At 40.8% G+C, this 40,763-nt stretch carries 35 protein-coding genes (1 of these 35 only partly in view); 10 read left to right on the top strand and 25 right to left on the bottom strand.

Annotated elements, in window-relative coordinates; translation table 11 throughout:
* Positions 1-349: 349 nt before the first annotated feature.
* The 13 genes from D1164_RS23660 to D1164_RS18460 form a co-directional block, all read right to left on the bottom strand.
* Complete coding sequence (locus D1164_RS23660; RefSeq protein WP_147372228.1) at positions 350-553, bottom strand: hypothetical protein; 204 nt, start codon at positions 551-553, stop codon at positions 350-352.
* Between the two features lie 128 nt (positions 554-681).
* Positions 682-2,070, bottom strand: coding sequence for a hypothetical protein (locus tag D1164_RS18525; RefSeq protein WP_206611061.1), 1,389 nt, complete (start codon positions 2,068-2,070; stop codon positions 682-684).
* Positions 2,071-2,081: 11 nt separating this feature from the next.
* The gene (locus D1164_RS18520) at positions 2,082-3,440 is read right to left on the bottom strand and encodes a DegT/DnrJ/EryC1/StrS family aminotransferase (RefSeq protein WP_119351395.1); all 1,359 of its coding nucleotides are present in this window, start codon (positions 3,438-3,440) and stop codon (positions 2,082-2,084) included.
* Between the two features lie 287 nt (positions 3,441-3,727).
* On the bottom strand, positions 3,728-4,702 hold the full coding sequence (locus tag D1164_RS18515) for a glycoside hydrolase family protein (RefSeq protein WP_119351394.1): 975 nt from the start codon (positions 4,700-4,702) through the stop codon (positions 3,728-3,730).
* 19 nt (positions 4,703-4,721) lie between these two features.
* On the bottom strand, positions 4,722-6,218 hold the full coding sequence (locus tag D1164_RS18510) for a glycoside hydrolase family protein (RefSeq protein ID WP_119351393.1): 1,497 nt from the start codon (positions 6,216-6,218) through the stop codon (positions 4,722-4,724).
* Positions 6,219-6,234: 16 nt separating this feature from the next.
* Positions 6,235-7,731: a glycoside hydrolase family protein gene (locus tag D1164_RS18505; protein WP_119351392.1), complete on the bottom strand. Its 1,497-nt coding sequence runs from the start codon at positions 7,729-7,731 to the stop codon at positions 6,235-6,237.
* Between the two features lie 231 nt (positions 7,732-7,962).
* Positions 7,963-8,364 (bottom strand): glycoside hydrolase domain-containing protein, encoded by a 402-nt coding sequence (locus tag D1164_RS18495; RefSeq protein ID WP_119351390.1) that lies wholly within the window; start codon positions 8,362-8,364, stop codon positions 7,963-7,965.
* Positions 8,365-8,384: 20 nt separating this feature from the next.
* The gene (locus tag D1164_RS18490; protein WP_119351389.1) at positions 8,385-10,010 is read right to left on the bottom strand and encodes a right-handed parallel beta-helix repeat-containing protein; all 1,626 of its coding nucleotides are present in this window, start codon (positions 10,008-10,010) and stop codon (positions 8,385-8,387) included.
* A 202-nt stretch (positions 10,011-10,212) separates the two neighbouring features.
* Complete coding sequence (locus tag D1164_RS18485; RefSeq protein WP_119351388.1) at positions 10,213-11,820, bottom strand: RagB/SusD family nutrient uptake outer membrane protein; 1,608 nt, start codon at positions 11,818-11,820, stop codon at positions 10,213-10,215.
* A 25-nt stretch (positions 11,821-11,845) separates the two neighbouring features.
* Entirely contained in the window at positions 11,846-15,208 is a 3,363-nt protein-coding gene (locus tag D1164_RS18480) for a TonB-dependent receptor (RefSeq protein ID WP_119351387.1), read from the bottom strand.
* Between the two features lie 146 nt (positions 15,209-15,354).
* On the bottom strand, positions 15,355-16,377 hold the full coding sequence (locus D1164_RS18475; RefSeq protein WP_119351386.1) for a FecR family protein: 1,023 nt from the start codon (positions 16,375-16,377) through the stop codon (positions 15,355-15,357).
* A 539-nt stretch (positions 16,378-16,916) separates the two neighbouring features.
* Complete coding sequence (locus tag D1164_RS18465; RefSeq protein ID WP_119351384.1) at positions 16,917-17,507, bottom strand: RNA polymerase sigma factor; 591 nt, start codon at positions 17,505-17,507, stop codon at positions 16,917-16,919.
* Positions 17,508-17,653: 146 nt separating this feature from the next.
* A complete protein-coding gene (locus D1164_RS18460; protein WP_119351383.1) occupies positions 17,654-18,244 on the bottom strand; it encodes an RNA polymerase sigma-70 factor in 591 nt (196 codons plus the stop codon).
* Positions 18,245-18,568: 324 nt separating this feature from the next.
* On the opposite strand from D1164_RS18460, the gene D1164_RS18455 reads away from it, so the two are divergent.
* The gene (locus D1164_RS18455) at positions 18,569-19,756 is read left to right on the top strand and encodes a glycine C-acetyltransferase (protein ID WP_119351382.1); all 1,188 of its coding nucleotides are present in this window, start codon (positions 18,569-18,571) and stop codon (positions 19,754-19,756) included.
* On the opposite strand, the gene D1164_RS18450 is transcribed toward D1164_RS18455, so the two are convergent.
* On the bottom strand, positions 19,749-20,282 hold the full coding sequence (locus D1164_RS18450; RefSeq protein ID WP_119351381.1) for a hypothetical protein: 534 nt from the start codon (positions 20,280-20,282) through the stop codon (positions 19,749-19,751). The genes D1164_RS18455 and D1164_RS18450 overlap by 8 nt on opposite strands.
* 143 nt (positions 20,283-20,425) lie before the next feature.
* Between D1164_RS18450 and rlmN the strand changes: the two genes are divergently transcribed.
* A complete protein-coding gene (gene rlmN / locus D1164_RS18445; protein WP_119351380.1) occupies positions 20,426-21,448 on the top strand; it encodes a 23S rRNA (adenine(2503)-C(2))-methyltransferase RlmN in 1,023 nt (340 codons plus the stop codon).
* Between the two features lie 170 nt (positions 21,449-21,618).
* Here rlmN and D1164_RS18440 read toward each other — a convergent pair whose 3' ends face one another.
* A complete protein-coding gene (locus D1164_RS18440; RefSeq protein ID WP_119351379.1) occupies positions 21,619-23,109 on the bottom strand; it encodes an ASKHA domain-containing protein in 1,491 nt (496 codons plus the stop codon).
* 211 nt (positions 23,110-23,320) lie between these two features.
* Between D1164_RS18440 and D1164_RS18435 the strand changes: the two genes are divergently transcribed.
* The 6 genes from D1164_RS18435 (at position 23,321) to D1164_RS18410 (ending at position 28,326) form a co-directional block, all read left to right on the top strand.
* The gene (locus D1164_RS18435) at positions 23,321-23,722 is read left to right on the top strand and encodes a DUF4296 domain-containing protein (protein WP_119351378.1); all 402 of its coding nucleotides are present in this window, start codon (positions 23,321-23,323) and stop codon (positions 23,720-23,722) included.
* Positions 23,719-24,936 carry an amidohydrolase family protein gene (locus tag D1164_RS18430; protein WP_172594527.1) on the top strand — a complete coding sequence of 406 codons (1,218 nt, stop codon included), beginning with the start codon at positions 23,719-23,721 and terminating at the stop codon, positions 24,934-24,936. Before D1164_RS18435 ends, D1164_RS18430 begins: the two co-directional genes overlap by 4 nt.
* A gap of 158 nt (positions 24,937-25,094) precedes the next feature.
* A complete protein-coding gene (locus tag D1164_RS18425) occupies positions 25,095-25,580 on the top strand; it encodes an RNA polymerase sigma factor (protein WP_119351376.1) in 486 nt (161 codons plus the stop codon).
* Between the two features lies 1 nt (position 25,581).
* Complete coding sequence (locus D1164_RS18420) at positions 25,582-26,631, top strand: hypothetical protein (protein ID WP_119351375.1); 1,050 nt, start codon at positions 25,582-25,584, stop codon at positions 26,629-26,631.
* Between the two features lie 72 nt (positions 26,632-26,703).
* Positions 26,704-27,633 (top strand): outer membrane beta-barrel protein, encoded by a 930-nt coding sequence (locus D1164_RS18415; RefSeq protein WP_119351374.1) that lies wholly within the window; start codon positions 26,704-26,706, stop codon positions 27,631-27,633.
* A gap of 90 nt (positions 27,634-27,723) precedes the next feature.
* Positions 27,724-28,326 carry a methyltransferase family protein gene (locus D1164_RS18410; RefSeq protein WP_119351373.1) on the top strand — a complete coding sequence of 201 codons (603 nt, stop codon included), beginning with the start codon at positions 27,724-27,726 and terminating at the stop codon, positions 28,324-28,326.
* A 169-nt stretch (positions 28,327-28,495) separates the two neighbouring features.
* Here D1164_RS18410 and D1164_RS18405 read toward each other — a convergent pair whose 3' ends face one another.
* From D1164_RS18405 to hemW, 6 genes are all read right to left on the bottom strand, one after another.
* Positions 28,496-30,082: a calcineurin-like phosphoesterase C-terminal domain-containing protein gene (locus D1164_RS18405; protein ID WP_119351372.1), complete on the bottom strand. Its 1,587-nt coding sequence runs from the start codon at positions 30,080-30,082 to the stop codon at positions 28,496-28,498.
* Positions 30,083-30,231: 149 nt separating this feature from the next.
* The gene (locus tag D1164_RS18400; protein ID WP_119351371.1) at positions 30,232-31,422 is read right to left on the bottom strand and encodes a murein hydrolase activator EnvC family protein; all 1,191 of its coding nucleotides are present in this window, start codon (positions 31,420-31,422) and stop codon (positions 30,232-30,234) included.
* Between the two features lie 35 nt (positions 31,423-31,457).
* Positions 31,458-32,348, bottom strand: coding sequence for a DUF4292 domain-containing protein (locus D1164_RS18395; RefSeq protein WP_119351370.1), 891 nt, complete (start codon positions 32,346-32,348; stop codon positions 31,458-31,460).
* The gene (locus D1164_RS18390) at positions 32,349-34,124 is read right to left on the bottom strand and encodes a tetratricopeptide repeat protein (protein WP_119351369.1); all 1,776 of its coding nucleotides are present in this window, start codon (positions 34,122-34,124) and stop codon (positions 32,349-32,351) included. It abuts the gene before it with no gap.
* A 4-nt stretch (positions 34,125-34,128) separates the two neighbouring features.
* Positions 34,129-34,563, bottom strand: coding sequence for a dUTP diphosphatase (dut, locus tag D1164_RS18385; RefSeq protein WP_119351368.1), 435 nt, complete (start codon positions 34,561-34,563; stop codon positions 34,129-34,131).
* A gap of 105 nt (positions 34,564-34,668) precedes the next feature.
* Positions 34,669-35,796, bottom strand: a complete 1,128-nt coding sequence (gene hemW, locus D1164_RS18380) for a radical SAM family heme chaperone HemW (RefSeq protein ID WP_119351367.1) — start codon at positions 35,794-35,796, stop codon at positions 34,669-34,671.
* A 39-nt stretch (positions 35,797-35,835) separates the two neighbouring features.
* Here hemW and D1164_RS18375 point away from each other — a divergent pair, with 39 nt between their 5' ends.
* Positions 35,836-36,213 (top strand): VanZ family protein, encoded by a 378-nt coding sequence (locus D1164_RS18375; protein ID WP_119351366.1) that lies wholly within the window; start codon positions 35,836-35,838, stop codon positions 36,211-36,213.
* Between the two features lie 8 nt (positions 36,214-36,221).
* Here D1164_RS18375 and D1164_RS18370 read toward each other — a convergent pair whose 3' ends face one another.
* From D1164_RS18370 to D1164_RS18360, 3 genes are read right to left on the bottom strand one after another with little or no spacing between them, the layout of a single operon-like run.
* Positions 36,222-36,665, bottom strand: coding sequence for an RrF2 family transcriptional regulator (locus D1164_RS18370; RefSeq protein WP_119351365.1), 444 nt, complete (start codon positions 36,663-36,665; stop codon positions 36,222-36,224).
* A 46-nt stretch (positions 36,666-36,711) separates the two neighbouring features.
* Complete coding sequence (locus tag D1164_RS18365) at positions 36,712-37,161, bottom strand: RpiB/LacA/LacB family sugar-phosphate isomerase (RefSeq protein WP_119351364.1); 450 nt, start codon at positions 37,159-37,161, stop codon at positions 36,712-36,714.
* A gap of 32 nt (positions 37,162-37,193) precedes the next feature.
* A complete protein-coding gene (locus D1164_RS18360) occupies positions 37,194-38,672 on the bottom strand; it encodes an oligosaccharide flippase family protein (protein WP_147372227.1) in 1,479 nt (492 codons plus the stop codon).
* 229 nt (positions 38,673-38,901) lie between these two features.
* On the opposite strand from D1164_RS18360, the gene D1164_RS18355 reads away from it, so the two are divergent.
* Positions 38,902-39,882, top strand: a complete 981-nt coding sequence (locus D1164_RS18355) for a glutaminyl-peptide cyclotransferase (protein WP_172594526.1) — start codon at positions 38,902-38,904, stop codon at positions 39,880-39,882.
* Here D1164_RS18355 and ruvB read toward each other — a convergent pair.
* Positions 39,874-40,763: the 3' portion of a Holliday junction branch migration DNA helicase RuvB gene (gene ruvB, locus D1164_RS18350; RefSeq protein ID WP_119351361.1), read on the bottom strand. 133 nt of this gene lie beyond the right edge of the window; the window shows 890 of its 1,023 coding nt (coding positions 134-1,023); its start codon lies beyond the right edge, outside the window; the stop codon is at positions 39,874-39,876. The genes D1164_RS18355 and ruvB overlap by 9 nt on opposite strands.

Raw genomic sequence — 40,763 nt, 5'->3', positions numbered from 1 at the left:
ACCTCCGGGCTTTTTTCTTTTTCTACACATGAATAGGTTCCAAATAAAAAAAGAAATACAAAAACGAAATATTTTGGTTTCATAATTTAAAGAGCGTTTTGTTTAGATTAAAAATTTATTTTGCTAAAAATTGCTCACAGCATTCAAAAAGCAATAAACTTCCAGCACATTGGCAGCCCCTTTAACAACACTATTGACATTGACATCGAAATCAAAGGGTACTTTTTCAGGAGCATGGGCAAACGTTGTGCGGAGTAAGGGCATATACTGTTCCTGGACCTAGGAACCGAGGGCGCTGCCGTACTTTATAATGGCAATTTCATCAAAAATCGGAATAATCCATCGGTGTTTACCCATCGCGCTCCATCCCGTGCAGTATTTGGGTCCGTTTAACTTCCCGGCCTTTAGCTGTTTTAACCCTTTTTTGCCCTTGCAATTCACGTAACTTCGCAGTTCCCTGTCTTAGGGGGATACAAAATGTTATGTATCCGAAGAACACCAACCCGATAATAAACAGAAATAAACCGGTTTTAATAAAAGAACGATTAATCATTACAATTTCTTTTTTTATTTTGTCCTGCGTTTTCCATGATCTTTGAATTCTACCAGCTACATATACTTCATGCCTGAATTTACTTTCTCATAAATTTAATACTTCCGGAAGAGTCAACTGTTAAATGGCTAATGGTTCAATAGTTTTTTTATCCCCAAAAGCAATACCTCCTCTGCCCCTGTAGTTACCGGACTTGTTTCAATTTCGTATCCTCCCTGTTTATAAGCTGCTTTTGTGCCAATATAAAATGGCCCGTAATCTCCATAGCCTGCCATTGTAACAAATAAATCAGGACGCATGGCTTTTGCTGCCAGTTGATATTCCACAAAAAGTTCGCCCGGCATAAAAAGAAGCCTTGTTTTTCCCAGGCTTAAACAGTTAAGCTCTATTTTCTTTCCGGCCTGGTATCTTTTTATCCAGGCAAGTTTCCCCATATTGTTAGGGAGGTAATTGAAGGGTAAATCCTCATCTCCCATTTTTGCTTCAATCTCCTCCAGTATATTTAAGGCGGGAGGCAGGTCAACAGCCTGAGTATTCCATTGTACCTGTTTGGGCGTAATCTTCATCTTTTTACTGTCCTCCCAGGCACGTTTCATGCCGTCAGCCAGTCTTTCAGCCAATATCCCACGATTTTCCTTTGAGCCATCGTTATATTTGCCGGCAGCAATATTACCTCCTGCCCCGTTAAAATGAACGTGCAAGGCACCGGGCATTTCCAGCTGGCGGTAAAACCGGGCAATCCCGGGGAAATCCGGGTTAGCTACCTGGGTTAAATAGTAACTTTGCGGGTGGGTGGCGTAAAAACTTAAGAGGGCCACCGGAGTTTCCTCTTCCCAGAAGCCGATAACCGAAACCATTGAATCAATAATCCCTTCAGGTTGCGCTATCAAAAAGGAATCTTTGCAGGAAGATCCCCGTGACGAGCCTACCTTTCCCTCGTCGTTCAGAATCCTTCGGTTCGAAGCTACTTTGTAAACCGGCGCTTCTCCATAGCTAATATGCGAGACAGGCCGGGAATCATCAAGCGATTTTTGTATTGCTTTACTCAGGTTCTGAATCAACTCACGGGCAAAACTGCCCTCAAAACAACCAAGCGAAATTCCTTCCTTCTTCAGGATTTCTTCCGCCGTAAAATCGCAAATCGGGGCGTCGTGCTGATGAATGGTGTGTACTGCAACCCTGTCGGGTGTGGTGCCGGCCGCTTCGGCCAATGCTTCTTTAAAAGCATCCTGCCCGCCGTTGGCTATTCCAATCCAGTCAATCGCGCACAATACAATGGGCTTGCCTGCCCCTTGCAATATTATCCCCCGTGCGCGAAGACTTAAATCGCCCGAATTTATCATGGTATCGTAAGTGAGCTGGCTCCCCACAGGAGGTGTGGCGTCTACATCAAAAGTTGATAATAGAACAGGTGGCTGCCCGTTCTGGGCAGCCACTGTTGTTATATCCGAAAAAAAAGAAAAAGACAGTCCTGCAAAAAAGAAGTACAGAAAGATAATGCGAAGGACATTTTTCATCGTAAAAAAAATTAAATGGATTTAAGCTGGTCGCGGTTTTCATATACTTTAGCCAGGGCGTTTATCACATCGTCCATATCGTCCGTTGTTCCAAGCAGCGGCCCGGAAGCCCACAGCATAACCATTTCTTCGTCGCAAACCAGGTCGCACACAGGACAGGCCATGTCTTGTTTAAATTCCTCAAGCCTGCTTTTCCCGTACATTTGCTGATACTCTTTCCTGCCCATGATATTGTCAACCCACGGCTCTCTGTGCAGGCCGTTTTTAATGTAAGGACTTAACCCGACCCCTTCGGCAGCCAGCGCTTTCAGGTACTTTTCCCGGGGTACCCCGTTGTATTCTTCCTTGTTGTAGTTCATGGTATACAGGTAGAAAGAGCCTTCTTCGGTGCCGTCATAGAGCTTTTGCGGGGTGATTCCCGGAATGTCTTTGATTTTGGAAGTGAGGTACTGCGCATTTTTGTTCCGCACGGCATGACGTTCCATGGCCGTGGGAAGTTGCCCCAGCAAAATGGCGCCCTCAAATTCGTTCATCCGGTATTTTGGCCCGATGGTTTCGGTGCGGCCAAATTTGGATGTTCCATGGTTTTGTACCGTGTAGCATTGCTCCATTAACTCCGCATTGTTGCTTATGATACTGCCCCCTTCACCACATGAGATTACTTTGGAGGACTGGTGGCTGAAACATCCGATGTCGCCAACAGAACCGAGCATTTTACCACGGAACTTTGCAAAGTGTGCCTGGCAGGCATCTTCAATGAGAAAGAGGTTGTACTTGCGGGCTATTTGCAGGAAGCGGTCCAAATCGGCAGGCTGCCCCATCATGTGTACCGGCATAATGGCTTTGGTATTTTTTGTAATCCTGCGTTCCACATCGTCGGGGTCTACCTGGAATGAATAGCGGTCGATGTCAGCAAGCACGGGCAGTGCCCTGGCCGACAGGATGGCGGCAATGGTACCGGGGTCGGTATAAGGAGAGGTGATTACCTCGTCGCCGGGCCCCAGTCCGAGGGCTTCCACTGCGGTGTGGAGAGCCTGGGTTCCTGAGCCCACAGCCACGCAGCGGGTGACACCCATCATCTCTGCATACTGCCTTTCAAATTTTACGACGGTACCGTTCTCTCGATCCTGAATGCGGCACCAAATACCGCTTTGTGTTGTTTTTTCAATGGAATCCATTACATTTTTATCGACATAGGGCCAATCGGGCCAGCTTTTATTTTGACGCACCGGGTTGCCGCCCAGGATTGCCAGCTTATTACTTGTTTTTGTTGCCCCAAATGCAGGGATGCTACCTATTGCTACTGCTCCGAGGGTACTGGCAGAGACAGTCCCTACAAATTTTCTTCTGGTGAAATTTTTTGCTTTCATTTTTTTATTTTTAAGATAGTTATTTTTTAGTCATTGTTATAAATGTCAAACAAACATTTTTTACGATGGCTGTTCTCCGGTTATTGGTTTCCAAAGGGATTTTGAATTTTTACAAAATCTTCAATTTCTTTACCTTCGTGTTTAAACCTGGCCAGCGTATAAACCGTTCCATCTTTTCCGACAGCAATTGAATTTACATAGATTGGCCTGCTGCCATCTTCATAAAATATCTGTCTGTATTAGTTTAAAATTTAGATAGTACCTGTTAGAGAATTCTTCGAATAAAATTATTCAATGGGAAACCAACCATTCAGAAATTGCTCCATCGTTCCCTTATATTCAGCCTCTCCCAAATACTCTTCTCCCTTTTGATTACCCCATGAATAGTTAATAATTAACTTTCCTTTAAATTCGCAAAAATCCATATCTGAATTGTTCCGATTTTCAGCCGTTGTAATTTTGTGAACCAAAGTATCGGACAAACTTTTATTGATAATTTGCCTGTCAGCGTCCGATGCTTTCAATACAGGGTTTAACGGGCTCGGTTCCCAGTTCTTTAAGTCTTTCGAACGCACAACTCTCATTTCATAACCGTTATGCGCTTCCAGGTAAAAATTATAGTAGTACTTATCAAAATATCGCAAACAGTGTGGAGCTGTATATCTATCCATTGCATAGCTAAATTCCGCAGGCAATATGTTCCAGTTTTTCAAATCGGTTGAAATTGCAAAACGGGCAGTAAAACTTTTTCCGGCTTCTTTTTCGGGTTTGCCTACTTCAAACATTAGCACAAATTTATTTTCGGCTTTAATTAGCGAAGTATTAAACATGCCAAACCCATGGAGTTCAAAGGCCATCCTTTGCTCCCAGTTTTCCAAGTCACTTGATGTAAAAACAAATATCTGCTCTCCATCCCAGTGGTTAACCGCAGTTACATGAACAATACTATCATCAACAAAAGCGCTTCCTAAATGAAATCCTCTGGCAAAGGGCTTTGTTGACTTTCCTGTTTCACGGTCGGTAAAACGGAAATAGGAATCGCCGGTTGGGTTATTCCAGTATCTGCTGCGGACATATTCGAATCGGTACACTTTACCTCTATAGTTTATCGGAGTGGTTTCTACTAGGCCGCAATCAATTGTCCCCTTCTTTTCAATTAAAGGTCGACCATCAAGGTCAGTTGGGGACTGTTTTATTGTGCAAGCAAAAAAGACGGCTATGCAAAGCAGGCATACCAAACGAATTATTCTTTGTTTATTCATATTCTGTTTGTTTAATGTTTTAGTCTTTTAGCCCGGTCAAATCCGATTCAAAAATTACTTTTCCGTCTCCTTCAATTATTTTCGCAGAAAAATTTTCACCCAGTTCAATATTCGAAGAAGTTTTCAGTTCGATTTCCTTTCCTTTTCCAGAATTTTCCAGAAGAATCATCTCATTATCCTGGTCGAAAATACATCCATGCATATTGATATGTGTTTTCCCAAACTCAGAGATTGTATTCGCACGCAAATAGTCTGGAAATACCTCGTTACCACAAAAATTAAAGACACGGTTTTTCAGCCTCGAATTGGTTATGGTAATCATATTTAAGGGTGTGATTACCTGGATAAGAGGCAGGTCTTTATCAAAAAGCACTTTTACATTATCGAGAATAATATTTTCCTGAATTGGTATTTCAGCTCCCGGATAATAGGAACGGTTGAACCGGCCCATATCAAACTGGATGGAGAACGGAATACGGGGCTTCTCAAGTTGAATATCCCGAAAAGTAACATTCCGTACTCCGGCAGTATACGTAATCTCTTCCTGTGTCATAACCCATGTTATTCCATCCAACACTTTTGAACCACTTTCGAAATCAGGTTTTGTTATTGATTCATAAAGTGTTGCATCAGGTGGCATTTTCACCCGGTATAATCTGCCGTTGGATACCACTGCATCCGACTGCTGGACTTTCATGCCTTTTTCCCAGTCAACCCAGGCGCCGGCCAGCATACGACAGAAAAAACCCACCGTTTTCTCCTGGTTCAGATCGTAACAGTTTTCAATCAAGCCATCTTCAATCCAACCCATTTCCGGGTTCGACGTGGAATAATCCTGAGCATTGAGTGCAATAGCATCGTCAAATGTTTGAAATACGCCATCCCTGATGGTAAATCGCTTGCCGGGCCCAAAATGGATTCCATCTTTTTGGCCTTTTATTATCACATCTTCAATGATTACATCCTCGAAGCGACAAATCTGGATACAAAACTGGCACCCCGTCAGGTCGTAACAACGAAAGCCCTTAATTTTTAAATCTTTCACATACGAAAACCCCAGAACACCCCGCAGGCCTAAAACCAAATCAGAACAATTGTCGACATTGTTCATGATAATATGCAACCCTTCGATGGTAATACGTTCGTCATATTTTTTTGTAAGCGCCCCTTTATTGATAAACACCTGTGAAAACCGTCCCTCTTCGTTCACCTTTTTCAACGAAACCCCTTTGCCAAAAACCAGCTCGGTATCGCTGCCAATGTAAAGTGTTTTTGCTATTTTGTATGTGCCGGGCTGCGAAACCACAATCGTTCCTCCCTGATCCAGGGCTTTTTGCATAGCTGCCGTATTCTGCATGCCGGTAGCTTCCGGCGAGAATCCAAATGAAGCAGCATCTACAAAACCAGTTGTTTCTCCTGATTGAGCTGTTTCAGTTGTTTTTATGTTTGCTTTTGCAACAACCGGTGTTGTCCCAGCCAGGATACCCCACAGCAGTAATAATTTTATCCCTTTCATAAACGATTTTTTGTATTTAATTATTTAATCCTGTTAAGTCAGACTGAACGGTAATATTTCCCTCTCCCTTTATAATTTTTGCAGAAAAATTTTCACCCAATTCAATATTTGATGAAGTTTTTAGCTGCACCTCTTTTCCTTTAGCGGTATTGTGCAACAAAACCATTTCACCTTCATGGTCGAAAATGCAGCCATGAATATTGATACTTGTTTTATAAAACTCAGGGATAATATTATCTTTTAGGTATTCCGGAAGAACCTCGTTACCATAGAATAATAAACCTTTATTTTTGAGCCGGGAGTTTGTTATGGTAATCATATTTACAGGTGATGAAACCAGTACAAGAGGAATGTCTTTGTCGTATAAAACTTTGATGTTGTCTAAAATTATATTTTCCTGTATCGGAACCTCAGCGCCTGCGTAGTATGAGCGATTGTATCTTCCCATGTTAAATTCTATGGAAAACGGAATTCTGGGTTTTTCGAGTTGGATATTCCGGAAAATAACATTCCGAACGCCACCTGTATAAGTAATAGTTTCTTGTGTCATTACCCAAGTAATTCCATCCAGCACCTTTGTGCCACTTTCGAAATCGGGTTGGGTTAACGACTCGTAGAGCGTTGCATCAGGTTCCATTTTTACGCGGTATATTTTCCCATTTGAAACTACGGCATCCGATTGTTGCACTTTCATTCCTTTTTTCCAGTCAATCCATCCACCGGCCAACATACGGCAAAAATAGCCCACTGTTTTTTCCTGGTTCAAATCGTAGCAGTTTTCTATCACCCCATCTTCAATCCAACCCAGTTCGGGATTTGACGTGGAGTAGTCCTGCCCGTTGAGTGCAATAGCATCATCAAATGTTTGAAATACGCCATCCCTGATGGTGAAGCGTTTACCGGGCCCAAAGTGAATTCCATCTTTTTGTCCCTTTATAATCACGTCTTCAATGGTTACATCTTCAAACCGGCTAACCTGTAAACAATACTGGCAACCCGTAAGATCATAACAACGTAACCCTTTAACCCGCAAATCCTTTACATATGAAAAACCCAAAACGCCCCGCAGACCTAGAATAAGGTCAGAGCAATTGTCAACGCCGTTTACGATAACATGCAATCCATCCAGCGTTATATTTTCATCATACGATTTTGTAAGAGCTCCCTTGTTTATTATTACCTGCGCAAAGGGTCCCTTTTCATCTACCTTTTTAAGCGACACACCATCGCCAAAAATGATACTTGTATGGCTTCCAATATAAAGCGTAGAGGCAATCTTGTAAACTCCTGGTTGAGAAACAATTATCGCTCCCCCTTCATCGATTGCTTTTTGCATGGCTGTCGTATTCTGCATGCCGGTAGCATCCGGAGAGAATCCAAATGAAGCAACATCCACAAAACCGGTTGTTTCACCTGATTGAGCTTTTTTTGTTGTTTTTACATTTGCTTTTGCAACAACCGGTGTTGTCCCAGCCAGGATACCCCACAGCAGTAATAATTTTATCCCTTTCATAAACGATTTTTTGTATTTAATTATTTAATCCTGTTAAATCAGACTGAATGGCAATATTTCCCTCTCCCTTTATAATTTTTGCAGAAAAATTTTTACCCAATTCCATATTTGATGAAGTTTTAAAATCAACTTCTTTTCCTTTTGTAGTACTGCCCCTCCCCCTTGACAGTGTAACAAAAACCGTGAGACGGGTGGTATTTGTCGGGAAACGAATTCCAAAAAGCATAGTTATTATAATACTTGTACCCCCTTCCGGTCAAGGCCGTGATAACTAACATCCACATCACTCAATATCACTGGCAAAAACAGGTGTGGTAGAGTGCCGCATAAAAAAACGGTTTTATCCTCCTCATTCTTTCCTTTTACCTGAATTCTTGAAAGAATATCATTCCAGGCAGTGGCTACATTTTCAGGCGTTTCGTCAAAACTACCGGGATAAGAGTCTGGGCATAACTCAACCAGGCCAAAAGGCACCAACGCCGTGGGGCACCACTGCTCGTAGTCGTACTGGGTGCAAATAAACGGATCGAGATAATCGACCGCACGTTTTCCTTCCAGCTGCGAACAGGAACCAAACAATAAAACAAGCAGTATTATCGGCAGCAAAATGAAATATTTCTCCAATTTTTTCATTTTTTTAAAGCTTATACTTATTAGTAAGTATTACTCAAAACTTTAGAATCATCAACTTCTTCATACACACCAATATTGGTTGATCCATTTATTACCGGATTTCCATAAAAATCACAGATATTACCTGTTTCAATAAATACTGCCTTGTTAAAGCACGGAGAACCGGATTTCAACTTATATCCATCCAACGATGAAAACCCATATCTTCCGCTTCCAGCTGAAATAAACATCGGGTCTGCAAGATTTTTTTTCGGATCATCAGGCAGTCCATTTATCCAAGGTCCAAAATAAAGATTATTGAAAAATCTAGTCCCGTATTTTGGGGGAGAAAGCTTATGAAAATCTTCAAGTTTCCTAAATTCGGCACTGTTCAAAGAATCTCCTTGTGCATATACTGTTCTGAACCGCCCCTGACCTGTTGCATAGAAAATGTTGTTTCTGAAGTGCGCGCCAAGCTTTCCTTTTTCTTTCTTTCCTTTTCCCTTGTCGGGACCGTATTCATCGCCATAGTAGTACGTTATATCAGAGGTTCCGTGATCCACATAAAATACGTTATTGTGAAGCAAATTTTGCTCGGCCGTGTCACAAAACATCGTCACCAGTTGAGTTGGCCTGAATTTGATATCGTTTTGACTGATATTATACCGTGCAATATTTTCGTGGGTATTGTCCATTATTAGCAAAAACCCGGCATTATTTCGGCTATAATTGTATTGCAGAATATTATTTTCACAATTAAAGTCAAAGTCAAAAGCCTGACCATCGCCGTTGCCTGGTTGTCTGCCTGTATTGTAAACTTCATTAAACTGCATGATGGTTTCCTTGGCGTGAGACATCCATATTGCCGCAGTATGAGGCCACCAGGCATAACGACTGTCGTCTCCGGTATCCAGATGAGGATCCCCCGTTCGAAGACAAGTTTGATCAACTATATTATACTCGATTAACCCACGATAGGCCCCATGTAGAATAATACCGTCACCACCAAGGTTTTCCAAATAATTTCTACGGACAACAATATTTTTTCTCCCTGTTACCTTGATGCCAATTTTGTCACAACGTTTGATAGTGTTATTTTCAACAAGCACATCTTCTGTCACCCTGTTTATTTCAATCATGGTACTTGAACCAGAACCGCCAATTTGTCCCCATAAATCGTGAATATAGCAATCCCGCACGGTAATGCCCTTGATTGAATCTCCCTTTTCAGCTTTAATAGATATTCCCTCGCGCCTGACTCCCAGTTGAGGCAGGGCTCCACTTGTAATTTCGATTCCCTGTATTTCCCACCACGATTGATCGACAAGCGAAATACCCGCTCCTGCACCTTCCCCTATATTGATAACAGGCATAGAGCCTTCCTCATAACTGCTTATGGTTATCATCTTTCCCCGTTCTCCCGAACCCAAAGGACGTAAATGACCATTCCAGGTACCGCCTGATTCAAAAAGTATGGCATCGCCGGGATGAAAAGTTTCGCGGTTAACCCTTTCCAGGGTTTTCCATGCAGTTTTTTTGGTTAACCCGGTGTTATCATCGTTCCCGTCAGGGGAAATGTAATAGTTTTTTAACCGATTCTGTGTTGTACATCCAATATGCACAACAATTATCAACAATAGAATAATACCTGTTAATTTATTTCTCATATACACTAGTATATATTACAACGAACCAAGTAATTCTCAAGTCATATTGATAGCTGAATTTGTGTTACTTGCCAGCAATATGCAACGATTAATATTTCAATACCTCAATTATCTTGAAAAACAAGGACGGGGTTCGTTATTATTTCGACTACGTCCTTGTTTCTTCATAAAAACAACATCCTATTGGACTTCACTTTTCCTGTTATTGAAATTCAGGATTATTGTTTTCTAAATTTGGATTTAATATCACCTCCTTACTCGGAATAGGCAGGAAATAATCTTTTTTGGTATATGGTTTTCTAAGATTGTATTTCTCTTCCGGTTCCTCACGCCATTCGGTAGTAGCTTTTTCTACCAATTCCAATCTTTGCAGATCGAACCATCTGGCAGAATATTCAAATCCGGCGAATTCCCACGCTCTTTCCCAGACAACGAGCTCAATAAACTCTTCTGTACTAAGACCACTTACGGAAGCCTCGGTTGTACCTACACCTTTATAAGCCCGATTACGTACATCGTTCAGGCATTGGTAGGCTAAAGCATCCGGGCCATCCGTACGCGCTTTGGCTTCGGCATATATAAGTAATACATCGGCATAACGCATCATTATGATAGGACGTCCGCTGTACCATGAGGCACTTTGATCCATTCCTGTAAGCCATTTACTGTCCGGGTCGTTCCGGTTTTCCCATTCCCAACCGGGAGTAAAATTGTCTGCCCATAACTTGCGGTAAGCCGGATGCGCAGCTTTCAAATCAGTATAATGATAATAATTTCCATTCGAGTGATAAAAATCGGTAACAAAAGTAAATTCTTTGCGTTCGCCTTCAGGAAAACGGTTAAAGAATCCCAATTCCGCAATCATTGATTCCCATCCGCCAAATTCGATGGGACGGCTGGGGTTGGGTGCTCTTACAGTAATATCGTCTGCAGTATGGTCAATCCAAAGGATAGCTTCATCCTGCGGAATTTCATAAGCTTCCCAGTACGGATCCCATACCTGCCAGTAATGTTCACGCAAGGCATAACCATATTCACCAGCATGATCAATAACTTCTTTGGCTTTATCCCGGGCCTTTGCATAATATTCAGCACCGCCGTTAACAGGAAAACCTGCCATTTGTAAATAGACTAATGCCATAGTCGATTTTGCTGCTCCTTTCGTTGGGGCACCGTTTTTCATATAACCATCCCAGATAATGGGAAGCCATTGCTCTGCGAATTCCAGATCGGAAATAATTAAGTCATAGATATCCCGGCTAGGAGAAACGGTAACCTCCCTGTCGGGATCCGGATTATATGCAGTCTTAATTAAAGGTATATTGTTAAAGAACCGCACTAACCAGAAATACGTAAAAGCACGGATAAAATGTGCTTGGGCAGCCAAAGCATTCAATCTGGCTTCCGGTACTGTATTCCGGGCATTGTGATAATTATTTATAATAGTATTTGCTTGATTTATGGTGTTGTATGCACGTTCATACCCCCGTTGAGTATCTGTATCACCTCCGGTAGTAATATCCATATTGACTTCCATCTCGTGGTAATAAACTCGTTGGTTACCGGTACCGATTACATCATCAGAACTGGCAAATTTGATTTCCATACTTTGATAGGGCCGCATCATAGCTCTATCCCAGATGCCATGCAATCCATTGATCAACAGCATTATTTCTACTTCATTTTTACACAAATTATCAGCGAACAACTGACCTTTTGGATCTTCCGCTAAAAAATCTTCATTGGATTCACACGAAATAAAAGAACCAATAACTGATAATATTAAAACTAAAATTATTTTATTTTTCATAATAAATTACTTTTAAAATGAATAGTTAATATTCAATTGCTATTCCGAAAGAAATACTTTTAGAACTCGGATAAGCAAACCAGTCCATACCTGAGTTTGCATCGACCACTCCTTCGTTAACGCTATTGTCGCTCGTAGAGCTAATCTCAGGGTCATATCCTTTATAATTGGTAATGGTCAATAAATTCTGTGCACTTACTGAAAGTCGGACAGATGCAAAAGAAATTACACTTTTGGGAATACGGTATGCCAGACTGAGATTACGCAGTTTCACGTAGCTACCATCCTGTACATATTGAGAAGATAATGGAATTAAATGGCTATTCCCAATTCTCGCAAACTCAGCATCGGAATTATCCGGGGTCCAACGGCTTTTGGCAGCACGAAGAGTATACGTTTGGGTAAAGTCAATACGTTCTGTCGCTACAAGATAAGCCCAATTCATTACATCACGTCCATGTACGCCTTCAAACAATACATTCAGGTTGAAATTTTTATAAGAAAGTCGATTATTGAAACCCCATGTAAATGGAGGATTCGTATTTCCAATAACCTGTCTGTCTTCTGCATCGTAATTGTAATTTCCATTCAGGTCTTCATACCTGTAATCACCTGGGGAGGCACCATATTTAGTGGCTTCATCCGCCTCATCTTTCTGCCAGATACCCAAATATTTTATTCCGTAAATCGTACCTATGGGTTTGCCAGGCAATAATGCAAATGGACTTGTCGATGACAGTCCGGCAGCATAAGAACGCCCGTATATTATATCCGTTTCACCTAAATTAAGTACTTCATTCCAGTTGTAAGCTCCGTTCAGGTTAATATTATACGACCAGTCCTGTGTTCTTATAGCATTGTAATCTAAATTAACCTCTATACCTTCATTTTTCACAGCACCAACATTAGAAATCACATTTGTCCGGCCATATTCAGAATCAGCTCCGGCGTATGCAGGGACAGAAATGGGAGCCAATAAATCTACCGTTTCCTTATTATAATAATCAAAGGCAAACGATAAACGATTATCTATCATTGTAAAGTCAACCCCTGCATTCAATTGTTTGGTAGATTCCCATTTGAGGTTAGGATTACCACCGATCTGTGATATGTACCCGGATTGATAAACATCTCCCCAATAGAAGCCCATGCCGCGTAGAGTCGAATATGTAGAATAAGAACTAATGGCCTGACTCCCTGTGACACCATATCCTCCACGAATTCTTATGTTTTGAAACACATTCTGATTTTTCATGAATTCTTCTTCGGAAAACCTCCATGCCAGAGAAAATGAAGGGAAATACCCCCACCTATTGTCGCCCCTAAATTTGGATGATCCATCGGCACGGTAATTCACCGTTACATAGTACCGCGAAGCATAATTATAATTTAAACGCCCAAAATACGACCGAAGGGAATTGTCAGACCAACCAGAACCAACTCCTATATTCGGTGCAGCCAAACCGAGGTTATGCCATTCCGCAGATTCAATCGGCAGAATGTTTGCGACTGCATTAACACTTTGGTATTCAGATTTACTTTGTTCAAATCCCACCATTGCCGAAATGTCGTGAAGACTAGCAAATGTTTTACTATAAGTCAGGAATGCATTTGTCAGCCAGTCTTTATTTTCATAAAAAGATTGACTGGCATTTGCATTTACACCGTTATATTCTCTGCTTTTAAAATTCCTGCTTCCCCCATTCCAGAAACCGATTTTGGCTTTTGCGTTCAATGTCAAACCTTCAATAATTTTAAATTCAATATTTCCAACGCCATGGCCGCCCCCGTCATAATTCGTTTGTTTAACTTCTGTCATTAATACAGGATTCATCAATGTGCCCGAACCCACTCCCAAACGATTATATGATCCATCTTCATTGTAAATAGGTTCGGTTGGTGACCATGCTATTGCAGCCATAAGGGGAATTGTCGATTTGTTTCCGCCCTGTGCCAAATTTGGATTAAGATTTTCGCTATGGCTAACACTCGATTCTATCTGAACGGTAAGACGGTCGCTTAAATCCATATCAACTTTAGCTTTTAAGCCATAACCGCTTGCTTCTGAATTTCTAATAGTACCAGTTGTCTTATTATAGCCAGGAGTAATATAATATCTTATATTTTTTGAACCTCCTGACAATATTACTTTGTAATTTTGTGAAAAACCAGTCTGCAAAAGCTCGTCTTGCCAGTCAGTCCCACCTCCTTCTTTAAATTTTGCTATCTCTGCATCAGTAAAAGGATACGCCCCAACACTTTTATTAAATTCGGCAAATTCGTGTGCATCCATTAAATCATAATGTTGAGGTACCATATCGAATGAGATGTCAGAATGGAACTCCAAAGTTGGCTTTCTCTCTGCACCTCGTTTTGTCGTTACCAGAATAACGCCGTTCGCACCACGTGAACCGTAAATGGCGGTTGCAGAAGCATCTTTTAAAATTTCAATAGACTCAATTTCGTACATGTTTGGTAGACTTCCATAGTTACCATCCACTACAATCAGAGGATCATTATTTCCCAACAAGGAGTTTGCCCCTCTAATACGGATGATTGGAGATGCTCCCGGGGCACCATTACTTCTTCTGACTGTTACACCCGGTGCCTTTCCCGCTATTATTGAATTTGAAGAACTGCCTGGTTGATCTAAAAAAGATTCTGACGAAATGGATGCAACAGAACCAGTGATATCTGACTTTTTCATTGTCCCATAACCAACTGCCACTACTTCTTCAATCCCAATAGTCTCTTCTTCCATCCTCACATTAATCCTCATCTGACTCCCAACTGCCACTTCTCTCATTTTCATCCCCACAAAGGAGAAAACCAGCATAGCATTATCCGGAATGTTGGCCAAAGTATAATCCCCGTCGGCGTTAGTAACTGTTCCCTGTGTGGTTCCTTTTACCACAACGGTTACACCGGGCAATGGTTGCTCACTAGAGTCGGTCACTTTACCAGAAACAGTTCGTTGCTCCATATCTCCACTCCCGTAGTCATTTACCCTGCCAATGGGGCTATCACTACGGGTGAGAACAATCAATGCTTCGTTGGCAAATTCGTATTGTACAGGTTGCCCCTGGAATAATTCGTCAAGAATTTGTTCCACTGTTGCTTCCCTTGCTGTTACCGATACCCGGCGCTCCACATCTACCTGTTCACGCAGGAAAAAAAAGCGAAAATCGCTGTGTTCTTCAATTTGCCGCAGTACTTCTACTACCTGCTTGTTTTCAGCCCTGAATGAAAATTTGTTGGCCTGCGAGTAACCAGTGGCTGAAACCTGCATAAGAGTGAGAAACAGTATAAAAACCGTTAGCTTCATGATTACAATTAATTTTTTTGCTTTCCCGTTGAACGGAAAAGGCGTAAAACAAAAATTTTTCATACTTTTAAAATGTTTTGATTAATAGCTTTATTGGTGGCTTGCCACCATTTTTCGAAACGATCCGGGCCGACAGGTGTTCCCGCACTTTTCGGCCTGTTTTTTTAAGGTATTTCCCCGGTCGGATCAGACGGGGTTATACTGTCAGTTCATTTCATAGTTCCTCCTTTTTTTCGGGTTTTATCAGCAGTTATTTCAATGGTTTGTCCTACAATTTTATAGTCGATCGCTATCATTTTTTTCAGAATATCCATCAGTTCAATCAGTGTTTCGCCCTGAAAAGTGGCATCGCAGTGGTAATTCAGAACACTTTCATCTTTTACCACAAACTCAACCCCATATTTCCGCTCTAACAATACAATCAGCTCTTCCAGAGGCATATTTACCAAAATCAGTTTGTTGTCTTTCCATGCCGTAACCCATTTGGTATTTACATCCTGTATTTCAGGGAATCCTGAATTCCCGGCCAGTGTAAGCTGTTGCCCGGGCCTCAGCATGATGCCTTCGGTAAGTTGCGGGTTATTTTCATCCAATATAGTAACCTCACCTTCTTCCAGCGTGGTAGTTACTTTATTTTCTTCTTTATATGCTTTTACGTTGAAACGGGTGCCAGTAACCTTCACATCATAGGCAGGAGTGTGAACTACAAAAGGACGTTTTTTATCTTTTCCGACCTGAAACCAGGCCTCGCCACTGAGATATACTTCCCGCGTTGCATTTTTATCGTTTACACTGTATTTTATTTCCGAGCCGGAGTTAAGAAAAATAACCGTACCGTCAGGCAGGTTCCATTCTGATACCGACCCCATCGGGGAATGGGCTGTGTAAAATACAGGTTCCTGTTTGTTCAACAAAGAAGTAACATAAATTCCAAGAAACAATCCCAAAACCAGGGTGGCGGCAATCTGCACCGCCACATTCAGGTAGCGGGTTTTAATAACATTCTGTCGTTCTTCTTTTTCAATTTTTCTCCAGATTGAGGAAAACATTTTGTGCATATTGGGAAGTGAATCATCAGAAACCTCCCATTCATTCAACTCTTTTACCATCACATCTTTCAGTTCATATTCCTTTTCAGGCTGATGAAAAAGAGACAACATCTCTTGCCGCTCCTTTACTCCGGCATTTTCGGCGTTTCCATGTCGTATTATATTTTCAATTTGATTATTCATTTTTTTTCTCTGTTAAGAAACTGTTTAAATTCTATTCCACGGCACTATATTGCTTTGATTTTCAGATTTAACCCCAATCCCTGAAGGGTGTACTGAAAATCAATTTACTCCCTTTAGGGTCGGGGTAAAATAAATTGACTTTCAATATTATAATTTGTGCAATAAAACATAAACCCATTCTATATAATATTTTATTCTTACGATTTTTAAACAGTTTCTAAAAGTAATACGGATTGTATGGACAATATACTCATTTAAGATTGGAAATTTCTCCTGAAAGATGACAGCCGGCAACCTTCCAAAAGCCTTTGTTTGCTCAGTTTCAGCTTGTAAATATTGTTTGCAAAAACTGATAATAAAATTGAAATAAAGCCGGGGCCGGATGTCAAAAAAAAGCGCATTCACATATTATCTGCTTCTTAAAGTTTCTCTTTGCTCCGGGCCGGGTTATTTCGAGCTTTCAGCCTGTTTTGCTGTTGCAAAACAGGATCCTGCACAACAAATAACTCATTGCGCGAATCCGAATTAGTGCCACCCGGTTAACCGCACCACAGGTAAAAAAACAGCAATGCAAGTAGTGACTCGGTTTTAAAATGTTCTTTCAGGTAAGCAATGGCCCGATACAACTGATTTTCAACCGTACGTTTGGAGAGGTTTAGCTTCCGGGCTATTTCATCATTTGTCAGTCCTTCCTCCCGGCTTAGCCGGAAGATTTTTTGCCTTTCTGTTGGCATTTGCTTCACCAGAACATCCAGGCTATCCAGCATCTCATCAAAAATTACCTGATGCCAGGTACTGTCGGATTGAAGATCAAAATCTGCACGGGCAAAATCTTTAAATGCATTCTCAATATTTTTACGGCGTGTAAAATCATAGATAGAATTGACTGCAATTTTAAAAATAAACGCTTTGATACTTTTTGACCGATCCAACGATTCCCGCTTTTCCCAAATTTTCAAAAAAACATCCTGAACCTGCTCTTCCGCTTCCTGCTCATTTTTTAAATAAGAAAGCGAAAACTGATAAATTCGGGGGGCGTACCTTTCGAACAACTCCTGAAAAGCTCCTTTTACGCCCTCTTTAACAAGGTAGGTTAATCTGGTATCAGATATATTTTTCTGGTTCCCCAATGAGTTTTTTTTTAGCTGAAAAACAAATGTAAACGAATTTTAATGGATTTTCAAATACATAATATTCCTGACAACTTAGCCAATACGTATTTTTTTCTGTTTAAAACCTGTTAGATCGTTGAATGCTTTTCATTCTTTTCTGAAACTTATTTCTGAAACCGGACCAAAAAGAAAATATACAAATCCGGATCCATGTTTTTTCGGGCAATTTGCAGTCCTTTGGCCAGGTGTTTGTCCACCATAGTAGTGGAAATGTCCATAATTTTGGCAATTTCACGAATCTTTTTCCCTTCAAACCATTTCAAACGAAAAGCAGTCTGACATTTTTCAGGCATTTCTTTAATAATCATTTCCAGCTCAAACATAAGTCTTTCTTCCATAGAGATAAACTCATTCGTCTCCGCAAAACTGATATGATACAACTCTTCCGTTTCATTTTTGGCTAACCGGACAGCATATTTTTCCTCCACCACTTTATGCTTCAAGGAGTTCAAACATTTATTTTTAAGCAAGGTAAAAAGGTAAGAACCGCCATTTCCTTCATCATCAAAATCCGCCATATTCTGCCACAACTGGAAAAATACATCCTGTACCATATCTTCAGCTTCGTTCTCATTCTGCAACAAACTAAAGGCATAGTTTTTTAGCCGCGGATAAAACAACCGGAATAATTGCTCAAAAGACATTAAATCCTTTTCTGAAGTATTTTTGTATGGATATTTTCGTTTATTCTTCAAGGCGTTTAAGTTTGTCAGCTTTCAAGGCAAAACAAATTTTTTCTCTAAAAAGACAAATGAAATATAAAAGTAGCTAAATTCCAATTTTGTAAAAATCAATTCTGTTTTTTATCACTTCTTTTCTGAGAATTGTTTCATTAATTTGTATTGTAAATTAGCAGGAGGTAAAAGTAAAAATGAAAATGGCAAAAAAACTTTGGGAAATAACAATTTGCAAAATCCCATTTGCACTTAAGAAGATCCTGAAAAATATATGCCCGCAGTGTGACTATTATTTTGTCTACTAACTACTTATTTCTTTGATAAAAATTTAATTTCTAAAATATGTACAGCCAAATAAAACACGACTTGCAAAAAAACCTCGAAGAACTTAAAGAACAGGGTTTGTTCAAATCGGAGCGAATTATCACTTCATCACAGGATTCTGAAATCCGTGTTTCTTCGGGTGAAACAGTGCTTAATTTTTGCGCCAACAATTACCTGGGGCTTGCCAATCATCCCGAAGTAATAAAAGCCGCACAAGAAGTAATGAATTACTGGGGATTTGGATTATCTTCCGTACGGTTTATCTGTGGCACACAGGAAATTCACAAAGAGTTGGAACAAAAAGTTTCTGAATTCCTTGGCACAGAAGATACTATTTTGTACTGTGCCTGTTTCGACGCCAATGGCGGAGTTTTCGAGCCACTGCTTGGTACTGATTCAGCTATTATCTCCGATGAACTGAACCATGCTTCCATCATCGACGGTGTGCGGCTTTGCAAAGCACAGCGTTTCCGGTATAAACATTCCGATATGAAGGAACTGGAAAAATGCCTCAAAGACGCGGCAGAGGCCAAATACAGACTCATTGTTACCGACGGTGTCTTCTCCATGGACGGCGATATGGCCAAATTACCCAAAATTGTGGAACTGGCTGAAAAATACGACGCTTTAGTGATGGTAGACGATTCGCATGCCACCGGATACATTGGCAAGCATGGCAGGGGAACAGCAGAACATTATGGATTGCTCGGACAAATTGATATTGTTACCACTACCTTTGGCAAAGCGCTGGGAGGTGGTAACGGAGGTTGTACTTCGGGGCGAAAAGAAATCATTGAAATGCTGCGGCAACGATCGCGTCCGTACCTTTTCTCCAACACGTTGGCCCCTGCTACAGTAGGAGCTACCCTGAAAGTATTGGAAATACTTTCTGCATCTGGTTCCCTTCCGGCCAAAACCATGAAAAATGCCAAATATTTCAGAAACAAAATGAAAAAAGCCGGCTTTGACCTGGTAAAAGGAAATACAGCCATTGTTCCGGTAATGATTTACGACGAACCTCTGGCCATAAAATTTGCCGACGAGCTGTTAAAAGAAGGCGTTTACGTGATAGGTTTTTGTTTCCCGGTGGTTCCACGTGGAAAAGCACGGATTCGTGTACAACTTTCAGCAGCACATAGCTACGAAGAAATAGATCAGGCAGTGGAAGCTTTTATTAAAGTAGGAAAAAATCTGAATATCATTTAATTCCGGGTACTGAAAGCATAGAAATATCATTTTCGGCTTTTTCCACTTTCTTTTTAAACCGGGCCGCAGTAAGAGTTCTTACTGAGATATTGATCTGTCCTCCCTTTTTCAGGGCCTGAAATTGTAATACATTAATTTGAATATCCTCTTCCAGCCTCACTTCCCGAAAAACAGGGCGAAAATTCTCCTGATCTATCTTTTTCAACCCACTGAATTTTAGTGAAAAATAGCCCTCCTTCCCCTGATAATAATAGGTATTATTCCTAGAATTGTATGCTGCTTTTGTGAGGATACTGTGCCTGCGTTTTTCTTTCACCCATTTTCCATTTTGCTGAGGAAACTCAACCAACAGCCTGTAACTTCCTCCATCCAAAAAGCCAAACGATGCTTTCCCCTGCTCTCCTGTCTGCTGAAAAGCAACCGTTTCGGTCCCTGAACTATCCTCCAAAAACAAGCTCACGCCAGGTGTACGTTTCTCCGAAAAAAAAGAGAAAAACATTGCCAGAATAATAAGAAACTGTTTCATTACTTTAATTTCAAATCATTCAAATATCCACTTTTTTTTTAAAAGAGAAAAGCGGATACAAAACTATCCCCGGCTGATTCCGGGATGCCCGGCAAATAATAGTTTTACCGATTTTCCCCTATCTTTGTCCCAAATTATTTGTGATGAAGGAAAAGCTTTTTGGAAAGACGATTACAGAATTGCAGCAGGTTGCAAAAAGCCTGAACCTGCCCCCATTTACAGCCCGGCAAATAGCTGATTGGCTATATAAAAAAGACGTTTCGATGATTGACGAAATGACCAATCTTTCCAAAAAAGCAAGAGAACTGCTGAATGAAAAATTTGAGTTTGGGTTGATAAGTCCGACTAAAGTTCAGAAAAGTACCGATGGTACAAAAAAGTACTTATTCCCTACCATTCAACATAAATTTATTGAAACAGCAATGATCCCCGAACGCGACCGAAAAACTGTTTGCGTTAGTTCACAAGTTGGATGTAAAATGGGCTGCCTGTTTTGTTATACCGCCAAACAAGGGTTTCAGGGACAATTGTCGGCAGGAGAAATTATTAATCAGATTAAAAGCATTGATGAAGCCGGTGAGGTGTCCAATATTGTGTATATGGGCATGGGCGAACCTTTTGATAACCTGGAAGAGGTTCTGAAGAGTATCGAAATTCTCACTTCTGAATGGGGTTTTGCCATGAGCCCGCGCAGGATTACAGTTTCCACGATAGGAATTATTCCCGGCATGCTCACCTTCCTTGAAAAATGCGAAGCACATCTTGCTGTAAGTTTGCACACTCCGTTCAACGACGAACGTCGACAATTGATGCCCGTGGAGGTTGCCTACCCGATAGAAGAAGTGGTAAACGAGATCAAAAGCTGGGACTTTGGACGGCAACGGCGCGTGTCGTTCGAATATATTTTGTTTGAAGGGCTGAACGACTCTACGCGTCACATAAATGAATTGACCCGGTTATTACAAGGACTCAAATGCCGCATAAACCTTATCCGTTTTCATCCGGTTCCCGGCACACCACTGAAAAGTCCGGGTGAAGAAACCATCCGCCATTTTAAAGACATGCTGAACAAAAAAGGCATCCTTACCACCATCCGCGCCTCCCGGGGGCAGGATATTTATGCTGCGTGCGGGTTGTTATCTACCAAGGAACTAAGTTCATCTTAAAAAACCGGCAATACTTTCCCTGTAGTTTGTCCTCTTGCAACACTCAGTTCTGTCAGTTACCAAATTAGTGTTGACAAAGGTTTTTAAAGATAGTATTCACGTTGCTTTTTCCTGAAAGAGTATTTTCTCTGGTAACAAAAAAAATACCTGGATTTAGTCCTCAAAAAATATCAACCCAATATCAGCTTCTCCACATAAATATCCTGAAATGCCGGGTCACCTTCAAGATTAATATGTGTAACTTTTCTCAAAATATTTTGAATGAATTGCTCCTCTTCAAACAAAAACATTTTGGCGCCAATGAGGGCGGTGTTTCCCATTTTTACCATCTTATCTTCACTGGTTTCAATTAAGCCGGTTTGAATAACATTTTGCAGGTTAAGAAAGCTTCCAAAACCACCGGCAACAAACACATTATCAACCTCATTGAATGTAATCCCAAACCTGTTCAGCAAAATTTTCAGCCCGGCAGCAATGGCTGCCTTGGCCAGTTGAAACTCACGAATATCCTGCTGGGTAAGAAAAACACCGGAAGCCAGTTCTACCTTTTCATCCCCTGAATTGATTTCACCAAATAGTCCGATTTTTTCCTTCAAAAGTAAAACCGCCATCGCATCAATCAATCCACTGCCACAAATTCCTTTGGCCTCTACGTTCCCGATAACATGACAACTAAACTGCCCGTTTTTTATGGTTAACGAAGAAATGGCTCCGGTAACTGCCCGCATTCCCTGACTGATTTTTGCTCCCTCAAATGCCGGCCCCGCAGCCGTGGATGCGCAAATAATTTTTTCGCGATTGCCCAGTACAATTTCACCGTTGGTCCCCAAATCAATCAGGACAGTAAATTTTTCGCGTTCGAACATTTTGGTGGCAGCAATTCCGGCCAGAATATCGCTGCCGACAAAACTACCAATCGACGGATAAAAACAGATTGCTGCCTTTTCCGGCAGGTCCCAGCCAAGAAGTGCCGATGTAAATTTCTGCCCGCCCAAGCCAGGCGATTCAAACGGGTAGTACGAAAGCGGGTGAACATCCAGTCCTGAAAAAATATGGTGCATCACCGTATTCCCTACCATCACCACTTTCGAAACATCCACCGGATGTTTTTTTAGAACAGACCGAATCATTTGCCCCGTTTTTCGACGAATGAGCTGTTGCATTTCCTCTTGTTTCCCTTCGAGGCAGCTTTGAATGCGGGAAATGAGATCAGCACCAAATTTCACCTGTGGGTTTACCGCAGTGACGGCATCCAGCACATAGCCCGTTTTTAAATCGAGCAACTGAACAACAAGTGTAGTCGTTCCTACATCAATCGCTACACCAAAGCCCTCCTGCGGCTCAAAACTAAATGTGGAATTATCGGCCAGGATAATATCTTCAAACTGTGAAACCTCAATTGTAACGTCCGAATCGACCTGACAATAACAAGCCAGCCGCCATTCTTTTCCCAAACCAAGATTTTTGAGTTTCTGCCATTGAAAAGCATCCGCCTCCAAATCTCCCTCCAAAACTTTTATCCTGCAACGTCCGCAGGATCCTTTTCCCCCGCAAGGGAATTCCACTCCGTATTCATGAAGGACATCGATTAAAGGAGTCCCGCGGTTGACTATTATTTTTTTACCGAGAGGTTGCAAAGAAACCCACACTTTCTTTAACATAGTAAATACAAAAAAACCAAAGTTCAGTTGCCAAATTTAGCTAAATTCGAAAAGTTTTTGCTGCCAGGCATTTATTATTACCCTCCTGAATATCTTATTTAAAGGCTCAAATTGTTCATATTAGATTTTTTAACTTGTGATTTGTTGTCCGGTGTGCAAACAATTTTTAATTTGGCTGCCGGTTTAAAAACAGACCAAGATATTGAGAGATATGAGAGTTAAGATAAAAAGTATCCTATTATTGTTCCTTTCACTCGCATTTTTTGCCTGTGACAAATCGCAGGTGCAAAAACCGGAAATGTTGATCCACGAAGACCAAATGATTGACATGCTTGCCGACATTCATTTAGCAGAAGCTGCCTTTAACAACCGGAGATATCGCGATACCCTGGTGGAAAATAGCAGTTCGGTGGATTTCTACTATTCTATTCTTGAAAAATATCAGGTTCAGGATTCCGTTTTTGAAAAATCCTTTGTTTTTTATGCCAGTCAGCCGCGCAAGTTCGAAAAAATGTACCGACAGGCCATGAACAAGCTCAACGAGATGGAACAGGAATATTCAGGCCGAAAAACGGAACCGCAGGAATTGGAACTTCAGAAAAAACGGAAGTGAAAAAAATTTCAGCAACCTACTTATTTACCGGAAACCAGCCCCCTTTAAAAAATGGAATTTTAATATGTGAAGATGACGGAACGGTGCTTGATGTTATTGACACAGGCGGCCATCTGCATGAACAGTCCCGGCTGGAACATTACAGCGGTATTCTGGTTCCTGGGTTTGTTAACACCCATTGTCACCTGGAACTTTCCCATCTGAAAGGTAAAATACCGGAAAAAACAGGTCTGGGTGGATTTTTGGCAGCCATCAACCAATGGCGAAATGTTGAAGATGAAAATGATGGCACGGCTATCAAAAAAGCAGATTTTTGGATGCAAACATCAGGAATTGCAGCAGTAGGCGACATTTCCAATTCCTGGTCCACACTCGAAACAAAACGGCAAAGCAACCTTTTTTATCACACTTTTGTGGAAGCTTTCGGATTTCATCCTTCCCGGGCAGAAAGAGCTTTTTCTTTGGCTGAACATTCAGAAACGATGTTCAAAGAATTGGGATTACCGGCCTCGGTGACGCCTCATTCGCCCTATTCGGTTTCGGATGTACTTTTCCGGAAGATAAAAGAAAAAGCACAAAATCAACACAGCATTTTATCCATTCACAACCAGGAAAGTCTGGCGGAAAAACAATTTTTTAAAGAGGCCGCCGGCCCTATTTTCAACCACCTGCAACAAACATTGGGGCTCGATGTTTCACACTGGAAACCCATAGGGAAAAGTTCGCTGGAAACAACCCTGCACTTTCTCCCAAAAGAGAATCAGCTTTTGCTGGTTCACAATACGTTTACCGAGCAGAACGATATTTCTGTCATAAAAAAACACCGCCACCTGGAAAATACTTTTTTCGTGCTTTGTCCCCGTTCAAACCTTTACATTGAAAACCACCTGCCTCCTGTCCGTTTGTTTAAAAAAGAAAAACTGAATATCTGTCTGGGAACCGACAGCCTGGCTTCCAACCACCACCTTTCCCTATTACAGGAAATGATTACACTGCAGCACCATTTTCCTGAAATTACAATGCAGGAATTGATTGAATGGGCCTGTTTTAATGGGGCAAAAGCTTTAAAAATTGACAAACTTTTCGGTAGTTTTGAACCGGGGAAAAAACCGGGAATTAACCTCATTACCGGTGTAGATCTGCAGAACCTGAAATTCACTCCAAACAGTAAAGTAAAAGTTTTGCAGGGGCCTGTAAAAAAAAGAATCAATTAAAAATACGTCCTTTCCCGCCAACCAGCAGACAAAATTCTTCCCTCCCACTACATATTCATTATTGCGAATTTAAAATGTCATTTTTATGTGCTTCTGTAACATCCCGGGCTCATATACGTCTTATGCATTGAACAGTGTTCCTGAGAGGTAATTAATTAATGACAGTAAGCGAATACAACGAGGCAGTTGATCTTTACTCAGACCGGCTTTACCGGTTTGTGCTGAAAACGATTAAGGACATGCACAAGGCAGAAGATATTGTGCAGGACAGTTATGAAAAATTGTGGAAAAATGTGGAAAATGTGGATGCGACGAAGGTGAAATCGTACCTGTTTACCACAGCTTACCATACCTTAATCGATCGCATCCGTAAGGAAAAACGATCGGTCTTTTCTGAAGAAATGAACCTGCGGGAAAAAAGCCATGAAAACAATTATTCCGATTTGAAAGAAATTCTGCAGGAAGCAGTAAACCGGTTGCCCGAAATGCAAAGGATGGTGCTATTACTACGGGATTACGAAGGCTATTCATACAAAGAAATCGGAGAAATGGCCCATTTAAACGAATCGCAGGTAAAGGTTTATATTTACCGTGCGAGGGTATTTTTGAAAAGTTATATTGGGAAAATGGAAACAGTGCTGTAAGATGGAAATCACAAGAGATAATTACGAAGTTTATTTCCTCGATTACCTGGAAGGGAACCTGGATGAAAAACTGGTGGACGATTTTATTGAATTCATCCGGGAAAACCAGGATTTAAAAAAGGAACTGGAACTGGCGGGCCATGTAAAAGTGGAGGTGGAAAATATTTCTTTTGATAAAAAGGGAAACCTCTACAAAGATAAATTCGATTTGGAAAAAGAATTTAATCAGGCTGCTGTTGCCCGTCTGGAAGATGACCTTTCAGAAAAAGAAAAAGCAAACTTTGAAAAATACCTTGCTTCCAATCCTGAAAAACAAAAGGAAGCTGCCCTCTTTGAAAAAACCAAACTCCAACCAGATTATTCTATTCATTTCCCCCATAAAGGAAGGTTGTATCACCATTCCACCGGGAGAACGGTTCTTTTATGGACAGTCCGTGTGGCAGCCATTTTAGCGCTGGCATTTTTAGCTTACCGCATGACTGAGTTCAATATCAAAAATACACTGGCGCCGAAAAATCAGGTAGCCATTTCTGAATCCGAAACAAAAAATGAAACTCCTGAACCCATAACACTGCCTGAAAAAGCAGAAAAAAAGCAAGAAGTGGTTGCAGCAAATAAGGTCCCCAAAATGACAGAGGAAAAAACGGAAACTGAAAACCAATCTCAACATATTCAGCAGAAAAAAGTGGAACGGCAGCCAAACAATGGAGAGATAATTATAGCCAGGAAACCCATTGAAATACCGACCAGAATCAACCGTTACAAAGCCTCGTTAACGGTTCAGCAGCCAAATACAAAATTAGCTGTAGCACATCTTGAACTGCCCGAAACAGCCGAATACAATGAGGAACGTCTGCTGGCCGATGTTGTTAGAGAAAAAGCCGCCATCAATAAATTCTCGCTGAACACCGTGACCAAAGCCGGCCTGAAACTGGTGTCCAATATTTCCAATGAAAAATTCAGCTACCAGACCAACCGGGAAGGCGAAATTACCGAACTTAACTTCGATTCGCGTTTGCTGGCTTTTTCCATTCCTACAAAAAATGAATAAATCATTTCTCTTCATTGTAACTTTTCGCCTTACTTACCCGTCTTAGAAACAAAACTTTTAAAACAGAAAAAAATGAAACAATTATTAGCACTGGTTTTATGCGGCTTTTTTGCCTTAAACCTCTTTGCGCAAAATGATACGACCAAGGTTAAAATGATGAAAAAAAATGTGGTAACCGTAGTTGAAGACGGTAGAACCACTCACGTAAAAGTAGGCAATGACAGAGGCGTGGAGGTTATTACCGACGACTGGGGAGACACTACGCACGTAAGAGTAGGACGGCGTACATTCAGGGTAATTGAAGGAAGTAACGGCACCTATTTAAAAATTGACAAGGAAGAAAAGAAAAAAGAGTGGACCGGCAGTTTCAATCCTCATTGGGCCGGGCTTGAGTTTGGAATGAATATGTACCGCCAATCGGATTACTCACTCTACCAAACTATAAATACCCCTGTACCTGAAGATTTTATGGACCTCCATTATGGAAAATCAATAACTGTTAACCTTAATTTTGCCGAATGGGCTTTTAAAAATGAAGCCAATAATTTTGGTCTGGTTACCGGACTGGGGTTCAGTTTTATGGATTTCACCTTCGACCAGCCAATCACTATTGAAAAACAGGGAGGAGACGGGATTGTTATGCCTGTGGCTCTAAATCCTGACGGACTGAAAAAATCGAAACTGAACCTGACATATCTCACGGCCCCGTTGATACTGGAAGTGAAAACCCCACTACGAATGGGCAACTCCCGCCTGTATCTGGCTGCCGGTGTTATCGGTGGAGTGAATATCGGGTCGCATACCAAATTCAAATACAAAGGCGACAAAGAAAAACTGCGCAGTAACTTTAACCTGAATCCGTTTAAATATGACCTTACCGGACGCATTGGATTTGGAGATTTCTGTGTGTTTGTAAACTACGGAATGACGCCAATGTTTAAAGAAAACCGCGGGCCGGAACTGATTCCTGTTACTTTTGGAATTTCGTTCCCAAACATCTAACCCTTGCAGACAAGGCGAAGGGGAATGGTTTGATAAAAATCGACCAGACAAAAAAATAATTAGATTACCTTTAATGCTCAAAAACCAGAGATGGATCTTTTGAGCATTTTTCCGTTTTTCAGTTTTCTTTTTCTAAGCCTCACATTAGCTGCCCGGGTTATTTATTTAAAGAAAAAAGGCATCCGGGTAACCAGAAAAACAAGGAATAACGCACGATACCTTGTTTTCCTGTATCCAATTTTTGGACTGCTGCTTCTCCTTTGGCTAACCGAATTAATAAATCTGGCTTTTGGCCAGACGGAATTTCTCCTTCCGGAATGGTTTACACAAAATCTGTCATCTTCCGTAGCATTAAAAATTTCAGGAGGAGTGGTGGTATCCTTTTCACTAATCCTCTGGGTGCTTACCCTACTCCATTTTAAACACTCATTACGGTTCGGCCTCAGCGATCACAATCAGGGTAAACTTGTTACTTCAGGTATTTTCTCTTTTTCCAGAAACCCGTTTTTTCTTTCTGTCGATCTTTACTTTCTGGGATTAGCGCTCCTCCACTCCAGCCTGTTTTTCATTTTAATGGCCGTGTTAACCCTAATCAGTATCCATTTTTTCATTCTGAAAGAAGAAAAGTTTTTGCAAAAACACTACGGGGAAGCTTACCGCAATTATTTCGGCAAGGTCAGAAGGTATCTCTAATATCAATTGAATTTGATGGTGAGCCTTAAATTGTTTTGATTATTTTGGGTTTAGGCAAGGCAAAAAATTGAGGCATAGCCATAGCTACGGCGATATTTTTTAACGAAGCATAAACCCAAAAGAACGGAAGAATAAGGCTCAGAGTCATATTTAATTGGTATAATACATTTTATCTGACATGTAGTAACCTTTTTCCCTTGTATTCGAACCAATCGTCCTTCGCCTTTATTTCAATCACGTGAACCCCTGGTTCAAGATTCACTTCCTGCTCTGCTTCCCATATATGCTCAGAATTTCGCGCGCCCCGCATTTTCAACCAGGAAACTTCCCCCAGTTGATTTTCCCTTTCTACTGCTGCCAACCTGGCCGGATCAGACTGTGGGGTTCTTTTCATATTAACCCACGTTCCGTTCTTGCCAACTCTCATTTTCACTTCTGCTGATGGCAATGCATTATAAATATTTGCTGTGATATTGATTTTGTCGGTACTATCCGCAACAAAAAAATCAGGTGCGTTTATATGCATTTGGTAGTCTGCTGGTTTACCTGCCTCTTTCCAGCTTAATTTCCAGTTATTCCCATCAACATGAAGAAATGTATAGGAATTTGGAGTGCCATCCGACATCATGGCATGAGGAATCCCATATTCATTGGGAGCTCCTGTCCACCAGGCGCCGCAAACCGTTCCTACACTTATCATGTGATGCGGGTTTTCCCCGGGAAATCCATCCTCTTTGTCAATAAAATAATGGTAGTGCTGGTGTGTATGGGCCACCAGAGAAGCGCTCCGGGGGTGCGTTGCTATGAGTTCATAAAATGCTTTCTTTTCGTTTTCGTCTTTCCACTCGGTAGAACCTTCAAAAGGAATATGTGCCAGGAACACCACCAGTTGATCCTTATCCACACGTTTCAACTCATTCTGAAGAAACTCCATCTGGTCACTTCCGAGTCCGGTTCGGTAGTAGCGTTTATCTTCCTCCACTATCCAGCGAATGTTGTCAAGTACAACAAAATGGGCCGGACCATAACTGAAAGAATAGTAGGATGGCCCGAAAGTACGGTACCAGACACCACGGGCTTCGGTACTGTTATTCCCGGTATAATCATTGTCATGGTTACCCGCCACATACCGCCAGGGAATTTCAACCGTGGAAAGGCTTGATGTAAGATGATCGTAAAGGTTTAAATCATCGAAAGTGACATCTCCGAGTGTTACCCCAAAAGCCGCCTTAACATCAACCAATTCGGGAAGCACGTCGTGAGACATGTAATAAATTTCCTTACTGTTACGGGGCTGTGTATCACCAAAAACCAACACATCGAAGCTATCCGGTTCCTTCTGCGGATAAAGCGGAAAATCAACTGATTCGGGTAACGGTCCGGTCGGCGATAAACCTTCAAACTTAGTTCCGGAAATACCTCCGGAACTGTTCATATAGTAAAAACGGGGAATTTGTTTTTCATCTACCGCAACTTTCCAGTTACGCGGTTTCACAACAAAAATTGCAGCGTTGTCCCTCAAAGGGAGTTCATATTTGCCATTTCGATCGGTAACAACCACATCGCGGCCATTGGAAACAGCCACTGCCTTAAGTGGTTTGTCCTGTCCGGAATCGTAAACGCCATTTCCGTTTTTGTCGTGAAAAACAATGCCCCGAATACCGGAATTTTCCTGTGCATAAACTGCCAACTCCTGCAGCAAACCAGACAATAGGATAAAAAGGGCCGCCATTAATTTAACCGAAAAATTTCTCATGATATTAGTTATTTCAATTTCGTGTAATTAAACATCAATTTCGCTCTTTCAATCATGTGTAATAATCTAAACCGCTGATATGTACTGTAAAGATGTAACTATTTACAACATCTTTTGGTTTAGCAATAAGAATTAAATATCCTTTAAAATTACCTTCCTATCCACTCCTCCGGATTCAACTTTTGGTTTTCGCGCCAAATTTGAAATTTCAAAACGGATTTATTACCATCGTCGTAATCAGTAAAAACAGTTCCGATAACCTGTTTGGTAGAAACCCTGTCACCCTTTTTTACAACCGCTTCCTGCAGGTTTGAATACACCGAAAGGTATTGTCCGTGGCGAATAATCACCGCTGTGTTACCACCGGTAATACCAAAAACCCGGCTCACCTCCCCATCAAAAACAGCTCTTACCTTAGCCCCGGGCTCGGTAGCAATATCAACCCCGTTATTTCTAACCTGTACATATTCCAGTACCGGATGCCGGTGAATACCAAAACGTTCGGCAATAATGCCTCTTTCTACCGGCCAGGGTAGTCTTTGTTTATTTTGTTCGAAATTAGCACCCGCAAGTTTTTGTTCCGGGGTCAGGGCAAAGGCCGGTTCTCCGGCTTCCCTGTTTTTATTTGCCTCCTCTTCAATTATCCGGTTAATTTCCCGCTCAAGTTGTTGTTCCACCCGGCGCTGTTGTTCCAGCGTTTGTTTCAGGTCTTGTTGTTTTCTTTTCAATTCCCCTATTTCCAGATTTTGCCGGGTCTTTTCCTCTGCCAACTTTTTTGTTTCAAGCCGGGCTTCTTCAAGTAATGTGCGACGTGCCGTCCTCAATTGTTCCAGCCTTCCAACTTTTTCATGGAGCAGCTTTTGAAGTAGTTGTATGGTAGCCGATTGCTCTTTTCGGAATGAGGCATACCTCCTCATATATAAAAACCGTCGGTATGCCTGGTTGAAGTTATCAGCCGAAAGCAAAAATAAAACCTGGTTTCCAACATTTCTGTTGAGGTAAATTATTCTGATAAGCTGGGCATATTCTGTTTTCAGCTTTTCTAAATCTTCGGAAAGCAATTCTACCGCCAGGTTGTTGTTTTCTATGGATTCCAAATAGAGCTTCATTTCAGCATTCAGCCCTGAAATCAATGTATTTCTCTGATTTATATTATTGTTTATAAGCTGTAACCGGCCAATAGAAGCCTTTTCTTCCTGCTGTACCTGGCTTAGAAGGCGTGTAGTGTACTCAATTTCCTTCGCCGTATTCTGTCTTTTCTGCTGTAAATCGGAAAGGGACTGTGCCAGCGTGGAAGCCTGAACAAGTATAAATATGCCCGCCAGTACCAGTGTCCTCATATCCTAATGAATTGTCGTCTTTATTAGTCCCTAATTTAATTCACACTAATCTCTTCATATTTATCCGGGATATTCAATTCAATGGCATCAATCTCTTCTACAGAAAAGCCGTTCAATTTGATTTTCAACTCAATAATATCATCCGGCGAAGTCATTTTAATATGGATAAATCCGGGATAATTTTTCTTTTCCACTTTTACAAAATCGCTGAAGGCTACTTCCATTTTCCAGTCATTTACCCGGTCATCAACAACCAATTCTTCCAAAGCAAAATTCCGTGGGTTAAAAACCATTTTTTGAGAAACTGTGCTTTCCTGATTAAATATTCCCGAATTTCTTCCCGGAGAATTATTTCTCATCCGCGCCCGTTTAAAAATGCCGGGACGATCAGCAGATTTCAGTACATATTTTCCATTTTCAACCGAAGAATCAAAATTTTGAAATACATCGTCTTGTGAGTGGTTTTGGTATGAAAATATATTGTTGGAAATGATCGACTGAATGGTCTCAAAAGTGATGTTGAAATTCAAAAACTTGCTTAAGAATGTGTAATCGTCTAAAAAGTAGTTTCTGTCGAGGTAATTTACATATCTTACACTGTCCGGTGTCAGCAAAACACGCCCTACAGGAATATTCATTTTACTGATAGCTGCCAGAATTTTCTCATCTTTTAACGCTTTCAGATTAATGCGGAAATTGGTTTTGGATTCACTGTTTGAAAACTGGCAGTTTATACGACGAATGGATAAATCGTTATAATCGAAAGCATTTTGCTCCGCCTCTTTCAGAAGCTTTTCCGGAGCGAGCGGCCTCACTCTGCCGGTTGTTACATCGCGAGCCGTGCGGCAAGAAGAAAAACCGACTGCCACTACCATGACCCACAACAAAATAAACCTGCTCTTTTTACCTGCTACCTGCCTCTTCATCTATTCTTCCAAATAATTTCGTTCGCTTATTTTTCGTTCCAGTATTTTGGAACCGCCACCCAACTCCATGGCCTTTTGCCAGTATTTAAGGGCTTCTTCTGCCTGCTGAAGTTTAAACAGAATATCGCCGTAATGTTCCAGCAGGGTTGCATTTTCATCTGCACCGTTTTTAATAGCCGATTCCATGTAAAACCGTGCCAGTTTGTATTCGCCCTTTTTAAAAAGTACCCAGGCGTAGGTATCGAGGTAAGTAGGATTATCCGGAAACCGTTCAATCACTTTCCCGCTCATCCTTTCGGCTTTGTCAAGATTTCGTTCAGCCAGTGAAAGGTAGTAGGAATAATTGTTCAGGGCAATGTGGTTGTCGGGGTCCAACTCTACCGATTCATCGAACAACTCAAAAGCTTCATCCATTTTCCCCATTTTATAAAGAGCCTCGCCTTTCAGCATCAAAAACCGGCCTTCCATTTGTTTGTTGTCTACCACATAAACCAACCCTTCTTCAGTAACCTCCACTGTTTCCTCATATTTTTCCAGTTGTAAACAAGCCACTGCATTAAGGAAATAAACCTGAGGCTGGTTGGGAAACAATTCCATGGCCTGGTTACTGTGCTCCTGCAAACTTTGCCAGTCCAGCAAATCATTATCTATAAAAAGCACCCTCTCCCACAGCATGTAATCATTCTTTTCAATATCGAGGGCTTTTAGAAGCGCTGAACGGGCTTCCTCCAACATCCCGTTCTTCAGGAAACTCTCTGCCCGAACTGTATGTACAAGATATTCATCGGGATGAACTTCAAGCAAAATATCAATCAGTTCTTTTTCCTGCTCCGGTGTTAGGTTTGGATCGGCAGGATTGGAAGTTAGCATCATATAAAGCTGAAGCTTGGTCTGGAGGTCGACCTGGTCGCTTCGAAACCCTTTTTTGGTCTCATCAAACGATTTTTCTTCCTGGCCGTTATGCAGGTAATAGTTTGCCAAAGAGAAGTGAACAAATCCGTTTTCCGGGTCTATTTCCTGTATTTTCCGGTAATATTTCATGGCATTCACCGAGTCGCCCTGATTTTGAAAAAGATCGGCCATCAAACCGTAATACTTTGGCTCCTGGGGATCAAATTCAATAAGCTTTTCTATTTCTTCAAATGCCCTTTCAACCTGTCCGTCTTTAACAAACAATTGTTGTTTTGCTACTGATATCTGTTCGTTAACACCTACTTTTTCTTCCAACTTATTATAGGCAGCCACCGCTTCTTCCACTTTTCCTGCATTGGTAAGCAATGCCGCTTTCATGTACAGGTATTCCAGGTTTTCGTTATCCTTCTGAAGGAGTTCATCATAAATATCAGCTGCCTCATTAAACCGACGTGTTTGCTGATAAATCTGGGCAAGTAACAACTTGTACCACTTATTTTCAGGATTCAGATTAATGGCTTTTTCCAGTAAAAGAGATGCACTTGTCAAATCATTGTTTCCGGCATGAAGGGTAGCCAGTTCGTACATAGCGGCCGATGATTTGGGATCAATTTCCAGACATCCCGACAAAAGTTGAACCGCTTTTTGAGTATTACCCAAAGCCTTTTCCTGCAAGGCATTCACAAACAAATATTCAAACTGTTTTTGCTTCTGCTCTTCCAGTTCAACTTCCTTTTCGTCAACTTTAACTTCTGTTGTTTCAGGTTCTTCTTCCGTGTCAACGGTAGTTTTTGTTGCCGAACAGGCAAAAATAAATACCGAAAGCAGGAAAATAAACAACCACTTTATCATCGTATTTTTCATCCTTCTAATTTTTCCCGGTGTGGCCAAAACCACCGGCGCCTCTTTGTGTTTCGTTCAGCTCTTCTACCAAATTCCATTCCACTGTCTCATGAGTGGCAATTACCATCTGGCAAATACGTTCGCCGTTTTCGATAACAAAATCTTCCTGCGAAAGGTTAATGAGTATCACCTTTATTTCGCCCCGGTAGTCGGCATCAATGGTTCCGGGAGTATTTAATACGGTCACGCCCTTTTTAATAGCCAAACCACTGCGGGGCCTTATTTGTGCTTCAAATCCCTTCGGTAACTCGATATACAAACCGGTGGGAATCAATTTCCTTTCCAGAGGTTTTAGAACAACTGGCTCCTGCAAAAATGCACGCAAATCCATTCCTGCCGACATTTCAGTGCTGTAATGCGGTAATGGATTGTTCGATTCATTTACTATTTTAATAAACATCTATCTTTTTTTAAAGACCCGCTAAGATAGTTTTTTTAGAACAGACAGCATCTCCATTAACAATATTTATCAAATCGGGACCTTATTCAAACAATTGGTTAACAATCAAATAATCATAAAACTGGTCATGATATCATCCGAAACAAAAAGTCCTTTACGGGTAAATGTAAAAATGCCGTTTTGTTCTGACATCTTTCCCGAATGAATGTATTTTTCTGCTTCCTTCCTGACAAATTTTGCTTTCTCTTCCCCAAACCGATCCTGTATTTCATACTCTGAAATTCCCCATTTTGTGCGAATTCGGGTTAAAACATACTCGTTATACTTATCATTTTCAGCTAAATGTTCCTCCTCAAAAAAGGAGGTATGATTCTCAATTCCCCGGATATACGATTCGATATGCGAAATATTCCATTGGCGGGAATCTCCGTTGTAAGAGTGAGCAGAAGGCCCCAGTCCCAGATATTTTTCACCGGTCCAGTAGGCTGTATTATGTTTCGAATATATTTTGTTCCGGGCAAAATTTGAAATCTCGTACTGTTCAAAACCAGCTTTCCCAGCCTCATCGAGCAACAGGTTAAATTGCTTCACACTCTCCTTTTCTGATAACTCTTTAAGGGTTCCTTTTTTGAGCCAGGTAAAAAACGGGGTTCCTTCATGATACGTTAAATGATAAGCCGAAAGGTGCACAACAGGTAACTGGAAAACACGTGTTAAACTCTCTTTCCATTGCTCCTCTGTAAGATCTGGTAAACCATAAATAAGATCGACGCTCAGATTCGAAAAACCCGCGGAGGCTGCATATTCAACAGCATCAAAAGCTTGCTGAGCATTGTGCCTTCGGTTCATCTTTTTTAAATGATTATCCTGAAAGGCTTGAATTCCAATACTCAACCTGTTTATTCCCGCATTTTTTAACACCTGTAAATAAGCCGGCGTTAAATCGTCGGGATTTGCTTCGAAGGTAATTTCTGCATCCGGTAAAACCTGGAAGTTTGCATGTAAAAACTCCAAAACAAACAAAAGTTCATCAGGAGATAATACGGAAGGAGTGCCTCCCCCAAAATAGATAGTTCGCACAGGTTCACCTTCCAGGTAATTTTTTCGTATTACGGCTTCCTGCTTCAGGATAGCCAGAAATTTTCCTGTCAGACTGGAATTTACAGTTTTGTAAAAATCGCAATAGTAGCATTTTTGACGGCAAAAAGGAATATGAATATAGATACCTGCCATACTTTTTGTTACTTTGCCCGATTAAAATACACTCACAGAATGAAGCTAAAATTATTTTTTAAACCCCTCATTTGGCTTGCGCTGATATGTTACGGATTGTATATCCCGGCAAGTGGATTGCCTAAAAAACCCTTTTTAGATATTCCCTACTTCGATAAAATAGTTCATTTCGGATTGTTCTTTGTTTTTTGCCTGTTTCTATTCAGACCATTTAAAAGACTAAAAATGAACTATTTATTTTATGCTCCGGCTCTTTCACTTTTTCTTGCGGCTGTACTTGAAGCAGTACAGCAGACCATTTCATCCTCAAGAAGCAGCGATTTTTATGATTTTCTGGCAAACAGTGCGGGCATATTAGCTTCTGCCATTTTTTTCCATTTTTTAATAGCCGGAAAAAAACTGGAGAAATACTTTTAAATTACCTGCTAAAGCTTCACCAGATCCTCGTATTTTTCAATGTCTTTACCTACAATTTCCAATGTAGTGCCCTGATAAAAATTGGCAATTTCATTCCGGAGTTTTTCATATTGCGCATGCACAGGACAAAGTGGTTTTTCAGAATCGTGTGTATGACAGGGATCCAACCGGATAAGGCAATTGGTAAAAAACTCTTCACCATCTACTTTGGTCACAATATCCCATAACGTAATTTCGCCTGAACTTTTTGCCAGTGCAAAACCTCCGTTAGGTCCCTTAGTAGAAACCAACAATTTTTGTTTAACCAGGTTTTGTAATATTTTTCCCAAAAAAGGAGAGGATAGTTTCAGGTCTTCTGAAATTTTTTTGATTCCAATCATTTTTTCTTCTTTGGAAAATTTCGCAAGATAAATGAGGGCTCTTAAAGCATATTTACAAGTATTAGACAGCATATCAATTATTTTTAATTCTACTTCTTCACAAAAAAAATTACCTGAATTATTTCAAAGGAATTTTAGCAACTCTTCGTTCATGGCGCCCACCTTCAAATTCAGCATTTAAATAAGCCCTCACAATGGAAATGGCTTCCTCGTCGGTTACAAACCTGGATGGAATAGCGCAAATATTTGCATTGTTATGCTGTTTTGCCAAAACTCCAATTTCCGGGTTCCAGCAAAGCGCCGATCTTACATTTTGGTGCTTGTTTGCAGTAATGCTGATGCCTTGTCCGCTCCCACAAAAAGTAATCCCTATTTCGAATTCGCCTTTGTCAATAGCATCAGCAATAGCATGGGCAAAATCAGGATAGTCACAACTTTCGTTGGTATAACAACCAAAATCCTTATACAAAATACCATTCTCTTCAAAAAACCGTATTATAGCCTGTTTCTTATCAAAACCGGCATGATCACTGGCTAGAGCAATGGTTTTATCATCTAACTTTTTCATTCCGACAAAATTAATACTTTTTGATATTTAATTCAGTTATTTCCTTTAAATAATCTTTTTAACTGCCTTTTTTCCAATTTATAAACCAGATAGGCAAACATCAGCAAAAGAATAGTATGGACAGAATATTTGATTATCTCCTGCTGAGAGGATGTAAACAAAGAAATGGCAAATATAACAACAGCTACCACAAAATAGGTACCCATTCGTTTCAGATTATATGGCACCGGGTAAAATTTTTGTCCCCAAAAATAGGATAGGATCATCATAACAAAAAAGCAGGTAAAAATAGCAATGGCCGAACCCATATATCCTAAAACCGGTATAAGCAGAAAATTCAAAACAAGGGTAATTGCAGCGCCAATCAACGCCATATAAGCGCCATAGCGTGTCAAATCTTTTAACTTGTACCAAAGCGAAAGGGTAAAGTAAACCCCGAAAAACAGGTTGGCCATTAAAATAATGGGAACAACTTTCAACCCTTCATGGTATTTTGCACTGATAATTATTTTAAAAATATCGATATACAAAACCATTCCCAAAAAGATAACCAAACCAAAAATGACAAAGTATTTCATCACGGTAGCGTAAACCTGCGGATCTTCTTTGCTCTCTCCACGCGAAAAGAAAAAAGGTTCAAAAGCATACCTGAAGGCCTGGATAAACATATTCATCAAAACTGCCAATTTATAATTGGCGCCATAAACCCCCACCTGATACATCGGATTCTGATCTTCCGGAATCAGAAAGGGAATCAATACTTTATCGATATTCTGGTTTACCATACCGGCCAGTCCTACAATTAAAATGGGAAAACCATAACTCAGCATTTGCCGGAGCAGTTTTTTGTCGAACTGAAAAGAAACCCTGAAAATCTCAGGTAAAAGTAAAACCAATGTAATAAGCGAGGCCAGTAAATTGGAAATAAAAACATACCCGACTCCAATTTCAGGAGAATAAATATGGCGTACTACCGAATCAGGATTTTTTTCAATTAAATCCGGGCAAAGCGAAAGAAAAAACAGATTAAATCCGATATTAAAACTGATATTCACAATTTTTAAAACAGCAAATTTTACCGGTCTGTTATTCAATCGTAACCGGGCAAACGGAATATTTGAAAACACATCGACCCCGAGAATAATGGCAAACCATAAAATATATTCAGGATGTTCGGGATACCGGATAAAAGAGGCTATTTCGTTTTTAAAAGTTGCCGCCAGCAATATAAAAGCGGTGGAGGTAAAAAACAGCGAGATTAAAGAAGTAGAATAAACCTTTTCCGGGTCATCGCTTTTTGAAGCATATCTGAAAAAGGAAGTTTCCATTCCGTAGGCCAACAGTACCAGAAAAAAGGAAACCATGGCATATAGGTTGGTCACTACACCATAAACCTCCGGAGCAAAAATAAATGAATAATAGGGAACCAGCCACCAGTTTAAAAACCGGCCAATAATACTACTCATCCCGTATATAGCCGTATCCCCTGCTAATTTTCTAAATGGATTCAATGTTCCGAAAAATTTCAAACAAAGATAGTATTCTTTGCTTCTTTTGCGACTGATTGTTGTACTTCGTTTATTTATTAATTTTACAGCGAAAAGCCATCAACTTTATAACGGCAATTTTTAACAACAAAAATTTAGCATGAACAAATCTGTTTTTCCTTTTGTACTTGTCTTTTGTTTGTTTGTCACTTTCTTTTCATGTTCCAACAAACCAAAAAGGTCGAGAAAGCCTGTGAGTAATATCACCATACTGCCTCAAGCGCAAAACTATTATTTGGGAAATAACGTGTCAGTAAGGGTTCAAACAAGAGTAAAAAATGGAGAAATCGATAACATACGGTTGTTTTACAACGGAGAATTTTTAAAAGAAAGTAACGAGCTCGATTTTACTGTGAACAATGTAAAACTGGATCAGATTGGAAAAAGCAACTTCTTTGTACAGGTTACCAAAACAGACAGCGTGAACAACTCGCGTACGCTTGCTTTTAATGTGGTATCTGATACTGCCCCAAAAAAATACAGTTACACCACGCTAAAAGATTATCCGCACAATCCTGGATTTTACACACAGGGACTAGAATTTTATGAAGGCTTTCTTTATGAAGGCACCGGTGAAAAAGGAAAATCGGGTTTGTTTAAAGTGAATTTGAATAGCGGAAATCAGGTAATGCATCATTCGCTCGACGAAAAATATTTTGGAGAAGGCATTACCATTTTAGATAACAAAGTTTATCAGCTCACCTACCGTGCACAAAAAGGTTTTGTATATAACCTCAGTGACTTTGCGGTAATCGATAGTTTCACTTTCAATTCGAAAGAAGGTTGGGGCCTGACAAACGATGGAAAAAATCTGATTATGAGCAACGGAAGCCACGAGCTGATTTGGCTCGATCCTACCAATTATTCAGAAATCAAAAAAATACAGGTAGCCAACAACACCGGAATTGTCAATTACCTGAACGAGTTAGAATACATTAATGAAAGTATTTACGCCAATGTTTACACCTCCAATTTAATTGTACAAATTGAACCGGAAACGGGTAAAGTGTTGTCTGAAATCAATTTGGATGGCATCCTGAATATGTACACCAATCCATCTGATACCATCGATTACCTGAATGGAATTGCTTATGATTCTGACAAGGAGCGCCTCTTTGTTACCGGAAAATGGTGGCCCCGTTTGTTTGAAATAGAACTTGTTGAATCAAAATAGAGTTGGTGTATTTCCGTAGTTAATTCTTCCCAGATGTTTGTAAGCAATTTCCGTAGCTTCCCTCCCGCGGGGGGTGCGTTTTATAAATCCCTCTTTTATCAGGAACGGTTCATAAACTTCTTCAATGGTACCACTGTCTTCGCCCACGGCAGTTGCAATCGTTGAAATACCAACCGGCCCGCCTTTAAACTTGTCAATTATGCAAAGCAGTATACGGTTGTCCATCTCATCCAAACCATGTTCATCGATATTCATCGCTTTCAACGCAGTTTTGGTTATTTCAATATCGATGTTTCCGTTTCCTTTTACCTGCGCAAAATCGCGTACACGGCGTAAAAGCGAATTAACAATACGGGGAGTTCCGCGACTTCTCCCTGCAATTTCTTCGGCTGCCTCGTCGCTTATTTCTACCTCTAGTATCCGTGCCGACCGCTTTACAATACCCTTCAAAACTGTATTGTCATAATATTCGAGGTGCGAATTGATACCAAACCTTGCCCGCAATGGCGAAGTGAGCAAGCCGGAACGGGTAGTGGCGCCTATAAGGGTGAACTGATTAATTTCCAGCTGAATGGAACGGGCGCTGGGCCCTTTATCAATCATGATATCTATTCGAAAATCTTCCATCGCCGAATAAAGGTATTCTTCCACAACAGGCGAAAGGCGGTGAATTTCATCAATAAACAACACATCCTTTTCTTCGAGGTTGGTGAGCAATCCGGCCAGGTCACCGGGTTTATCAAGCACCGGCCCGGATGTGATTTTAATACCCACTCCCAATTCGTTGGCAATAATATGCGACAAGGTTGTTTTTCCCAACCCCGGCGGACCATGCAACAGTACATGATCAAGCGCCTCATTTCGCATGGAAGCTGCCTTCA

The organism is Mariniphaga sediminis, assembly GCF_003573545.1.
In the GTDB taxonomy this organism is placed as follows: Bacteria; Bacteroidota; Bacteroidia; order Bacteroidales; family Prolixibacteraceae; genus Mariniphaga; species Mariniphaga sediminis.
The sequence above is the reverse complement of the archived record's forward strand: the minus strand, read 5'-3'. Positions and strand labels throughout refer to the sequence as shown.

Excerpts from the sequence above, each read along its gene's own strand:
- D1164_RS18435 (WP_119351378.1), top strand. The coding sequence starts at position 23,321 with ATGAGAGTTAAGATAAAAAGTATCCTATTATTGTTCCTTTCACTCGCA.
- D1164_RS18365 (WP_119351364.1), bottom strand. The coding sequence starts at position 37,161 with ATGAAAAAGTTAGATGATAAAACCATTGCTCTAGCCAGTGATCATGCC.
- D1164_RS18400 (WP_119351371.1), bottom strand. The coding sequence starts at position 31,422 with ATGAGGACACTGGTACTGGCGGGCATATTTATACTTGTTCAGGCTTCC.
- D1164_RS18425 (WP_119351376.1), top strand. The coding sequence starts at position 25,095 with ATGACAGTAAGCGAATACAACGAGGCAGTTGATCTTTACTCAGACCGG.
- D1164_RS18420 (WP_119351375.1), top strand. The coding sequence starts at position 25,582 with ATGGAAATCACAAGAGATAATTACGAAGTTTATTTCCTCGATTACCTG.
- D1164_RS18440 (WP_119351379.1), bottom strand. The coding sequence starts at position 23,109 with ATGTTAAAGAAAGTGTGGGTTTCTTTGCAACCTCTCGGTAAAAAAATA.
- dut (WP_119351368.1), bottom strand. The coding sequence starts at position 34,563 with ATGTTTATTAAAATAGTAAATGAATCGAACAATCCATTACCGCATTAC.
- hemW (WP_119351367.1), bottom strand. The coding sequence starts at position 35,796 with ATGGCAGGTATCTATATTCATATTCCTTTTTGCCGTCAAAAATGCTAC.
- D1164_RS18525 (WP_206611061.1), bottom strand. The coding sequence starts at position 2,070 with ATGAAAAATGTCCTTCGCATTATCTTTCTGTACTTCTTTTTTGCAGGA.
- D1164_RS18490 (WP_119351389.1), bottom strand. The coding sequence starts at position 10,010 with ATGAGAAATAAATTAACAGGTATTATTCTATTGTTGATAATTGTTGTG.
- D1164_RS18395 (WP_119351370.1), bottom strand. The coding sequence starts at position 32,348 with ATGAAGAGGCAGGTAGCAGGTAAAAAGAGCAGGTTTATTTTGTTGTGG.
- D1164_RS18415 (WP_119351374.1), top strand. The coding sequence starts at position 26,704 with ATGAAACAATTATTAGCACTGGTTTTATGCGGCTTTTTTGCCTTAAAC.
- D1164_RS18515 (WP_119351394.1), bottom strand. The coding sequence starts at position 4,702 with ATGAATAAACAAAGAATAATTCGTTTGGTATGCCTGCTTTGCATAGCC.
- D1164_RS18495 (WP_119351390.1), bottom strand. The coding sequence starts at position 8,364 with ATGAAAAAATTGGAGAAATATTTCATTTTGCTGCCGATAATACTGCTT.
- D1164_RS18390 (WP_119351369.1), bottom strand. The coding sequence starts at position 34,124 with ATGAAAAATACGATGATAAAGTGGTTGTTTATTTTCCTGCTTTCGGTA.
- D1164_RS18485 (WP_119351388.1), bottom strand. The coding sequence starts at position 11,820 with ATGAAAAATAAAATAATTTTAGTTTTAATATTATCAGTTATTGGTTCT.
- D1164_RS18375 (WP_119351366.1), top strand. The coding sequence starts at position 35,836 with ATGAAGCTAAAATTATTTTTTAAACCCCTCATTTGGCTTGCGCTGATA.
- D1164_RS18370 (WP_119351365.1), bottom strand. The coding sequence starts at position 36,665 with ATGCTGTCTAATACTTGTAAATATGCTTTAAGAGCCCTCATTTATCTT.
- D1164_RS18520 (WP_119351395.1), bottom strand. The coding sequence starts at position 3,440 with ATGAAAGCAAAAAATTTCACCAGAAGAAAATTTGTAGGGACTGTCTCT.
- D1164_RS18475 (WP_119351386.1), bottom strand. The coding sequence starts at position 16,377 with ATGAATAATCAAATTGAAAATATAATACGACATGGAAACGCCGAAAAT.
- D1164_RS18450 (WP_119351381.1), bottom strand. The coding sequence starts at position 20,282 with ATGAAACAGTTTCTTATTATTCTGGCAATGTTTTTCTCTTTTTTTTCG.
- D1164_RS23660 (WP_147372228.1), bottom strand. The coding sequence starts at position 553 with ATGATTAATCGTTCTTTTATTAAAACCGGTTTATTTCTGTTTATTATC.
- D1164_RS18410 (WP_119351373.1), top strand. The coding sequence starts at position 27,724 with ATGGATCTTTTGAGCATTTTTCCGTTTTTCAGTTTTCTTTTTCTAAGC.
- rlmN (WP_119351380.1), top strand. The coding sequence starts at position 20,426 with ATGAAGGAAAAGCTTTTTGGAAAGACGATTACAGAATTGCAGCAGGTT.
- D1164_RS18510 (WP_119351393.1), bottom strand. The coding sequence starts at position 6,218 with ATGAAAGGGATAAAATTATTACTGCTGTGGGGTATCCTGGCTGGGACA.
- D1164_RS18480 (WP_119351387.1), bottom strand. The coding sequence starts at position 15,208 with ATGAAAAATTTTTGTTTTACGCCTTTTCCGTTCAACGGGAAAGCAAAA.
- D1164_RS18405 (WP_119351372.1), bottom strand. The coding sequence starts at position 30,082 with ATGAGAAATTTTTCGGTTAAATTAATGGCGGCCCTTTTTATCCTATTG.
- D1164_RS18455 (WP_119351382.1), top strand. The coding sequence starts at position 18,569 with ATGTACAGCCAAATAAAACACGACTTGCAAAAAAACCTCGAAGAACTT.
- D1164_RS18505 (WP_119351392.1), bottom strand. The coding sequence starts at position 7,731 with ATGAAAGGGATAAAATTATTACTGCTGTGGGGTATCCTGGCTGGGACA.